This is a genomic window from Acetobacter sacchari (assembly GCF_017377715.1).
GTDB classification, from domain to species: Bacteria; Pseudomonadota; Alphaproteobacteria; order Acetobacterales; family Acetobacteraceae; genus Acetobacter; species Acetobacter sacchari.
Genome location: NZ_JAFVMF010000003.1, coordinates 173,015 through 228,987, shown reverse-complemented (window position 1 = coordinate 228,987; position 55,973 = coordinate 173,015). Strand labels below are relative to the sequence as shown.

The 55,973-nt window shown below is 63.6% G+C and carries 56 protein-coding genes, 1 tRNA gene and 1 pseudogene (2 of these 58 running past the window's edge); 35 read left to right on the top strand and 23 right to left on the bottom strand.

The window, feature by feature from the left end; translation table 11 throughout:
- On the bottom strand, positions 1–530 hold the 5' portion of the coding sequence (locus tag J2D73_RS03930; protein WP_207879552.1) for an SDR family oxidoreductase. 220 nt of this gene lie to the left of the window's left edge; only the first 530 of its 750 coding nucleotides appear in the window; the start codon lies at positions 528–530; the stop codon falls past the left edge of the window.
- 99 nt (positions 531–629) lie between these two features.
- Here J2D73_RS03930 and J2D73_RS03925 point away from each other — a divergent pair, with 99 nt between their 5' ends.
- The 6 genes from J2D73_RS03925 (at position 630) to J2D73_RS03900 (ending at position 6,376) form a co-directional block, all read left to right on the top strand.
- Positions 630–1,535, top strand: a complete 906-nt coding sequence (locus J2D73_RS03925) for a helix-turn-helix transcriptional regulator (protein WP_207879551.1) — start codon at positions 630–632, stop codon at positions 1,533–1,535.
- Between the two features lie 252 nt (positions 1,536–1,787).
- Positions 1,788–2,429 (top strand): DUF2239 family protein, encoded by a 642-nt coding sequence (locus J2D73_RS03920; protein ID WP_207879549.1) that lies wholly within the window; start codon positions 1,788–1,790, stop codon positions 2,427–2,429.
- Between the two features lie 12 nt (positions 2,430–2,441).
- A complete protein-coding gene (locus J2D73_RS03915) occupies positions 2,442–2,903 on the top strand; it encodes a DUF1330 domain-containing protein (RefSeq protein ID WP_207879547.1) in 462 nt (153 codons plus the stop codon).
- Positions 2,900–3,814 carry an alpha/beta fold hydrolase gene (locus tag J2D73_RS03910; protein WP_207879545.1) on the top strand — a complete coding sequence of 305 codons (915 nt, stop codon included), beginning with the start codon at positions 2,900–2,902 and terminating at the stop codon, positions 3,812–3,814. Before J2D73_RS03915 ends, J2D73_RS03910 begins: the two co-directional genes overlap by 4 nt.
- A gap of 137 nt (positions 3,815–3,951) precedes the next feature.
- Positions 3,952–5,934 carry a conjugal transfer protein TraG gene (locus J2D73_RS03905; RefSeq protein WP_207879543.1) on the top strand — a complete coding sequence of 661 codons (1,983 nt, stop codon included), beginning with the start codon at positions 3,952–3,954 and terminating at the stop codon, positions 5,932–5,934.
- A 7-nt stretch (positions 5,935–5,941) separates the two neighbouring features.
- Positions 5,942–6,376 carry a CopG family transcriptional regulator gene (locus J2D73_RS03900; protein ID WP_207879541.1) on the top strand — a complete coding sequence of 145 codons (435 nt, stop codon included), beginning with the start codon at positions 5,942–5,944 and terminating at the stop codon, positions 6,374–6,376.
- Positions 6,377–6,475: 99 nt separating this feature from the next.
- On the opposite strand, the gene J2D73_RS03895 is transcribed toward J2D73_RS03900, so the two are convergent.
- Positions 6,476–9,505: a TrlF family AAA-like ATPase gene (locus J2D73_RS03895; protein WP_207879539.1), complete on the bottom strand. Its 3,030-nt coding sequence runs from the start codon at positions 9,503–9,505 to the stop codon at positions 6,476–6,478.
- Positions 9,506–9,885: 380 nt separating this feature from the next.
- Between J2D73_RS03895 and trbB the strand changes: the two genes are divergently transcribed.
- Genes trbB through J2D73_RS03840 form a run of 11 tightly spaced genes read left to right on the top strand, consistent with a single transcriptional unit; the run spans position 9,886 to position 19,569 of the window.
- Positions 9,886–10,890 carry a P-type conjugative transfer ATPase TrbB gene (gene trbB / locus J2D73_RS03890; RefSeq protein WP_243429617.1) on the top strand — a complete coding sequence of 335 codons (1,005 nt, stop codon included), beginning with the start codon at positions 9,886–9,888 and terminating at the stop codon, positions 10,888–10,890.
- Complete coding sequence (locus J2D73_RS03885) at positions 10,887–11,228, top strand: TrbC/VirB2 family protein (RefSeq protein ID WP_243429616.1); 342 nt, start codon at positions 10,887–10,889, stop codon at positions 11,226–11,228. The genes trbB and J2D73_RS03885 overlap by 4 nt, the downstream gene beginning before the upstream one ends.
- Positions 11,228–11,503: a VirB3 family type IV secretion system protein gene (locus tag J2D73_RS03880; RefSeq protein WP_207879537.1), complete on the top strand. Its 276-nt coding sequence runs from the start codon at positions 11,228–11,230 to the stop codon at positions 11,501–11,503. Before J2D73_RS03885 ends, J2D73_RS03880 begins: the two co-directional genes overlap by 1 nt.
- A 7-nt stretch (positions 11,504–11,510) precedes the next feature.
- A complete protein-coding gene (gene trbE / locus J2D73_RS03875) occupies positions 11,511–13,949 on the top strand; it encodes a conjugal transfer protein TrbE (protein WP_207879534.1) in 2,439 nt (812 codons plus the stop codon).
- Positions 13,946–14,683: a P-type conjugative transfer protein TrbJ gene (gene trbJ / locus J2D73_RS03870; RefSeq protein WP_207879532.1), complete on the top strand. Its 738-nt coding sequence runs from the start codon at positions 13,946–13,948 to the stop codon at positions 14,681–14,683. Before trbE ends, trbJ begins: the two co-directional genes overlap by 4 nt.
- Before the next feature lie 9 nt (positions 14,684–14,692).
- Positions 14,693–15,019 (top strand): putative entry exclusion protein TrbK-alt, encoded by a 327-nt coding sequence (gene trbK-alt, locus J2D73_RS03865; protein WP_207879530.1) that lies wholly within the window; start codon positions 14,693–14,695, stop codon positions 15,017–15,019.
- Entirely contained in the window at positions 15,016–16,377 is a 1,362-nt protein-coding gene (gene trbL / locus J2D73_RS03860; protein ID WP_207879529.1) for a P-type conjugative transfer protein TrbL, read from the top strand. The genes trbK-alt and trbL overlap by 4 nt, the downstream gene beginning before the upstream one ends.
- A 3-nt stretch (positions 16,378–16,380) precedes the next feature.
- Positions 16,381–17,070: a conjugal transfer protein TrbF gene (trbF, locus tag J2D73_RS03855; protein ID WP_207879527.1), complete on the top strand. Its 690-nt coding sequence runs from the start codon at positions 16,381–16,383 to the stop codon at positions 17,068–17,070.
- Positions 17,067–18,140 carry a P-type conjugative transfer protein TrbG gene (gene trbG, locus J2D73_RS03850; RefSeq protein ID WP_207879526.1) on the top strand — a complete coding sequence of 358 codons (1,074 nt, stop codon included), beginning with the start codon at positions 17,067–17,069 and terminating at the stop codon, positions 18,138–18,140. Before trbF ends, trbG begins: the two co-directional genes overlap by 4 nt.
- Positions 18,137–19,339: a TrbI/VirB10 family protein gene (locus J2D73_RS03845; protein ID WP_207879522.1), complete on the top strand. Its 1,203-nt coding sequence runs from the start codon at positions 18,137–18,139 to the stop codon at positions 19,337–19,339. The genes trbG and J2D73_RS03845 overlap by 4 nt, the downstream gene beginning before the upstream one ends.
- Entirely contained in the window at positions 19,336–19,569 is a 234-nt protein-coding gene (locus tag J2D73_RS03840) for a DUF2274 domain-containing protein (protein WP_207879520.1), read from the top strand. The genes J2D73_RS03845 and J2D73_RS03840 overlap by 4 nt, the downstream gene beginning before the upstream one ends.
- Here the strand turns inward: J2D73_RS03840 and J2D73_RS03835 are convergent.
- The 4 genes from J2D73_RS03835 to J2D73_RS03820 form a co-directional block, all read right to left on the bottom strand.
- Positions 19,554–20,582, bottom strand: coding sequence for a LysR family transcriptional regulator (locus J2D73_RS03835; RefSeq protein ID WP_243429615.1), 1,029 nt, complete (start codon positions 20,580–20,582; stop codon positions 19,554–19,556). The genes J2D73_RS03840 and J2D73_RS03835 overlap by 16 nt on opposite strands.
- Positions 20,583–20,588: 6 nt before the next feature.
- Positions 20,589–21,725 carry an FAD-dependent oxidoreductase gene (locus J2D73_RS03830; RefSeq protein ID WP_207879516.1) on the bottom strand — a complete coding sequence of 379 codons (1,137 nt, stop codon included), beginning with the start codon at positions 21,723–21,725 and terminating at the stop codon, positions 20,589–20,591.
- Positions 21,722–22,924 carry a GDSL-type esterase/lipase family protein gene (locus tag J2D73_RS03825; RefSeq protein ID WP_207879514.1) on the bottom strand — a complete coding sequence of 401 codons (1,203 nt, stop codon included), beginning with the start codon at positions 22,922–22,924 and terminating at the stop codon, positions 21,722–21,724. Before J2D73_RS03825 ends, J2D73_RS03830 begins: the two co-directional genes overlap by 4 nt.
- Before the next feature lie 62 nt (positions 22,925–22,986).
- Positions 22,987–24,090, bottom strand: coding sequence for a Gfo/Idh/MocA family protein (locus tag J2D73_RS03820; RefSeq protein WP_207879512.1), 1,104 nt, complete (start codon positions 24,088–24,090; stop codon positions 22,987–22,989).
- A 126-nt stretch (positions 24,091–24,216) separates the two neighbouring features.
- Here J2D73_RS03820 and J2D73_RS03815 point away from each other — a divergent pair, with 126 nt between their 5' ends.
- A complete protein-coding gene (locus tag J2D73_RS03815; RefSeq protein ID WP_207879510.1) occupies positions 24,217–24,891 on the top strand; it encodes a TetR/AcrR family transcriptional regulator in 675 nt (224 codons plus the stop codon).
- Here J2D73_RS03815 and J2D73_RS03810 read toward each other — a convergent pair.
- The 4 genes from J2D73_RS03810 to J2D73_RS03790 all read right to left on the bottom strand — a co-directional run bounded on the left by J2D73_RS03810 (position 24,888) and on the right by J2D73_RS03790 (position 28,786).
- Positions 24,888–25,877 (bottom strand): IS481 family transposase, encoded by a 990-nt coding sequence (locus tag J2D73_RS03810; protein ID WP_207879508.1) that lies wholly within the window; start codon positions 25,875–25,877, stop codon positions 24,888–24,890. The two genes, J2D73_RS03815 and J2D73_RS03810, sit on opposite strands and share 4 nt — an antisense overlap.
- Positions 25,878–25,980: 103 nt before the next feature.
- On the bottom strand, positions 25,981–26,790 hold the full coding sequence (locus J2D73_RS03805; protein ID WP_207879506.1) for an IS5 family transposase: 810 nt from the start codon (positions 26,788–26,790) through the stop codon (positions 25,981–25,983).
- A gap of 344 nt (positions 26,791–27,134) precedes the next feature.
- On the bottom strand, positions 27,135–28,043 hold the full coding sequence (locus J2D73_RS03795; RefSeq protein WP_207879504.1) for an AraC family transcriptional regulator: 909 nt from the start codon (positions 28,041–28,043) through the stop codon (positions 27,135–27,137).
- Positions 28,040–28,786, bottom strand: a complete 747-nt coding sequence (locus J2D73_RS03790) for an SDR family oxidoreductase (RefSeq protein ID WP_207879502.1) — start codon at positions 28,784–28,786, stop codon at positions 28,040–28,042. Before J2D73_RS03790 ends, J2D73_RS03795 begins: the two co-directional genes overlap by 4 nt.
- A gap of 159 nt (positions 28,787–28,945) precedes the next feature.
- On the opposite strand from J2D73_RS03790, the gene J2D73_RS21420 reads away from it, so the two are divergent.
- On the top strand, positions 28,946–29,329 hold the full coding sequence (locus J2D73_RS21420) for a hypothetical protein (RefSeq protein ID WP_207879500.1): 384 nt from the start codon (positions 28,946–28,948) through the stop codon (positions 29,327–29,329).
- 336 nt (positions 29,330–29,665) lie between these two features.
- Here J2D73_RS21420 and J2D73_RS03780 read toward each other — a convergent pair whose 3' ends face one another.
- Positions 29,666–30,628 (bottom strand): SDR family oxidoreductase, encoded by a 963-nt coding sequence (locus J2D73_RS03780; RefSeq protein ID WP_207879498.1) that lies wholly within the window; start codon positions 30,626–30,628, stop codon positions 29,666–29,668.
- A gap of 91 nt (positions 30,629–30,719) precedes the next feature.
- On the opposite strand from J2D73_RS03780, the gene J2D73_RS03775 reads away from it, so the two are divergent.
- The 3 genes from J2D73_RS03775 to J2D73_RS03765 all read left to right on the top strand — a co-directional run bounded on the left by J2D73_RS03775 (position 30,720) and on the right by J2D73_RS03765 (position 33,086).
- Entirely contained in the window at positions 30,720–31,625 is a 906-nt protein-coding gene (locus J2D73_RS03775; RefSeq protein ID WP_341535012.1) for an AraC family transcriptional regulator, read from the top strand.
- Positions 31,626–31,820: 195 nt separating this feature from the next.
- Positions 31,821–32,769 (top strand): IS630 family transposase gene (locus J2D73_RS03770; protein ID WP_207879494.1). Its coding sequence is split into 2 segments (ribosomal slippage): positions 31,821–32,158 and positions 32,157–32,769, totalling 951 coding nucleotides; the frame shifts between segments, so codons are not numbered across the junction.
- A 122-nt stretch (positions 32,770–32,891) separates the two neighbouring features.
- On the top strand, positions 32,892–33,086 hold the full coding sequence (locus J2D73_RS03765) for an ATP-binding protein (RefSeq protein ID WP_408736819.1): 195 nt from the start codon (positions 32,892–32,894) through the stop codon (positions 33,084–33,086).
- Between the two features lie 121 nt (positions 33,087–33,207).
- Here the strand turns inward: J2D73_RS03765 and J2D73_RS20655 are convergent.
- From J2D73_RS20655 to J2D73_RS03750, 3 genes and pseudogenes are all read right to left on the bottom strand, one after another.
- Positions 33,208–33,480 (bottom strand): annotated as a pseudogene (locus J2D73_RS20655) (IS21 family transposase); the annotation flags it as partial.
- Between the two features lie 18 nt (positions 33,481–33,498).
- Positions 33,499–34,419: a DMT family transporter gene (locus J2D73_RS03755; RefSeq protein WP_207879490.1), complete on the bottom strand. Its 921-nt coding sequence runs from the start codon at positions 34,417–34,419 to the stop codon at positions 33,499–33,501.
- Positions 34,420–34,590: 171 nt separating this feature from the next.
- Complete coding sequence (locus tag J2D73_RS03750) at positions 34,591–35,895, bottom strand: alpha/beta fold hydrolase (RefSeq protein WP_207879488.1); 1,305 nt, start codon at positions 35,893–35,895, stop codon at positions 34,591–34,593.
- A gap of 81 nt (positions 35,896–35,976) precedes the next feature.
- On the opposite strand from J2D73_RS03750, the gene J2D73_RS20995 reads away from it, so the two are divergent.
- Complete coding sequence (locus J2D73_RS20995) at positions 35,977–36,558, top strand: TetR/AcrR family transcriptional regulator (RefSeq protein WP_279380883.1); 582 nt, start codon at positions 35,977–35,979, stop codon at positions 36,556–36,558.
- 37 nt (positions 36,559–36,595) lie between these two features.
- Here J2D73_RS20995 and J2D73_RS03740 read toward each other — a convergent pair whose 3' ends face one another.
- Positions 36,596–37,495 (bottom strand): LysR family transcriptional regulator, encoded by a 900-nt coding sequence (locus J2D73_RS03740; RefSeq protein WP_207879484.1) that lies wholly within the window; start codon positions 37,493–37,495, stop codon positions 36,596–36,598.
- A 96-nt stretch (positions 37,496–37,591) separates the two neighbouring features.
- On the opposite strand from J2D73_RS03740, the gene leuC reads away from it, so the two are divergent.
- The 3 genes from leuC to J2D73_RS03725 are packed head-to-tail and all read left to right on the top strand — an operon-like array spanning position 37,592 to position 40,544.
- Complete coding sequence (gene leuC / locus J2D73_RS03735) at positions 37,592–39,028, top strand: 3-isopropylmalate dehydratase large subunit (RefSeq protein WP_207879482.1); 1,437 nt, start codon at positions 37,592–37,594, stop codon at positions 39,026–39,028.
- Between the two features lie 14 nt (positions 39,029–39,042).
- On the top strand, positions 39,043–39,648 hold the full coding sequence (gene leuD / locus J2D73_RS03730) for a 3-isopropylmalate dehydratase small subunit (RefSeq protein ID WP_341535011.1): 606 nt from the start codon (positions 39,043–39,045) through the stop codon (positions 39,646–39,648).
- Positions 39,645–40,544, top strand: coding sequence for an alpha/beta fold hydrolase (locus J2D73_RS03725; RefSeq protein WP_243429612.1), 900 nt, complete (start codon positions 39,645–39,647; stop codon positions 40,542–40,544). The genes leuD and J2D73_RS03725 overlap by 4 nt, the downstream gene beginning before the upstream one ends.
- A gap of 701 nt (positions 40,545–41,245) precedes the next feature.
- Here J2D73_RS03725 and J2D73_RS03720 read toward each other — a convergent pair.
- Positions 41,246–41,316, bottom strand: a tRNA-Arg gene (locus tag J2D73_RS03720).
- A gap of 363 nt (positions 41,317–41,679) precedes the next feature.
- Here J2D73_RS03720 and J2D73_RS03715 point away from each other — a divergent pair.
- Positions 41,680–41,916, top strand: a complete 237-nt coding sequence (locus J2D73_RS03715) for a helix-turn-helix transcriptional regulator (RefSeq protein WP_243429611.1) — start codon at positions 41,680–41,682, stop codon at positions 41,914–41,916.
- A 1-nt stretch (position 41,917) separates the two neighbouring features.
- Here J2D73_RS03715 and J2D73_RS03710 read toward each other — a convergent pair whose 3' ends face one another.
- Both J2D73_RS03710 and guaA read right to left on the bottom strand, forming a co-directional pair.
- Positions 41,918–43,267 (bottom strand): tyrosine-type recombinase/integrase, encoded by a 1,350-nt coding sequence (locus J2D73_RS03710; protein WP_207879478.1) that lies wholly within the window; start codon positions 43,265–43,267, stop codon positions 41,918–41,920.
- 219 nt (positions 43,268–43,486) lie between these two features.
- A complete protein-coding gene (guaA, locus tag J2D73_RS03705) occupies positions 43,487–45,085 on the bottom strand; it encodes a glutamine-hydrolyzing GMP synthase (RefSeq protein WP_207879686.1) in 1,599 nt (532 codons plus the stop codon).
- A gap of 217 nt (positions 45,086–45,302) precedes the next feature.
- Here guaA and J2D73_RS03700 point away from each other — a divergent pair, with 217 nt between their 5' ends.
- The gene (locus J2D73_RS03700; RefSeq protein ID WP_207879476.1) at positions 45,303–45,761 is read left to right on the top strand and encodes a hypothetical protein; all 459 of its coding nucleotides are present in this window, start codon (positions 45,303–45,305) and stop codon (positions 45,759–45,761) included.
- A gap of 204 nt (positions 45,762–45,965) precedes the next feature.
- Here J2D73_RS03700 and J2D73_RS03695 read toward each other — a convergent pair whose 3' ends face one another.
- The 3 genes from J2D73_RS03695 to J2D73_RS03685 all read right to left on the bottom strand — a co-directional run bounded on the left by J2D73_RS03695 (position 45,966) and on the right by J2D73_RS03685 (position 48,588).
- The gene (locus J2D73_RS03695) at positions 45,966–46,787 is read right to left on the bottom strand and encodes a metal ABC transporter permease (RefSeq protein WP_207879474.1); all 822 of its coding nucleotides are present in this window, start codon (positions 46,785–46,787) and stop codon (positions 45,966–45,968) included.
- Between the two features lie 77 nt (positions 46,788–46,864).
- Entirely contained in the window at positions 46,865–47,704 is an 840-nt protein-coding gene (locus tag J2D73_RS03690; RefSeq protein ID WP_243429610.1) for a metal ABC transporter ATP-binding protein, read from the bottom strand.
- The gene (locus tag J2D73_RS03685; RefSeq protein ID WP_207879473.1) at positions 47,701–48,588 is read right to left on the bottom strand and encodes a metal ABC transporter solute-binding protein, Zn/Mn family; all 888 of its coding nucleotides are present in this window, start codon (positions 48,586–48,588) and stop codon (positions 47,701–47,703) included. The genes J2D73_RS03690 and J2D73_RS03685 overlap by 4 nt, the downstream gene beginning before the upstream one ends.
- Before the next feature lie 180 nt (positions 48,589–48,768).
- Here J2D73_RS03685 and J2D73_RS03680 point away from each other — a divergent pair, with 180 nt between their 5' ends.
- The 7 genes from J2D73_RS03680 to J2D73_RS03650 all read left to right on the top strand — a co-directional run bounded on the left by J2D73_RS03680 (position 48,769) and on the right by J2D73_RS03650 (position 53,647).
- On the top strand, positions 48,769–49,329 hold the full coding sequence (locus tag J2D73_RS03680) for a transcriptional repressor (RefSeq protein ID WP_207879471.1): 561 nt from the start codon (positions 48,769–48,771) through the stop codon (positions 49,327–49,329).
- Positions 49,330–49,396: 67 nt separating this feature from the next.
- The gene (locus tag J2D73_RS03675; RefSeq protein WP_207879469.1) at positions 49,397–50,059 is read left to right on the top strand and encodes a hypothetical protein; all 663 of its coding nucleotides are present in this window, start codon (positions 49,397–49,399) and stop codon (positions 50,057–50,059) included.
- Positions 50,049–51,089 carry an asparaginase gene (locus J2D73_RS03670; RefSeq protein WP_207879467.1) on the top strand — a complete coding sequence of 347 codons (1,041 nt, stop codon included), beginning with the start codon at positions 50,049–50,051 and terminating at the stop codon, positions 51,087–51,089. The genes J2D73_RS03675 and J2D73_RS03670 overlap by 11 nt, the downstream gene beginning before the upstream one ends.
- Positions 51,090–51,194: 105 nt before the next feature.
- A complete protein-coding gene (locus tag J2D73_RS03665) occupies positions 51,195–51,641 on the top strand; it encodes a DcrB-related protein (protein ID WP_243429631.1) in 447 nt (148 codons plus the stop codon).
- Complete coding sequence (locus J2D73_RS03660; protein ID WP_207879462.1) at positions 51,634–52,719, top strand: PAAR domain-containing protein; 1,086 nt, start codon at positions 51,634–51,636, stop codon at positions 52,717–52,719. Before J2D73_RS03665 ends, J2D73_RS03660 begins: the two co-directional genes overlap by 8 nt.
- A 65-nt stretch (positions 52,720–52,784) precedes the next feature.
- On the top strand, positions 52,785–53,204 hold the full coding sequence (locus J2D73_RS03655; protein WP_207879461.1) for an ankyrin repeat domain-containing protein: 420 nt from the start codon (positions 52,785–52,787) through the stop codon (positions 53,202–53,204).
- A gap of 134 nt (positions 53,205–53,338) precedes the next feature.
- On the top strand, positions 53,339–53,647 hold the full coding sequence (locus tag J2D73_RS03650) for a hypothetical protein (protein WP_207879460.1): 309 nt from the start codon (positions 53,339–53,341) through the stop codon (positions 53,645–53,647).
- A gap of 192 nt (positions 53,648–53,839) precedes the next feature.
- On the opposite strand, the gene J2D73_RS03645 is transcribed toward J2D73_RS03650, so the two are convergent.
- Positions 53,840–55,183: a PQQ-dependent sugar dehydrogenase gene (locus J2D73_RS03645; RefSeq protein WP_207879459.1), complete on the bottom strand. Its 1,344-nt coding sequence runs from the start codon at positions 55,181–55,183 to the stop codon at positions 53,840–53,842.
- Positions 55,184–55,697: 514 nt separating this feature from the next.
- Positions 55,698–55,973, bottom strand: the 3' portion of a protein-coding gene (locus tag J2D73_RS03640) for a beta-N-acetylhexosaminidase (RefSeq protein ID WP_243429609.1). It continues 1,905 nt past the right edge of the window; the window shows 276 of its 2,181 coding nt (coding positions 1,906–2,181); its start codon lies off the right edge, out of view — the gene reads right to left on this strand; its stop codon occupies positions 55,698–55,700.

The window sequence follows — 55,973 nt, the reverse complement described above, 5'->3', positions numbered from 1 at the left end:
TTCGTTTCCGGCGAGCGGCCGGGGAGCACAATATGCACACGCACGCCGAACGGCTCCATCTCGACCGCGAGGCTCTCGGTGAGCGCGTTCACCGCCGCCTTGCTCGCGCGATAGACGCTGACCAGCGGCAGCGGCTTGAGCGTCACCGTCGACGTGACGTTGATGACCACGCCGGCGCGGCGCTCGCGAAAGCCGGGCAGGACCGCCTGCAGCATCGCCAGCGTGCCGAGCGTGTTGGTCTCGAACAGCTGCCGCGCCGTTGCCGGTTCGATCAATTCGATCGGTACGCCGGCGCCGAACCCGGCATTGTTGACCAGCACGTCGATCTCGCCGGCCTGCCCGAGCGCGCGGGCGATGCTGCCCGGATCGGTGACGTCCAGCGGCAGGACGACGAGATTGGCGGACGCGGGCAGAATGTCGGTCTTGGGCTGGCGCATCGTGGCGACGACCCTCCAGCCCTTCTCGAGAAACAGTTTCGCGGTTTCGAGGCCGAAGCCCGTGGAACAACCGGTGATAAGGACGGTGGGCATGGAAGCACTCCACACTTGTTGGCGACCATCGGGATATGGCGCAGGTCGGTAAGACGGCCTATCGTCTGAAGTCCGCAATCCATTTGCGATCGTCCTGTCATGACCGTCGACCCGCTTGCCGAGATCGTCACCCTGCTCCAGCCCTCGGCCAGCTATTCCAAGCTCGTCGAATATGCCGGCCGGTGGCGCCTCCGCCGCGACATCGAGGGCAAGCCGGTGTTCTTCGCGGTGCTGGAAGGCGAGTGTCGGGTCGTGTCGTCCGGCCGGCCGCCGATCATCGTTCGGAAGGGTGATTTCGTGCTGTCGCCCGTGACCAAGGATCATGTCGTCGAGAGCATCGAGGCGCCGCCGCACGGGATCGCGATGACGCCGACGGAGATCGGCGAGGGACGCTTCCGGGTCGGGCGGCCCGGCGAGCCCGTCAATCTCAGGATGCAGGTCGGGGTCTGCAGCTTCGCCTCGCCCGACGCCGCCCTGCTCGTTTCGCTGCTGCCGGCTATGATCGTCGCCCGCGACGAGCCGCGGCTCGCGCTGCTGCTTCAGTTGGTGGGCGACGAGACGCGCCACGCCCGCCCGGCGCGGGAGCTGGTGCTGGAGCGCCTGCTCGAGGTGCTGCTGATCGAGGCGCTGCGATGTGGCGCTGACATCCTATCGGCGCCGAGCCTGGCGCGGGGGCTGTCGGACGACCGCCTGGTGTTCGCCTTGCGGGCGATGCATGCGCGGCCAGCCCATGGCTGGACCGTGGCCGATCTCGCCGCCGAGGCGGCAATGTCGCGGTCAGCCTTCTTCGCGCGCTTCAACCGCATCGTCGGATTACCGCCGATCGAATATCTGCTGACTTGGCGCATGGCGCTTGCCAAGCGGCTGCTCCGCACGCGGGAGCTGGCGATCGAGCATGTCGCCGCGCAAGTCGGCTACGCCTCGGCGAGCACGTTCAGCACCGCCTTCACCCGCCATGTCGGGATGCCGCCGATCAGATATGCCCGGGCGATGCTCCCAGCCTAGACGGCGACTAGCGCCGCGACGGCGGCGGCGAAGCCGAGGCGGCGCCGATGCCGAGCAACAGCGCGGCCCGTAGAGGCCGGCCGCCTATCCGACGATTGGGGCGCCGATCGGTGTGCCTGCCAGCGCGATGCCGCCGCTCATCGCTGGTTCGGTCGAGTGCCCTGGCCATGCGTTGGCGATCAAATATATTTACCAGGGTATAATTGACCGTGCCATTTTATTCCGGGTAATAATCCTCGCCTTGGATGGCCAATGTCCGGCGAAGCTTCAAAACCCTGTACCGCGTTCGAGGGCGAGCACCTGCTCCTGAGGGGGCCGCTGCTCGAAGTGGCGTTGGCAGTCAAAGCGGCCAGCGACTCGGGTGCTTCGACACTGGTCCTCGTCTTCGACGACAAGACGGGCCAAGTCATCGACCTGGATCTTCGTGGCACGAAGGCGGACATCATCGATCGGCTCTCGCGACCGCTAGAAACCTATGTGGGCCGGTATCGATCAGCGCCGACGGAACCAGCCGGATCTTCGCCTGCGGATCCGGAATCGAGAGCGCGGGGCCGGCCCAAGTTGGGCGTGGTTTCGCGCGAGGTGACGCTGCTGCCGAGGCATTGGGACTGGTTGGTCACGCAACCGGGAGGCGCCTCGGCGACCTTACGGCGGCTCGTCGAGGACGCGAGGCGAACGGCTGGTCCCGGTGCGAGCCGTCGCGCCGTCCAAGAGGCGGCTTATCACTTCATGCTGGCGATGGCAGGCAATCGGCCGGGCTACGAGGAGGCGACGCGCGCGCTCTTCGCCGACGACCGATCGAAGCTGGAACAGTCAATCGCGGCGTGGCCGGACGCAATTCGCGCTCACATTCTGGACCTGGCCTTCGGGGGCCGGGCCGCTTCCCGCGATTGAACGGAGGACACTATGACCGCGCACGCCAGCGGCCCGCATCTCGAGCCGACACAAGAATCGGGCCTGCGCTTTATCCAGCGCGACATCGGCGGCCCGGTGCTCATGCTCAACCTGCTGCGCTTTCGGGCGACAGCGGATTACACCGATCATCCCGACCTGGCGCCGGCGGCTCCCATCAGCGGCGCGGACGCTTTCGACAGCTACATTCGGTACACGCTTCCCTTTCTTCGCGAGAGCGGCGGCGATGTCGTCTTCCTGGGGGCCGGCGGACCCTTCCTGATCGGTCCGGATGATGAACGGTGGGATTTGGCGATGCTCGTCCGCCAAAGCAGCGTCGCTTCATTTCTGAGCTTCGCCACGAACGAGGCATACCGAGCGGGGCTCGGCCATCGCGCGGCCGCGATCGAGGACTCGCGTCTTCTTCCCCTGACCGAGCTGCCTTTGCCGGCGCAATCTCGAAGGAGCGAACCATGACCATCGTGAGCGCCAACGGCATCGAGTTGGCCTACGACAGTTTCGGCGACGAGAGTCGCCCAGCTATCCTGTTGATCAGCGGACTCGGCACCCAGATGATCCGATGGACGGCGTCATTTTGCGCGGCGCTCGTCGACCGCGGCTATCGCGTCATCCGCTTCGACAACCGGGACTCTGGGCGCTCGACTCATTTCACCCAATCCGCGCCTCCGGATTTCAGCATGCTGGGCGCGGCGCTGGCGGCTGGCAAGCGCCCCGATGTGCCCTACACCCTCTATGACATGGCCGCGGACGCCGTAGGATTGCTGGATGTTTTGTCGATCACTCGCGCTCACGTTGTTGGGCGATCGATGGGCGGGATGATCGCGCAGGTCATGGCGAGCGAATATCCTGATCGGGTCTTGTCCCTGACCTCGATCATGTCGAGCACTGGCAATCCGTCCCTCCCGCAGGCCGCACCCGCGGTGATGGCGGCGATGATGGGCCCCGGGCCCGACCCCTTTGCGGACGAGGAAGGTTTTCTCGTGCATAGCTCGGCCTTCGCGCGTCTGATTGCCGGAACCGGCCGCGCTTTTGACGAGGGCCAACACAGAACGCTCGTGCGGGAGGAATTACAGCGCGACTACGATCCGACAGGCGCGGGACGACAGATCGCTGCTATGGCGGTCGCCGGCGATCGGCGTTCGCGCCTGGCGACGATCTTGGCGCCGACGCTCGTCATCCATGGCAAGGATGATCCTCTCATCCCTCCGGCCTGCGGCGAAGATACCGCCGCCTCGGTGCCACGTTCCGAACTTATGATGGTAGAGGGCATGGGACACGAACTGCCACCACAGTTATACGGATTGGTGGCTGAGGGAATCCAACGGACGGCCCAAGCCGCCCAAGACCGGACGCCAATCTCGTCATAGTATCCTGACCTCCGGCCAACTACCTACGCGCCTTTAAGTCTTTTTGCGCCGTATCGCGCTGGGCTTCCCCTTCACAAGTATCGGACTTGCAATTCCCAAACCGGCTCGACGAATTCATGGAGCCGAAGGGAATTACGATGCCTGCGACCAAGATTCTCTGGGGTCAAATCATCACCGTCTTCGCCATCGTCTTGCTGGCGATCTGGACCGCTACCGAATGGACGGCCTGGCGGCTCGGCTTTCAGCCCGAGCTGGGGCGGCCCTGGTTCGAGATCCTACACTTCCCGTTCTACCTCCCTCCGGCCTTCTTCTGGTGGTGGTACGCCTACGACGCCTATGCGCCGTCGATCTTCATCGAGGGCGCCTACATCGCATCATCCGGCGGGCTCATCGCCGCGACCGCCGCCATCGGCATGTCAGTCTGGCGCGCGCGCGAGGCGAAGAACGTCGAGACCTACGGCTCCGCACGTTGGGCGCAACCGAAGGAGATCGCCGAAGCTGGCCTGCTCGGCCCCGATGGCTTGGTGCTGGGCCGCCATGACCGCAGCTACCTCCGCCATGATGGGCCGGAGCATGTGCTATGCTTCGCGCCGACCCGATCAGGCAAGGGCGTCGGCCTGGTCATCCCCTCGCTCCTGACCTGGCCGGGTTCGGCCATCGTTCATGACATCAAAGGAGAGAACTGGCAGCTCACTGCGGGCTTCCGGGCGCAGCACGGCCGCGTGCTGCTGTTCGACCCGACCAATGCGAAGTCGTCAGCCTATAATCCACTGCTCGAGGTCCGCCGCGGCGAGTGGGAGGTCCGCGACGTCCAGAACATCGCCGACATCCTGGTCGACCCGGAAGGCAGCCTTGAGAAACGGAATCACTGGGAAAAGACCAGTCACGCGTTGCTGGTCGGCGCCATCCTGCACGTCCTCTACGCCGAGGAGGACAAAACGCTCGCCGGTGTTGCGTCCTTCCTCTCCGATCCCAAGCGGCCGATCGAGTCGACGCTCTCGGCGATGATGCGAACGCCGCACCTCGGCGAGGCTGGCATCCATCCCGTCGTCGCTTCTGCCGCGCGCGAGCTGCTGAACAAATCCGGCAACGAACGGTCCGGCGTGCTGAGCACGGCCATGTCGTTCCTCGGCCTCTATCGCGATCCAGTTGTGGCCGAGGTGACGCGTCGTTGCGACTGGCGGATCGGCGACATCGTGGCCAGTGATCGGCCGACGACGCTCTACCTCGTCGTGCCGCCGTCCGACATCAACCGGACCAAACCGCTCATCCGCCTGATCCTCAACCAGGTCGGCCGGCGGCTGACGGAGGACCTGCAGGCCAAGGCCGGGCGACGCCGTCTCCTCTTGATGCTCGACGAGTTCCCGGCGCTCGGCCGCCTCGACTTCTTCGAATCCGCGCTCGCCTTCATGGCCGGCTACGGCATCAAGAGTTTCCTGATCGCGCAGTCGCTGAACCAGATCGAGAAGGCCTACGGCCCCAACAACTCGATCCTCGACAACTGTCATGTGCGAGTCAGCTTCGCGACCAACGACGAGCGGACGGCAAAGCGGGTCAGCGACGCGCTCGGCACCGCGACCGAGATGAAGGCGATGAAGAACTATGCCGGCAGCCGACTGTCGCCCTGGCTCGGCCACCTCATGGTCTCCCGCTCGGAGACCGCGCGCCCGCTGCTGACGCCAGGCGAGGTGATGCAGCTCCCGCCCACTGACGAGATCGTCATGGTGTCGGGCGTCCACCCGATCCGCGCGAAGAAGGCGCGCTACTACGAGGATGAACGGTTTCAGGAGCGCATCATGGCGCCGCCCGTGCTCACGCGACCGAAGGAGGGGCGGCCAGATGATTGGAGTTCGCGCCCGCTGCCGCCCCGACCACCGGCGCCGGCTGAAGTCGATGGCGAGGACACCGACGACGAGGATCCGAAGAACACTGACCGGCGCAAGCAGCCGGAACTCAGCCAAGGCTCCGTCGAGAAGCAAGCTCCGATCGAGAATGAGTTCGCGCTCGATCAGGTCGACGAGATGGAGGAGGACGCGCCTCGCATCGGCCGCATGAACGACCTCATGCAGGGCCTCGCCCAGCAAGCCTCGCTCGATCCCGGCGACGATCTGGGGATGTGAGGCGCTGATGGTCACGGCAAAGAAGAAGGCCCAGCTTTCCGTCTACCTCGACCCGGATGTCATGCAGGCCTTGTCGGCCTATGCCGCGCGCCGGGACCATTCGATGTCGCTGATCGCCGAAGCCGCGATCGCGTCATTCCTGTCGCCGGATGCGGACGAGCGGAGGGAGGCCGCTATCGCGAAGCGGCTCGACCAGCAGGATCGGCGCCTGGCGCGGCTTGAACGCGATGTCGGTATCGGTGTCGAGACGCTGGCGCTGTTCATCCGCTTCTGGCTCAACACGACGCCGCCGCTGCCGGAGCCGGCGGCCAAGGCCGCTCGTGCGCAGGCCGGGGCGCGCTATGACAATTTTGTCGCCACGCTTGGCCGGCGTCTGAACGAAGGTCCGAAGCTAAGGCAGGAGATCGCAGAAGACACGGTCGAGCGGACTGTGTGCGACTAAGATCGGCGATCAGGGTCGGACGATAGATTCGTTGCGGACGCCACCGAGATCATGCGATGCCGTGTGGGCCATAGAGGTGCTGCGCGCGACCGCATAGCGCTACTTCTCTCTGATCGCGTAACGCCTTTCGCGCTTGAGGAAGGCGACGTCGCCGCCTTCCAGTATATTGCAGACCTGTTGACGCATGCCGGTCTCGGGGGGGTGGTTCTCTTCAAGAGAACCGGAATTGTAGCTGATGATGGGAAGGCCGTTCTCCTGCTTCTCGCCGGTGGCGACGATCACCTGCTCAGAATCAGAGTTCACGACGAGATTCGGGTTGTGTGTGATGACGATGATCTGTCGCCTCACCTTTGCCAGCCGAAAGTATGGAGTCAGAAGGTTATAGATTGACTCGTTGTCGAGGTTCTCGTCGGGCTGGTCGACAACCAGCGGCCTGCTGTCCTCGATATCCATGCCGAGATAGAGGATCAGGAGCACGATGCCCTTGGTGCCGGGGGACAGGCTTTCTAGTTCGGCGCCGTTAAACTTGAGGCCGTATTCGAGGCGAATATGGCTGACCTCATAAAGCCAGTTCAGCACATCCTGAAGCGTGACGCCGTTCCGGACGTAGCTCTTCCACGGCAGCTCCTTCTTCCTGAATTCACCCATGAAGATTTCAAAGGCAGTCCGGATCCGCTCCGGATCGCCGCTCGCCCATGCCGGGAGAAGGATGCGGTTCGCCGCCTTGCCTAATTGCTCGACGCTGCCGTAAGGCACGGCGCGCCGTTGGTCGAACAGAGCCGCGCCGCGCTCGATCCATGTGGAAACGTCAGCCGCCCAGCGGATGGCGAACTCAAGTTCCCTGCCCTTTAGAAGGGCCTGTTTGGTCAGACGCTCCCTGATCGGATCGTAAAGCCCCTGAAGCGCTTGCTGTTCCAGCTTAAGGTTTGCGAAGTACGCCACATAGGCGTCGAGACGCTTGGTCCCGAAAGTCGCGATCTGAGCCGAGCCGTTTTCTTCGACGTTCTTGATCTCGGCATTGAGCCGTTCGACCTCGGTGTTGATAACGGCGACGCGGTTCTGAATCTGCTTCGTTCGCTCCTGGCGCGCCTTGTCCGCGGTCTCCCGTTTCATCAGCTCGTCTATCTCTGCCAGAAGCTTGCGGATCGTGCCAGCAGCTGGAGGTTCGCCGCCCTCGACCACAGCGATGGCTTCGTTGACGGCCTTCTCTCGCGCGGCTAGCGGCGGCTCGATCTCGGCGGGGAAATCTGGCCGGAACTTCTTCCATTCGCCTTCGGGCACACCGACCTCACGGAGCGTCGGCTGTAACTGTTCGAAGAACCGCTCCATCTGCACTCCGAACGCGCCGGTGCGGGTCCGGATGTCTGCGATACGCTGAAGGTTCTGCTTGTGCGCAGCTACGCCTTGCTGGGCCTTAGTCAGCTCCTGCCGCTTCTGCTGCAATTCCTCCTGAACCTTGGCTTCGGCCTCCGAGGCAGGCGCGGGCAATTGCTTCAGTAGACCCTCCCGCTCCTCGGTTAAGGTTTTGACGCGTGCCTGCTTCTCTGGGGTCTTGGCAATCAGGTCCCGCAACGCGCATTCGTCGCGAATGACCGCATACATCTCGTCCCGCAGACGGTTGCCCTCTTCGCGGACACCCTCGGTCTTGATGAGCCGCAGTTCCTCGAAGTCGGACGCGTTCAGCGTGTCGGTCGGGTCGAGGTAGTGGAAGACGACCTTCTCGATTTCGCGGACCAGCTCCTTGGTGATGCCGTCCTTAGCGCAGATGCGCTCGACATAGTTCTGTGAGAGGTAGTGGACCTCATTCGTGGGACGGCGATCCCGACCGACTATGCCTTCCGATGTATGACCGTCAGCCCAATGAAGAGTGACTTTCATGCCGTCGAGGTGGCCGCTGGAACGTTTGAGGAAGCAGTCCTTTTCGGCAGGATCCCAGCTTCCAGCAGCGAACGCGATCAAGTCGGCAAGCGCCGATTTCCCCGATCCCTTCTGGCCGATGATCGAAACCATCCCCGCATTGAGTGGAATGGACACGTCGGAGAACCATCCCTTGCCGTCGCTCAAAGTAACGCGGGAGATGACGCGCGCCTCGTCATAGTACACCGGCGGCGAGGCACCGATGTAGACGCGGTCCGCGGGCTCGTGGAGGATCTGGCGCAAGCCTTCGAACGTGGTGTCGGCCTTGATCCAGCAATAGCGAAGCTCGCACTCCGCCGGCACCGCTGCGCAATCGTGGCCCTTTTTGCCCCTCTTCGCGCAGGGGTGCCCGATTTCGGGATAGCCGTGGCAATCAGAGCCGTGGACGCAGGGCTTGAGCGTCTTGAACTCCCTGAGGAAATGCTCTTCGCCGTCGGTGTATTGCGGCTCGCGGGCCAGCGCCCAGTTGCGCGTGGCGGGGTTGCCCGCGAACAGCGCATCGGAACGCTGGATCAGCAGCTTGCGAGTATGATGGTCCTGTGAGTCCCACTTGAGCTTGGGTAGATCTTCGTCCGCCACGACGCAAAACAGGAATTTATCCTTGAACCTGCTGTCCTGAAGCGCCTGAAGGATATGGTTGTCGTCCACCACGGCGTTGGTCATGCCGACGAACAGCGCGTCCCCCTGTTCACCAAACGGTGGATGCTCCTTGATGAGCCGCTCGCCGAACTGCCGCAGATTTTCGACCTTCAGCTTGTGCGTCTCGGCGGTCGCCTGCGGCTTGGCCTGATTGGTGAAGGTCAGGTCGTGTAGGAAATTCTCCTCGATGTCGCGGATCGCCACCTCGTCCGACAGGATGACGTGGCAATTGATGCGATTCGGCCCGACGAGCGTTCTCAGGCGGAACTCGATATTGGGGAGGACGCGCATCCCCGCGATCTGTTCGATCTCCTCCGCGCTGAACAGTGCCTTCAGCTTGGCAGGGTTGGCGAGGTAGTCCTCCTTGACCTTCTTGTAACCGTCTATGGTGAAATAGTCGGTGAGGCCAATGACGGCGATGCCCTTAGTGAGCGCCATCCGGAAAAGGTTCTGGACGTAGACGTCCCAGTCGCTGCCGAACTGGTTGTTGAGGTGCGACGCGGGGGTGTGGACCTGAAGATCCCATTTGCGCCACTCGGAACCGCGCGGCCCAACGTCCTTGTATTCTTTCATTTATTCTGGACACCTCCCGCACGTCGAATAGCACAGGTTGACATCCGGCGGGAGCCTCAATCCCGCGATCGGTCGCAGCGCCCCTGCATGCAGCAATCCTAGCAGTCGATCTCTGGCTACGGATTGTGGAAACCGAGCCGCGGCGAAGGTCGGACCGGCTCCAACAACCGGACCCTCCCAGGGGCACTGATACATTGAAAGCTGACGGCTTGAGCAACTTAGAACCAATGCCGGCATCGATGGAGAATCACTTCGCACCCAGCAAGTCTTTTTTCCCTGCGCTACGCTGGCCTCCTACGCCGCCTGAATACTTGTTGAACTGCCCTATTTCCTGCCTTTTCTAATCATCCCCGTCGCCAATCGCGCGTCGCGATTGGCCAATGACGGGGACGATCGTGGCGGCAGCTCCGCTCCATTCCGAGGCCTTCTCACGCGGCGCGCGCATGCTGCGCACCGCGCTCGGCCCGGCGATCGCCGCCTTCCTCGAAGACCCGTCGATCGTCGAGGTGATGCTCAATCCCGACGGCCGGCTCTGGATCGACCGGCTGTCGGGTGGCCTCGAAGATAGCGGTCGCACGCTGTCGCCCGCCGATGGCGAGCGGATCGTGCGCCTGGTCGCGCACCATGTCGGCGCCGAGGTCCACGCGGACAGGCCGCGCGTCTCGGCCGAGCTGCCCGAGACGGGAGAGCGGTTCGAGGGGCTGTTGCCGCCCGTCGTCACAGCGCCGGCCTTCGCGATCCGCAAGCCCGCCGTCGCAGTTTTCACCCTCGACGATTACGTCGCCGCCGGCACTACGACCGCTGGCCAGGCGGCCGCCCTGCGGGCCGCCGTCGCGACGCGCAAGAACATCCTCGTCGCCGGCGGCACCGGCACCGGCAAGACGACGCTCACCAACGCGCTGCTGGCCGAGATCGCCGGCACGAGCGACCGCGTGGTGCTGATCGAGGACACGCGCGAGCTGCAATGCCGGGCGCCCAACTTGGTCGCGATGCGAACCAAGGATGGCGTCGCCTCGCTGTCCGACCTCGTCAGGTCGTCGCTGCGCCTTCGGCCCGATCGCATCCCGATCGGCGAAGTCCGTGGCGCTGAAGCGCTCGACCTCCTGAAGGCGTGGGGCACGGGCCATCCGGGCGGGATCGGGACGATCCACGCCGGCACTGCGCTCGGCGCGATCCGGCGTCTGGAACAGCTTATCCAGGAAGCCGTCGTCACCGTCCCCACTGCGCTCATCGCCGAGACCATCGATCTCATCGCGGTGCTGCGCGGCCGCGGCGGCGAACGCCGCCTCTCCGAACTCGCCCTCATCGCCGGTCTCGATCCCGCTACCGGCGATTACCGCGTCCAACCCGCCGAGGCGGGCGGCGATCTCGGAGACCAATCATGATCCGCGTTCTCGCCACTACCCGCCGGTTGCACCGGCGCGCCCTCGACGTGATCACCTTCGCGGCGCTCTCGCTGGCATTCGCACCGGCGGCCTATGCCTCCGGCTCCTCCATGCCTTGGGAGACGCCGCTCAACTCCATCCTGGAGTCCGTGCAAGGCCCGGTCGCGAAGATCATCTCGGTGATCATCATCACGGTGACCGGCCTGACCCTCGCCTTCGGCGACACCTCTGGCGGCTTCCGCCGGCTGATCCAGATCGTCTTCGGTCTCTCGATCGCCTTCGCAGCGTCGAGCTTCTTCCTCTCGTTCTTCTCCTTCAGCGGTGGGGCGCTGGTCTGATGGCCGCGATCGTCGACCCGGACGTGCCCGGCTTCTTCGCGCCGGTCCATCGCGCGCTCACCGACCCGATCCTGATGGGCGGTGCGCAACGGACCGTCGCGATCGCCAACGGCACCTTGGCGGCGGCGATCGCGCTCGGCCTCCGGCTCTGGATACCCGGCGCGCTCCTCTGGGCCGTCGGGCACGCCGCCGCCGTCTGGGCGGCGAAACGCGATCCGCAGTTCGTCGACGTGGTGCGCCGCCACCTTCGTTACCCGGCTCATCTCGGCGTCTGAGGCTGCTATGCTGAACCTTGCCGAATACCGCGATCGCCCTGCCGGCCTCGCCGACTTCCTACCCTGGGCCGCGCTCGTCAAAGAGGGCGTCGTTCTCAACAAGGACGGGTCGTTTCAGCGCACGGCCCGTTTCCGTGGGCCGGACCTGGACAGTGCGACCCCGGCCGAACTTGTCGGCGTCACGGCGCGGTTGAACAACGCGCTGCGCCGGCTCGGCTCGGGCTGGGCGATCTTTGTCGAGGCGCAGCGGATCGCCGCTCAGACCTACCCGCACTCGACCTTTCCCGATCCGGCCTCGGCCTTAGTCGATCTCGAACGCCAGGACGCTTTCGAGGAAGCCGGAGCTCATTTCGAGAGCCGCTACTACCTGACCTTCGTCTGGCTGCCCCCCGCCGAGGACGCGTCCCGGATTGAGGGTTTTCTTTACGAGGGCCGTTCGCAGAGCGGCGTCGATCCCTGGGAGTTGCTACGCGGCTTCGTCGATCGGACTAATCGCGTCCTGCAATTGGTCGAGGGCTTCATGCCCGAGGTCGCTTGGCTCGATGACGGCGACACACTCACCTATCTGCACTCGACCATCTCGACCCGCCAGCAGCGCGTCCGCGTCCCCGAGACGCCGATGCACCTGGATTCGCTTCTGGCCGACGAGCCACTCGCCGGCGGCCTCGAGCCGCGGCTCGGCTCGCATCATCTGCGGACGCTCACCGTGGTCGGATTCCCGACCGCAACCCACCCCGGCATCCTGGACGAGCTGAACCGGCTCGCCTTCCCGTACCGCTGGTCCACTCGCGCGATCCTCCTCGACAAGACCGAGGCGGTGAAGCTGCTGACCAAGATCCGCAGGCAGTGGTTCGCCAAGCGCAAGTCCATCGCCGCCATCGTCAAGGAGGTGATGACCAACGAGGCCTCGACGCTGGTCGATAGCGACGCCGCCAACAAGGCGGCCGATGCAGACCTGGCCCTGCAGGAGCTGGGCTCCGACGATGTCGGCCAGGCCTATGTCACCGCGACCGTCACCGTCTGGGACGAGGACCCCGGTCTCGCGGCCGAGAAGCTTCGCCTGATCGAGAAGGTGATCCAGGGCCGCGACTTCACCTGCATGCCGGAAGGGGTGAATGCGCTGGAGGCCTGGCTTGGGTCCATCCCGGGCCATGCCTATGCGAACGTCCGCCAGCCGCCGGTCTCGACGCTGAATTTGGCGCACATGATCCCGCTGTCGGCGGTGTGGCCCGGCCCGGCCCGCGATGAGCATTTCCAGGCACCTCCGCTGCTGTTCGGCAAGACTGAGGGGTCTACGCCGTTCCGGCTGAGCCTCCATGTTGGCGACGTCGGCCACACGCTGATCGTCGGGCCGACCGGCGCCGGCAAGTCGGTGCTGCTGGCGCTGATGGCGATGCAGTTTCGCCGCTATCGCAACAATCAGATCTTCGCCTTCGACTTCGGGGGCTCGATCCGCACCGCCGCGCTCGCCATGGGCGGCGATTGGCACGACCTCGGCGGCAGCCTGTCGGCCGGGTCGGAGCATTCCGTGTCGCTCCAGCCGCTGGCGCGGATCGACGACCAGGCCGAGCGCGCCTGGGCGGCGGAATGGGTGACGGCGATCCTCGCCAAGGAAGGCGTCACGATCGACCCGACCGCCAAGGAGCATGTCTGGTCGGCGCTGACGTCGCTCGCGTCCTCGCCGGTGGGCGAGCGCACGATCACAGGCCTCGCGGTGCTGCTGCAATCGACGGCGTTGAAGCAGGCGCTCCAGCCCTATTGCGTTGGAGGTCCCTTCGGCCGGTTGCTCGACGCCGAGAGCGAGCAGCTTGGCTCGGCGTCAGTTCAGGCGTTCGAGACCGAGGGGCTGATCGGCGCCGGCGCGGCGCCCGCCGTGCTCACCTATCTGTTCCACCGCATCGAGGGCCGCCTAGACGGCCGGCCGACGCTTCTGATCATCGATGAGGGCTGGCTGGTCCTCGACGATCCGGCCTTCGCGCAGCAGCTTCGGGAATGGCTGAAGACGCTGCGCAAGAAGAACGCCTCCGTCGTCTTCGCCACCCAGTCGCTCTCCGACATCGACGGCAGCAACATCGCGCCCGCCATCGTCGAGAGCTGCCCGACGCGCATCTTCCTGCCGAACGAGCGCGCGATCGAGCCGCAGATCACGGCGATCTATCGGCGCTTCGGTCTCAACGACCGCCAGATCGAGATCCTCGCGCGGGCGACGCCGAAGCGCGACTACTACTGCCAATCCCGCCGCGGCAATCGCCTGTTCGAACTCGGGCTTGGACCCGTCGCGCTCGCCTTCTGCGCCGCATCCTCCAAGCAGGACCACGCCGCGATCGAGCGCGTCATCGCCGAGGCCGGCCGCGACACCTTCACGCCCACTTGGCTCGCCGGTCGCGAGCTTCTGTGGGCCGCCGATCTCATCCCCAAGCTGACCAACCTGGAGACGTCATCATGATCAAGCTGCGCCATCTGGCGGCGGCAAGCGCCGTCGTCCTGTCCCTGGCCGTCGCCGTGCCGCCGGCCTCGGCGCAATGGATCGTCTACGATCCGACCAACTTCAGCCAGAACGTGCTGACGGCGGCGCGTGAGCTGCAGCAGATCAACAACCAGATTCAGATGTTGACCAATCAGGCGACGAGCCTGGTCAACCAGGCGCGCAATCTCGCCAACCTGCCGATGTCGACGCTGACCCAGCTTCAGTCGTCGATCGCACAGACCCAGTCGCTGCTCGGTCAAGCGCAAAACATCGCCTTCAACGTCCAGCGGATCGAGCAGGCTTATTCGACCAGCTATGGCAGCGCAGCGGGCACGGGCTCGACCACGACGATGGTCGCCAATGCTCAGCAGCGCTGGCAAAATTCGGTCGCGGCCTTCGAGGACAGCCTGAAGGTTCAGGCGGGCGTGGTCGGCAATATCCCGACCAATTCCAGCGCCATGACCTCCCTGGTCACAGCCAGCCAGAGCGCGACGGGTGCGCTGCAAGCGGCGCAGGCCGGGAACCAGCTTCTGGCCCTGCAATCCCAGCAGCTCTCCGACGTCGTCGCCGTGTTGTCGGCGAAAGGTCGTGCCGACGCGCTGGAGCAGGCGCGCGTCGCCGCAACCGAGGCGCAAGGCCAGCAGAACTACAAGACATTCTCGACGCGCAGCGGCTACCAGCCTGGCAACGTCACCATGTTCAGCGGCAACTGAGGCGCGCTGATGCTGGGCCGGTCGGACATCTTCCGCGCCGCCGCGATCGTCGCTCTGATCGCGTGCTTCGCCGCGACCCTTTTCGCGATCAACCGGCGTCCCTCGACGCCCGTTGTCGAGCCCCTTCCGACCGTCCCGGCTCCAGCCACCGATGACCTTACGGCCGAGCTGCGCCGATGCAGCGCGCTCGGTCCCACGGATGCCGTGGATGCGCGTTGCGAGGCGGTCTGGGAGGAGAACCGCCGGCGCTTCTTCGGCAGGCCGGCGCGGCCGCTACCGCCATCGCCCCCGGGCGCCGTCGCGCCGGCCACCCCCTCTTCAGGAGAGGCGCGATGAACAACGTCGGCGTCATCGACACCTTCCTCAACACGTTCACGACCTACATCGATTCCGGCTTCGGCCTGATCAAGGGCGAGGTCGCCTATCTGTCATCGACGTTGATCGTCATCGACATCACATTGGCGGGCCTGTTCTGGGCATGGGGCGCCGACGAGGACATTCTCCAGCGCCTGGTGAAGAAGACACTCTACATCGGCTTCTTCGCCTTCATCATCACCAACTTCAACAACCTCTCCGCCATTGTCTTCAACAGCTTCGCGGGCCTCGGCCTGAAGGCCGGCGGCTCGACGATCTCGACCGCCACATTTCTGCAGCCCGGCCATCTCGCCCAGGTCGGTCTCGACGCTGGCCAGCCGCTGCTCGACGCCGCGAGCCAGATGATTGGCTTCACCAGCTTCTTCGCGAACTTCGTCCAGATCGCGGTCCTGATGGTGTCGTGGCTGCTGGTGCTGATCGCCTTCTTCATCCTGGCGGTGCAGCTCTTCGTCACGCTGATCGAGTTCAAGCTGACGACGCTCGCCGGCTTCATCCTGATCCCCTTCGCCCTCTTCAACAAGACCGCCTTCCTTGCCGAGAAGGTGCTCGGCAACATCGTCGCTTCCGGCGTGAAGGTGATGGTGCTCGCTGTCATCGTCGGAATCGGCACCGGCCTCTTCTCGCAGTTCACCCAGACCTATGCCGGCGGCCAGCCGACCATCGAGCAGGCGCTGTCCGTCGTGCTCGCGGCGCTGGCCATGCTGGGCCTCGGCATCTTTGGGCCCGGCATCGCCACGGGTCTCGTATCCGGCGCGCCGCAACTCGGTGCAGGCGCTGCCGTCGGCACCGGCCTTGCCGTCGCCGGCACTGCCATGGCCGGCGCTGGCGCGCTCGGCCTGGCCGGAAGAGGAGCGATGGCGGCTGCGTCGGGCACGGCTGCCGCCGCCCGTGGCGGCGCTGCGATGGCCGGCGGCGCATCCTCGGCCTACAGCCTGGCCTCGGCAGGCCGGTCCGGCGCTTCGGGCGTGGCCGCCGGCCTCGGCGGTGTCGGCCGGGCCGCCGCATCGTCTGCGACAGCGCCCATTCGGCGCGCGGCGGGCCGTGCCGCCGGCTCGATGCGTGAAAGCTTCGCCGCCGGCGCCCGCTCCAGTTTCGCGGTCACCGGCGGCTCATCCACCCAAGGCACGGTTGGCGGCGAGCAGAAGGCAAGCGGCAGCGGCGCGACCGATGCCGGCTCGAACCCGTCAGGCCCGCCCGCCTGGGCCCGCCGCATGAAGCAGAACCAGTCGATGGCGCGCGGCGCCCAGACCGCCGCCCAGGTCCTCAAGTCCGGCGATAGCCATGGCGGCGGCCATTCCGTCGATCTCTCGGGAGAATAGACAATGGCGCTCTTCCGCCGATCCACCGTCCGTTACGGCCGCACGCCGGAACCCGAAACGCCCTATCAGCGCGCTGCGCAGGCGTGGGACGATCGCATCGGCTCGGCCCGCGTGCAGGCGAAAAACTGGCGCCTGATGGCCTTCGGCTCGCTGGCGCTCTCGATGGGCCTCGCTGGCGGCCTCGTCTGGCAATCGACCCATGGCAGCATCGTCCCCTGGGTGGTCCAGGTCGACAAGCTGGGCCAAGCGCAAGCGGTCACGGCCGCCACGCCCGACTATACCCCTAGCGATCCCCAGATCGCCTGGTATCTCGCCCACTTCGTCGAGATGGTCCGCTCGCTGCCGGCCGATCCCATCATCGTGCGGCAGAACTGGCTCCAGGCCTACGACTTCACCAGCACCTCAGGATCCCAGGCGCTCAACGACTATGCCCGCGCGAACGACCCGTTCGGCAAGCTCGGCCATCAGCAGATCGCCATCGACGTCTCGAGCGTCATCCGCGCCTCGCCGTCGAGCTTCCGCGTCGAGTGGGTCGAGCACCGCTACCAGGACGGCGCGCTCGCCGACAACTCGCGCTGGACCGCGATCCTCACCGTCGCGATCCAAACGCCAACCTCCGCCGACGTGCTCCGCAAGAACCCGCTCGGCATCTACGTCACCGCCATCAACTGGTCGAAGGAGCTGGGACAATGACCCCGCCGATTTCCATGGAAGCCGGCGGTCCGGCTTCACGTCTTTCAGTCTCTCAGCAGAAGCGGGAAGGAGGCATTGCGCCTTTCCGTAAAGCCGGCCTTGCGGCTTTGCTGCTCTCCGTCTCAGCGCTCGGCGGCTGCGCGCATAAGTTCATCCCGCCGGACATCAACTACGACAGCGCCGTACCGGCGAAGCTCACCGTCGATCCGCCCGCGCCGGTCAAGATCGTCGAGCTGCCGAAGCCCTTGCCGCTGCCCGGCCAGTTGAAGCCGCTCAACACGGGTAAGCCCGTCCCAGAAGCGCCCGATCCCGCCGTGCGCGTCAATCAGGCGAATGCGGCCGCTCGCATCCAGCCAGTCCGCAATGGCTTCATCAACGCCGTGCAGGTCTATCCCTATTCGGCGGGCGCGCTCTACCAGGCCTACACGGCGCCCGGCGAGATCACCGACATCGCCCTGCAGGAGGGCGAGCAGCTCGTTGGCACAGGTCCGGTCGCGGCCGGCGATACGGTGCGCTGGATCATCGGCGACACCGAAAGCGGCGCGGGTGCGACCAAGAAGGTCCATATCCTCGTGAAGCCCACCCGGCCCGAGCTGGTGACGAACCTCGTCATCAACACCGATCGTCGGACCTACCTGCTGGAGCTGCGCTCGACCGAGAAGACCTACATGGCCTCGGTCTCCTGGCAGTACCCGGAAGATCAGCTCATCGCGCTGCGCCAGCAGAATGCCGCAGCCGAGACGGCCGCGCCGATCGCCACCGGCGTCGACCTCGCCGCGATCAACTTCCGCTATGCGATCGAGGGCGATAGTCCCGCCTGGCGGCCGCTGCGCGCCTTCGACGATGGCCAGAAGGTCTTCATCGAGTTCCCGTCGGGCATCCGCCAGGGCGAGATGCCGCCGCTCTTCGTCATCGGTCCAGCCGGCGGCTCCGAGCTGGTGAATTACCGGGTCAGGCAGAACTACTACATCGTCGATCGCCTGTTCGCCGCGGCCGAGTTGCGCCTCGGCGATAAAGACAGCGAGCGGCGGGTCCGCATCGTCCGCACCGACGGAAGGCCGCGGTCATGACGGACGAGCCGGAAGAACAACAGCCGGCGCCCACGCCCGTCGTGCCGCCCGACCTCCGCCTTAGGGGCGAACGGCCACGCGTCACCCGTCTCTCGCGCAAGGTGCTGATCACGCTCGGCGGGATGTCCGCGCTCGCCGTGGCCGGCGCGCTCGGCTACGCGCTCCAGACCCACAACAAGCGACAGCCGGGGCAGGAGCTGCTCAGCACTCAGAACCGGCCCTCGGCCGAGGGCCTGGCCGGACTGCCGAAGGACTACACCGGACTGCCGCGCCAAGCCCCACCGCTCGGGCCGCCGCTGCCCGGCGATCTCGGCAAGCCGATCCTGAATACCGGCGCCGCATCGAACACAACCGCTCCGGCACCCACGCCCGATCCCGCGGCCCAGCGGCTTGCGCAGGAGACCGAGGCAGCGCGCGTCAGTCGCCTCTTTGCTCAAACCAACCAGCAGCCGCAGCCGGTGAGCCTCGTCTCTCCGCACGCGACTGCGACACAGAGCGGTCCGACGCCCACGCCGCCTGTTGACGCTGGCTCGGCGCAAAACATGCAGGATCGCAAGTCCGCCTTCTTGAACGCCACGCCGGACAAGCGCACCGTCAGTTCCGACCGGCTCGAAGCCAAGGCCTCACCCTATGTCGTGCAGGCCGGAACGGTGATCCCGGCGGCGCTCATCACCGGCATTCGATCCGACCTTCCCGGCCAGATCACCGCCCAGGTGACCGAGGCCGTCTACGACAGTCCGACCGGGCAGTTTCTCTTGATCCCGCAGGGTGCGAAGCTGATCGGCCAGTACGACAGCTCGGTCGCCTTCGGCCAGAGTCGCATCCTCCTGGTCTGGACGCGCATCATCATGCCGGACGGCAATTCCATCGTGCTCGAGCGCCAGCCTGGAGCCGACACGCAGGGCTATGCCGGGCTGGAGGATGAGATCGACAACCATTGGGGCATGCTGTTCAAGGCCGCCGTGCTCTCGACGCTGCTCAGCGTCGGCGCCGAGGCGGGCACGAGCCAGGATGAGAACAACTTGGTGCAGGCGATTCGCAGCGGCGCCTCCACCAGCATCAGCCAGACCGGCTCGCAGATCGTCCAGCGCCAACTCAACATCCAGCCGACGCTCACGATCCGTCCCGGCTTCCCCGTCCGGGTCATCGTGACGCGAGATCTGGTGTTGGCACCCTACGGACAAGGAGGAGCGCCATGACCAAGCTGAAACTCGGACCCCTCACAGAGGACAAGCCCGTCAAAGTCAGTGTTGAACTTCCCGCTGGAGTCCACCGCGATCTCGTCGCCTATGCTGAGACGCTTGGCAGGACAACAGGTCAAGCTGTGCCCGATCCGGTGAGATTGATTGTCCCGATGATCACGCGATTCATGGCGACCGATCGAGCGTTCACCAAGGCTCGGCGCGACCAGAGTCAGATCAGGGGCTGATCGGCGGAAAGATCAGGATAGCGTTCGCGTAGCATCTCCAAGAACGTAGACAGGGACGGATTGCTGTTTGCTTGCCGCCAATAGGCCCGGAAAGTGAAGCGCATCGGTCCGTCCAAATCATGCACCTCGCGAAAGCTCACGCGGCTTTGGGCGGATCCGATCGCCCCTTCGAGCGCCAGCAGAAGACCCCAGCCGAGGCTGACCAACGTTAGCAGGCGGTCGAGGCTTACGTCGTGTCGAAAGAGGCGCAACGAGTCGGACGCGCCTCCCTTGCTGCGTAGAAGCTTGTTGAACTCCGGTCCTGGGCCACGTGACGGTAACAGCAGTGGCTCCCGCTTCAGATCGTGCCAATGCACGACCTCCTGGTCATTGAACGGGTGAGTGTCGGGCACCGCCACGACCACGCGCTCGCTCCAGACCGACAATGACCTGTCTTGCCAGCTCGGTTCGCTCTCAGCCACGAATGCGACATCAATCGTTGCATCGGCGAGGTCAGAAATTAGGTGTTCACCTGAACCGTCGACCAGTTGAGCTTCCACTTCCGGGAAGCGCCGTCTGTATTCGATCAGCGTCGCCCGTAAATTGCCCGCGGCCAGGGAGGTATGAACCCCGATCGTCAACCGGCCACTCTCACCGCGCGATCGGGTCTTCAACCGGACAGTGATCGCATTCACTTCTTCGATGATGCGTTTCGCCGCTTCGAGAAACTCTTGGCCTTCGACGGTTGGTCGCGTTCCACCGTTGGTGCGCTCGAAGAGCACTGACCCGAGGCAATATTCGAGATCTCGCAAGCGACGGCTAAGAGTGGACTGACGAATATTGATGGCTTCTGCTGCCTGTCTTAGGCTGCGATGCTGAGACGTAATGACTGCCAATCTCAAATCTCGAAACTCGACGAGGTCCGTCGAGGCTCGTGCCGGAACTTCCGCATCAACATCCTTAGTCCGCGGGGGCGGCTTTCTCTCACCCCCTGCCTGTGCGGCCCGCCGTCGCGCTGGCTCGCTATCAGACATCAGAGCCTATTGATTCGTTGAGGGTTGGGAAAAAAGGTTCAGCAAGCTGTAAGGAGCGCTTTCGTCGAAGCACAGCTTCAGGTTCCGCTCCGCCTCCGCGGCAGCGGATGCGCTTCTGCGAAACAACTCTGCCTCATAGGCGCGCAGCGCGGCTTTCATATCTCCAGCATTTGCAGCTATGGCTTTGCCGAGTTCAGCGCCATCCAACATCGCGAGGTTTGCCCCTTCCCCCGCGAAGGGCGACATCAGGTGTGCTGCATCGCCGAGGAGAGTAACGCCAGGGACTCGGCCCCAGGTGTGATCGATCGGAAGCGCATAAATCTTGCGCGGTATGGGGTCAGTCTCACCATCGGTAATGAGCGCTGTCAGTTCAGGAGCCCATCCCTCGAATTCCTCCGCGACCCGCGCCAAAGCGGTGCTCGCATCCGAGAAATCGATACAGTTCAGCCAGTCTTCTGGTTTGTTCAACGCCACATAGGTGTGCAGCACACCATTCGCCTCACGGTGAGCGAGGATTCCCTTCTCCGGAGCAAGTGCGAACAAGGCGCCGGCGCCAACTGCTTCGGCGCTGGCCGTGTGACGGATGTCGGCGTCGAACAGGTAGGTTTCGATGAATGAAGTTCCGACGTAGGCCGGTCTCGCCTCAGAAAGAAGCGGCCGAATCTTCGACCAGGCGCCATCGGCGCCCACCAGCATGTCGCTTTCTACGGTCCGGCCATCGCTGAAAGTCAGCAGATGCCGTCCGCTCCCGAGCGAGGACACCGACGCGAGCCTGTATCCCCATTGGATTGTATCGGCTGGAAGCGAGTTGAGCAGGAGCCGCCGCAAGTCCCTCCGCTGAACCTCGGGGCGGTTACCTGTCCCGTCATCGGGTTCATCCAGCAAGACGGTCCCGTACTTATCGAGCACACGCGTCGCCTCGCCACCAGCGTGGATGATCGCGGTGAATTCATCGAAAAGGCCCGCGGCCTTGAGCGCGACCTGACCGTTGTAGTCGTGAATATCGAGTTGGCCGCCCTGCGCCCTCACGTCGGGCGAGACTTCCGCCTCGTAGATCGTCGAAGCGATACCGTGAACGTGGAGAACGCGAGCGAGCATGAGGCCGCCGAGTCCGGCGCCTATAATCGTGATGGGAGTATTCATGCGCCCTCCACGGGCCAGAGCTTCAATCGCTGAATAACTTCAACCATCGCCTGTGCGAGGCGCTTCGACCCGTTCACGCTGGGATGCGTATCGTCGGGGGCCGCGTATTTGGCCGCGAGGCGAGAGGGATCTGATTCAGAGCGAACCGCGGCATCAAAGTCGACGACTACGTGGCCCGACGCCCGAATCCACGCGTTCAATGCGATGCGCATGTCTTCTCGTTCGGGTTCAGCCAGCAGTTCGGGTGCGAGTGGCGTCACGGTTGCGAGGATGACCTGCAGTCCTGCTGCCTGGGCGCGGCCGATGAGTTCCTGATATCCCGCGATCAATTGATCGATTGAAGGCATTTCAGCCATGGGCGTAATTCGACCCGGAAGGCCCCAATCGTTGCTGTTATAGGCGATTACCAGATGGGTGGCGCCGGCGGTTCCGAGCACATCCTCATCGAAACGAGACAATCCCGACCGCCCCCACGAAGGCGTCGACGGTGGTGCATCCAGACGAATGCGGTTGCCCGCAATACCCCGGTTTACGACGGCGATTTTCGCGTCGGCCGGAAGGAAGGCCGCCGTGTACTGCGGCCACCCCATGGCTGTGCTCGAACCCCCGAGGGCCACAATCACCGCCTTCGCCTCAACCCCGGCGACCTCGATCGTCCGCAGAAATGGACCTCCCGGAGGCAGCGACCAGCCCGTTCCATCAGGCTCGTCCTCCGCCCCGGTATTCGCGGCCGGAAATTCTCGGGATTCATCGATGGTTTCCGGCGACCCGCCTTCAAGCGGGAACGGGCACGCGCCCGCCAAGTCCCCGGGTGAAGATCGGCTAAACCTGAATCCGGCCGCCGTAGTATAGGGTGTCGGCTCGGGAAGGTAGAGATCGACGACGATCTCGTCACTGTGGCGGACGGTCAAGCCGATGGGATCGGTCCACCGGGACGCGCCGGGCGGGATCTCAGTTGAGGAGAGACCGTCAAACGCAACTTTGGAGAAACGGTCGCCGATCCCGATCGCACCCCGTCCGATCCGAACGGGCCCATCGCCAAAACGATTGCTCAATTCCACGCGAACGCGGCTGCCGCCGAGGCTCGCCGGCACGGTCAGGCGAACCGTGACATTGGTGAAGCCTCGCTCGTCCGCCTCGCCCCGAAAGTCGGTGACGGCTTGCGTCCATGTCGCGTACCACGGGGTCGCTTCAGTCATGGATTTATCCTTTCTTCCGAGGCGTTCGCCGAGGCCGAAGGGACGCTTTGGTTCGCTCGTAATCACGGCTCTATCGAGTGTGTCGCCGCTGTCTCGATCGCTGCGATGACGCGGTGGAGCACAACAGCATCGTCGAACGTCGGCGCTGTACGGGTGCCGTCGCGCAGATCACGTGCCATACGCGCATAGTTGCGCGCGACGTTTCCATGCGCGGGGTCCGACGGCAGGCCGCCGAGATATGAAGCGGGAACCTCAAGCCGCTGAAAGGCTTTCTCGTCACCGCGTGCCGCCTCAATCGTGAGGGGCACGAGCTGGGCGTGTCCAAACGGACCCTTCACCCGGATATCTCCCTGCGTGCCGTTGATCTCCCACAACAGGCCCGCGCCGTCTCGCGGCATACCGCCGACGTAGTGGACGGAAATGGGCGCGCCGCTGACAAGGACGCCGCTAACCAGCACCTGGTCAGCGGTGGTGACGGGCAGCGTCTCGCCGGTTCCTGCGACGACCGCGGCCGTGCGACGGGTCGCCAATACCGACGACAGCTGTGCGATTGGGCCCAGCACTTCCGTCAATCCGGCAAGTGTATGCCCGACCGGAATTGTGAGCATGGTTGCGCCACTGGCATTGTCGAGAAGGTAGGCGCCATTTTTCTTGTCCGGCACGATACCCCCCCAGCCGCCACCGCGGGCTACCAACGTCGTCGACAGCACCTCCCCGACGAAACCATCAACGATCAATTGCTTCAGATACTGGATCTCGGGCGCGACACGGGCCTGCGTGCCGACAACGCCCAGCACGCCTTTTGCCTTGGCGAGCGCTGCAATCTCCTCCGCCTCGGCGAGGACGTTACCGAGCGGCCATTCGCAGTAGACGTGCTTGCCTGCCTCGATTGCCGCTTTGGCTATTTCGAGGTGATGCGACACCTTCACCGTGACGGCGACGATGTCCACCTCGGCATCCGCCACCAATTCGGCAACATTCGTATATGCTTTCGGCAGACCGATCTCAGCAGCGGCACGCTGGGCGCTTTCCAAGCTGGTGTTGGCGGCGCCCGCAATCTCGAAGCTGTCAGATAACGCTCTAAGAGCCGGCACGTGAGCGCGCGCGGCCCAACTCCTGCCCGGCTCGAGGCCTACAATGCCGATACGGAAACGGCTCGCAGTCATTGCTTTGATCCTTCATGAACCGGCGCATTCGAACGGCGGCGACAGTTGTGGAACGCCATTCCACGATGGAACGGAATTCCATTTATGTCAACTTGGAACGGCGTTCCATGTCTGCCATAAGGGGGGATGGGCAAGACAACGCGCACCGCCAAACGGCGGCAGGAATCGCTCTCTCGCGAGCGTATCATCGAGGCGTCTATCGAAATCCTCGACAGCGACGGCGAGGAGGGCCTCACATTCCGCGCCCTGTCCGACCGCCTAGCCACTGGCCCAGGAGCAATCTACTGGCACATCGACAGCAAGAGTGAACTGCTAACCGCTGCCTGTGACGCTATCGTCGCCCATGCGGTTGACGCGCCAGTGCTCGGGATGCCGCCGGAAGACGCCATCTGCGCGCTCTCGCTGAGCTTGTTCGATGCAATCGACGCCCATCCGTGGGTTGGAGCGGCGCTCACACACGCTCCGGGGCAAATGCCCGTGGTTCGCATTCTTGAACGCATCGGCCAGCAAGTTCGCGCTCTTCACGTCAGGGATGGAGACGAGTGGCAGGCGGTATGTGCCCTGCTCAACTACATCGTGGGCGTCAGTCGTCAGAATGCTGCCAATGCCCAGTTCACGCGTACGCGCGGTCTCTACAGGTCTACTCTCCTAGAGTCTCTGGCGATCACATGGTCTAAACTCGATCGGAAAGATTATCCATTTACGTGCGATGTTGCTGATCAGTTACCAGATCATGATGACCGCGCAGACTTTCTTGCGGGTATTAAGTTCTTTCTCAGTGGCCTTCGCTCGTCCACCTAGCTGTCAGGTTGTGAGACGTCATTGGCGTAGACCATGATACGGTCGAGGTCGTTCATGATACTGACCTCTGTCATGGTTTTATAGCTTCGATTACGCAGACGTGGTCTCTGCTTGAGGCGCTCGGCGACTTTCGCGGTGGGCGGAAGGCCGCCCAGAACCCGCTGTCGGCGCTGGTTATAGGCGTGATTGAACCCATGCAGCAGGACTTCGAGATCCGCGTGGTGTGCGACGTTGATCGGCAGAACCTCGGTTGCGATGCGACCGTTGAACCGCTCGACCATGCCGTTCGTCTGAGGGGAATACGCTCGGGTTCGCCGACGATCGACATCCTGGCAGGCTTTCTCGAAGGCGTCTGCAGTGAAGCACGAGCCTCGGTCGGTCAGGATATGCGTAACCCGGAAGGGAAAGGCGGCTTTGACGGTCTTGAGAAACTCGACGGCATTGGCTGCATTCTCGGCGTCGTAGACGGCCAGATGCACAAAGCGCGAGCAGCGATCGATCGCGACGTAGAGGAACCGTTTACGGGCCTCGCCATCGGCAGTCTGCAGCTTCGGCAGATGCTTCACGTCGATATGGACGTAGCCCAGGTCATAATCCCGGAAGGTGCCCTCTCCCCGCGCCGGGCGGACCTTCTCCTTCGCCGGCCGTCGGTTGAGCCCTGCGTCCTTGAGGATGCGCCAGACGCTGTCGCGGTTGAGGTGGGGCAGGAAGTGCCGCAGCACGAACGTCAGGTCATCGAGCCCGAACCCGGTGGCGCGACGCAGATGGCAGACGATCGCGCGTTCTTCCGCGGTCGCTTTCCAGGCCAGTAACCGGGGCTTGCTGCTCCGATCGGTGCACCCTTCTACTCCGCGCCTGCGCCACTTGCGCACCGTCTCGTCACTGATACCGAAGCGTCGCGCCAAAACCCCGGTCCCTTCCGTCGAGCGCGCGATTTCGGCCCGGACGGCAGGTGTCGTGCGGGCTTGCGGATGGATCTGGTGCATCAACGATCTCTCTGGCGTTCGACGTCAAACCAAAGGGCGTAAGCAGCAATAGCCCACGATACCTCATCCCAATGACGTCTCACAACCTGACAGCTAGAGGGTGTTATGCACCTTGCATGATCTGAGCTACGTGTTTGAGCATGTATCCGACGAACGCGATGACGTGGAAGCTGGCGAGTGTAGCGGCATAGCGTTCGTAGTCTTTGACCAACCTGCGGCAACGTGTGGCCCAGGCGAAGGATCGCTCCACGACCCAGCGCCTGGGCAGCAGCACGAACCCGCGCTTGGCCTCGGGGAGGCGGTCCACATGCAGGGCGATGCCCTCGGCAGCGGCCGCGTTGGCCGCCACATCGCCGGTGTAGCCCTGGTCGACATAAGCCAGCGTGGCGGTATCCCCGGTTGCATCCTGGATGTCGGCGGCAAGGCGCTTCACCGCCGTGCGGTCGCCAACGTCGCCCGGGGTCACGTGCAGCGCCAGCAGATGGCCCAGCGTATCCACTGCCAGATGCACCTTGGACCCTCGTTTGCGCTTGGCGCCGTCATACCCGGCACGGGTGCCGCCCTCGGGCGACGAGCGCAGGGTGCGGCTGTCGATGATTGCAGCGGTGGGGTCCGGTGGCCGACCAGACGCCATGCGCAGCAGCACCCGCAGATCCTGGGCCAGGGCTTCGAAGCATCCCGCCGCCATCCAGCGCTGCGCCTGCTGGTAGACCGCCGCCCAAGGGGGGAAGTCGTTGGGCATGGCCCGCCAGGCAATGCCGTAGCGGATCACATAGCGCAGCGCATTGAACAGCTCGCGCAGCGAATGCTCCCGCTGCGGCGCCGTCTCCGTCATCAACGTCAGATACGGCATCACCAGCAACCATTCGTCGTCGCTGACATCAGAGGGATACGGCTTGCGCGCAGTCGTCATGCCCTCCGATATGAATCAAACCGCCACCAAAGTACATAACACCCTTTAGGAATCTGTATCGAGCCCAGAAGGTGATGGTGGCTGCAATGCAGATGGCAGAGAAGACGGTGTGGGTGCAACGATCGTAGCGGGTCACGACGCGGCGCTGGTCCTTGAGCCGCCCGAACATGTTCGTTCTCCGCTTGTCAATTTCGAGGCGGACCATCCGTTCCGTGCATGCGCCTCGAGGCAAAGGTCATCAACACTGGAGCCGACCTTCGACGAGGCGCTACGGAGCGATCAGAGTGAGGTTGAGCGGACCATTGCATTGCCGCACTTCGGCGGCGACTTATTCGTGCTGCCCTTCACGATGAGGAAGCCCCGCGGAACTGAGTTGGCGTCATTCCGGTAGCGCGCCGAAACATCTGAGCGAAGTGGCTGGGGCTCTCGTAGCCGACCGCTAAGCCGACCTCGATCACCGGCATAGTGGTCTCACGGAGCAAGCGGCGGGCCTCTTTGACACGCAGGCCGATGAAATAATCACGTGGCGAGGAGGCCGCTGATCGTTTGAACACTCGGCTGAAGTGGAAAGGGCTCAGCCCGGCGATCGACGAGAGCACGATGAGCGAGAAAGGCTCGGCGAGGTGGTCGCGCATATGCTGAACGACGGCGCGCAGCTGGATCGACGGTAGGGCGCCCCGGCGCTCGATACGGACGTTGCTGTCCGTGAAGGTCCGCAGCACACATACGGCTAGCGCCTGGCCCACCCCTTCGAGCAGAAGCGTCGTGGGGACCCCGACACGCGTCATCTCGCGGTGCATGACTTCCAGCAGCGCCGAGACCCATGCGTCCCGAGCGCCGGATGGCTCGCGCAGGCTCGGTCGCTGGCGCTGGCCGTAGAGGGCGAGCGCTGCCGCCTCAACGAGCGCGACGCTCAAATAGACATGCAGCGCCTGAAAGGACTCCCCAAGTGCTTGCCAACGCAACTCGTAAGGCTCGTCCGAGTCGACCACAAAGAGATCGCCCGGGCCGACTTCGATCCTGCGCCAGCCACCGTCGTCGGCGCGCTCCTCCACGCGGGCCGCGCCGGTGGCAATCCAGACCAGCAGAGGCTCCGCGACCGCAGGCACAAGCACTGGAGTCTCGATCGTACGGTGTGTAATGAGGTGCGCGATTAGGCCACCAGCTCCTGTTTCCGCATGAGCGACCAGCTCGCCCGGCAAGTGCCCGAGCAGCCAATTTGCCTTCGGATACGGAAATGGTTTGGCGTTCATCCCACGGGGACGCTCATTCCGCCGTCGGCCATCAGAACAGCTCCGACAATGAAGCTCGCCCGGTCGGAAGCCAGGAAGGCAACGATTTCGGCGATCTCTCGCGGGTGCGCCGCACGGCCGATCGGCGCCCTGCCGCCATGTTCGGCCAGAAACTCGCGACCGTCCTCGCGGAAGTGGTTGAGAATGTTGGTCACGGTGTCACCCACACCAATTGCATTGACGCGGATGCCATACGGGATCGCCTCCAAGGCCTGCGTCCGGGTGAGCTGCGCCAACGCGCCCTTCGAGGCAGCGTAGGCGGAGATGCCTGGGAAGGAGAAGAAAGAAGCGTAAGAGGCGATGTTGATGATCGCGCCGGACCGTCTGGGCCTCATCGCCTTTTGCGCCTCACGCGAGTGGAGGAAGGCTCCCGTCACGTTGGTCTGCATCTGCCAATCCCACTCCCCACGGCTGAGATCGACGATATCCTTGTAGACGATCCGCCCGGCGTTGTTGACGAGGATGTCTAGGCCGCCGAATCTCTCGGCGGCAAACAAGACTGCCGCTTCGGCGGACCCGTCCTGAGTAATGTCGGCGACGAGCGGCGCCAAGCCATCCTGAGCAAGATCAAGAACGGTTGGATTCACGTCCTCCGCCACGACCTTGGCCCCCCGCTCGTGCAGCAACTCCACGACAGCTCGACCAATGCCGCTCGCCGCGCCCGTCACAATAGCGACCTTGCCTTCGACTTCACTGGTGATCACGTTTTCCATTATCCATTTCTCGCCAGAGCCAGAATGACCTGCCGCCTCGTTAGCTCTCGGAGCGAGGCGGTCGATTTGTGGGCTCCATTGCCAAATGGAGGTGGCTCCGTCGCTCGACGCCCTGCGCACACTGTCGCAATCTTGCGCAAGACTGCTCACGTGGGCGGCTACCTGGGTTCGCGTTTGCTCCGCGACCGGCTAGCCGAGATGCCGGGCGCGCTTGAGGTGCGTCTGACGCCCGAGAGCTCGCCGCCGTCGAGGCCGCACCTCAAAGAACGCTTTCGCCGGCGAGCGTTCCACCATAGCCAGCTGGCTCTCCTGCTAGGTCCTGTTAGCGCCTGCATCCATCGGGTGGCTGCGGCGTTTCAGGCTCCAGCGCCGATTAGGTATCAGCGCCGCCTCGGTCGGGCGGCGCGTTCCCATTACCTGCTTGCGGCCGCCGCGCCGGCGCACCGTCAGCTTCTCCTCGCGACAGAGCCGCTGGACGCGCTTGCGGTTCACCCCATAGCTCTCGCGCCTGACAGCACATGCAGCCGTCCGTAGCCGAGAGGGCGGATCCGCCGTTCGACCTGCATGCGCTGCGGCCGGTACCGTTCGAGATCCTGCAGCTTGGCCCGACCGATCCGGCCGCCAAGGCCTGGCTCTGGCGGAACTGGTCGGCCGTCGAGGCGGGGGTCCGCCCACGGTATCAAGTCGCATAGCCGTTCGTTCGAGTGAGTAGCAGCCGTTGGCTCGAGCGCATCGCGCAGTCAGGTATATAGCTTGACGCCGTTGAGTTCGGCAGACGTTGATCTGGGACGCGACGATCGCCCAACGGTTAGTGTGGTGGAGTTTGCCCGGCTGGTCGTTGTGGTTGTCGAGGCCGCGACGCCGGTCCGCCTATTCGTGGAAATACGCCTCGCGGTCGAGATCGGCGAGCAGCCCGGTTTGAATCGGCCGCCATTCGAGCCGTTGCTGGGTCAGCCGACTGGAGATCGGGTTGTCATAGGCAGCGAAGGGGGCGAGCCAGCTGAACCGACGCGCCGCCTCTTCGCGCGTCATGCTGATCGCGGGCAGGTTCAGTCGTCGTGCGATTACCTTGGCGATCTCCCGGAACGCAATGCCTTCCTCGGCGACGCCGTGATAGCGTGCGCCGGCTTGGCCCTCTTCCAGCGCTCGGCGCAGCAGGACCGCCGCATCGAGGCGATGGATGGCGCTCCACCGATTCTCGCCGTCACCAACATAGCCCGAGCCCCTGCGCTTGCGCGCCACGGTGAGGAGCCTCGGGACGAGACCACGGTCGCCGTCGCCGTGAACCGAGGGCGCGAGACGGACCACCGTCGCGCGGACACCTTTCTCGGCCCAAGCCGCGACGGTCGCCTCCGTCTGCGAGCGTAGCCAGCCCGGCGCGCGCGGGTCCGGTTCGTCGTCTTCCGTGGCGATCTGTCCCTCGGCCATTCCCATGGCGCCGAACACCGTGACCAGGGGCCGCCCCGAGCCTTGCAGCGCCGCGCCCAGTGCATCGATTGCGTGACGGTCTGTGCCTGTCATGGCCGCGCCGAACCGGCCGACGATGCCGGACGGCGCGCCGCCAAGGAAAATGCCCAGTCGCCGTCCGAGTGGGATGTCGCCTGGCGCATGGACGAAGGCCAGGTGGATGACGCCGTCGGCGGCGGCCGCACCGGCGCGCAGGGTGTCGAGCTCGTATAGGGAGCCTTGATGGGCTTCAGCGCCAAGTCCGGCGAGTGTCCGAGCGGCGTTCTTTGAACGCGTCAGCCCGACGACCTGATGGCCGGCGCCGATAAGCTCTCTGACCACCGCCTGGCCAATGAAACCGCTTGCGCCGGTGATGAAGACGCGCATTCCGACCTCCCCATGATATCCGTGGTAAGGTAGCGGTCGCTAACCAGACGATCTATAACTTAAACTCCAAATCTGATTATCGAGCGTCCAATTGGATCCCTTGTCGCAAGTTGTCGGCCTGCTGCGCCCACGCGAATTGAGCTGGCGCATGATTTCCGCGCGAGAACCGTGGGCCATCGGCTTTCCAGCCGTGGCGGCGGTGGTGTTCGGACAGATGATCGAAGGGGGGTGTACTCTCGAACGCGGCGATGTCCGGGTCACGCTCCACCCCGGTGACTTCATGATCATGGCCTACCCACCGGAGTGGGTCATGCGATCGGGTCCGGAGGTAAAGCCGCTTGGACTGAAAGCGCTGTTCGCTGACCCGAAAGCCCTCCAGGGGGTTGATCCCGCCGCGCCTGCCGCCCGATTTCTCGCGGGCCATTTCATGTTCGCCGAGCCCAATGCCGATCAGATTGCGGGCCTACTCTCGCCGATCGTGCACATCCGCGCGGCCGACATTGTCGCTCAGCGGCTGGGACGGCTGCTGGGTCTCCTCGACGAGGAGGCTACGTCGGATCGGCCAGGTCGGTCGCTGGTGCTGGACCGCCTGCTGGAGGTAGTTCTCGTGGAATCGCTGCGCCATCGCGCCGATCAGCTGGAAGGCATGCGTCCCGGACTGCTGGCGGGCCTGGCCGATCTGCGCATCAGTCGTGCCCTTCGAGCGTTGCACAAGGAGCCGTCGCGAGACTGGACCGTCGCGCGCCTGGCTGAAGAAGCGGGTATGTCGCGTGCCGGGTTCGCGGCCCGTTTCGCCGAGATCGTCGGCGTCTCGCCTATCGGCTATCTGTCGGCTTGGCGCATGACGTTGGCTAAAGCCGTCCTGATGTCGGGCAGGCGTCCGATGATCGAAGTCGCGAAATTGGCGGGCTATGGGTCGGTGAGCGCCTTCAGCACCGCATTCAGTCGCATCACGGGGCTGTCGCCGACGGCCTATGGCCAAAGGTCGGCAGATTGAGACAGGCGGCTGGCGTCAGAGACCGACCAGCCGTTCCCCCGGTCTCCGGCGCCGCCCTGCGATCACCGCGGCGCCAGCCGGGGTTCTGGACGCAACACAGGGTCTAGAGCGCTCCCCGATCTGATTGAATCGCGAGGGTACACACGTCGGCTGATCTGTGATTCATGATGCCGGCCGGCGGGGAGGCTGGCCGTCATGTCGCGAGCCCTTTCAGTTGATCTCCGAACTCGTGTTCTGGCGGCTGTCGCCGAGGGTGCCAGCCACCGTGCCGCGGCAGCCCGGTTCGGCGTCAGCGCCGCGAGCGTCAGTCGCTGGCGAGCCTTGGATCGGCGCCAAGGGGATGTCGCGCCCGGAGCGCTGGGCGGCGACCGCCGCTCCAGCAGGATCGAAACCCAGCACGAGTTGATCTGTCGCCTTCTGGCGCAGACACCGGACATGACGACCGCAGAGCTTCGCGCTGCCCTAATCGATGTCGGCCACAGCTTCGGTCATGGCACGCTGCAGCGCTTCTTCGCCCGACACGGGCTGACGCGCAAAAAAGACCGCGCACGCAAGCGAGCAGGATCGGCCCGATATCCTGAGCCGACGACAGGCCTGGTTCGACGGACAGATCGATCTCGACCCCGAGCGCCTGGTCTTTATCGATGAGACCTGGGCCAAGACCAATATGGCCCGCACCCATGGCCGCTTCACGCGCGGACAGCGGCTGCGCATGGGCGTACCCTTCGGGCACTGGCGCACGGCAACCGTCATCGCCGGGTTGGCCCATCACGGGATGATCGCCCCGTTCGTCATGAACGGCCCGATCAATCGGGTCGCCTTCGAGACCTACATCGAGCGCGTTCTGATTTCGGAGTTGAGGCCAGGCGATGTCGTCATCATGCACAACCTCTCCAGCCACAAGGGCGAGCGCACCCGCCATCTCATCGAGCAGGCCGGTGGCACATTAAAGTTCCTGCCGCCCTACAGCCCGGACTTCAACCCCATCGAGAACGCCTTCGCCAAGCTCAAGGCCTATCTGCGCAAAGCGGCCGCCCGGACCGTCGAAGCCCTGTGGAACACCATCGGCACGCTCTCCAAAACCTTCACGCCAGACGAGTGTGCCAACTACTTCAGTGCCGCCGGGTACGATCCAGACAGGTAGGATTTCGCTCTAGTATTTTGCGATTATCCTGAACGCTGTTCAGGTTGGCAGACCTTTCCCCATCCAACGTTGTCGCGGGGCGGTCGAATCGCCCCGCCCTAAGCGCCACTCCCGACCGCGCTATGCCGGCGGCGAGGGGCTTGGCAGCGACAGGCTGCTCGCCAATCCCCAGCCCGCTCCCCGTGTCCGCCTGGCACGCCGCGATCGGCCAGACCACCTACGCCGACGCCATCCTCGACCGCGTGGTCCACAACGCCCACCGCATCGAGCTCGCCGGAGAGTCGCTCCGCCGCACCCGCCGCTCCGCAAAGGCTTAACGCCGACCTCTGCTTAGCCCCTGATGAACCCGCCGACGATGCTCCCGCCTGGGCGGCATCAGATCGGAAATCTGGGCGCCATCCGATCGGAATAAACGGGCGCCATCATCGGAATCCGCACAACCAGGGACAGCACGCGTACGAACCGCCGGTCAGCCTCGTTACCTGATCCCAGACGCGCCGCCTCAGCTTGGCCAGTGCTGTCGGCAGGTGCCAGCCCACGAAGGGCGCGCCGTTCCGGAGTGCCGGGCTTCATGGCCAATACCGGAAGGTAGCGTCAGGGATTATAGATGGTCCGGTTGCGCCCGAAGAAGCGGGCGTGGTCGGCCACCACCTCCTCACTCGAGCGGAGCACGTCCGCGTGAGCGCGCGCCTGGACGGTGCGATGCGCAGCCGCCGTGTTCGCGAGCATCTATTTCGCCACGGGGTCAGATTGCATGCCGGTCCCCATCCAGTGCAAATCAGACCTGTGAGCAACCGGGGCAGCGGACCCGGCGGTACCGTCATGGCTGATCAGAATCGCGCCGAGCGCCACCACACAGCAGGCAACAATGCGCCAGGTCGTTAGCCGCTCGCTCAGAAAGATACGGCCGATCAGCGCGGCGAATACGACGCTGGTTTCACGGAGCGCCGATACCGATGCCATTGGCCCCCACGACATGGCAAAGATCACAATACCATAGGCAACGAGCGATACGATCCCGCCACCGGCGGCGATCGCCGTCTCTCGTCGATCGCGCATGAGGCTGGGCCAGTCGCGCAAGACCGCATAGACGGGCGGCGCCATCACGCCCCACAGCAGGCACATCCAGACCGTATAACCGATCGGCGAGCCGGACAGACGGACGCCGATGCCGTCGGTCACACTATAGGCAGCGATGAAGCATCCCGTTCCAAACGCGTAGGGAAGGCTGCCCCATCCGATTGTTCGCCCCTGTAAAGCGAGCGATCCGATCCCTCCGGAAACGAGCATGACGCCGAAAGCGCCGATTGGATCGGGGAATTCGCCCGCGAACAGCATCGCTCCGATCGATACGAGAACTGGCGAGGAGCCGCGCGAGATCGGGTAGGTTTGCCCGAGATCTCCGCTCCGGTAAGTTCGCACCAAAAAGAGATTGTAGCCGACATGGAGCAGCGCCGAGAGGAGCGCATATTCCCAGCTGGCTTTTGCCGGAGCTGGAACGAAGGGAGCCAACCCCGCGCAAACGATCGCGATCGCCACACACATTATCGTCATTGACCAGAGACGGTCAGAACCGGCGCGCAACAATGCATTCCAGCTCGCATGCAAGAGCGCGGCTAGCAGGACGATCAAGCTGATACCGATGGACATCTCGCCACCTAGCTACTGTTCGAGAGGTCTGGGTAGCGCTGACGGAGGACAGCCAGAAGGGCACTAACGTCGGATTGCCATTCGCTTGGCGCCAGTAGGCCGCGGAGTTCAGTCGCGTCGGTCCATCTCCATTGTGGACCTTCTTGTACACGAGACCCTCGTGGCGAACGCCTAACGGCTGGCCCGATCCACCCCGCCAACCTCCTTGGCGAAGGCGAGCAGGAGCATGCCGAGCCGAGCTGGCTGCTCCTGTTGAATCCAGTGACCCGCACCATCGATCAGCTCAATTTCCCCTATCTTCGTCGTCGCCTTCGTCCTCATTAGATCGAGCGCGTCCGGCGCCGCATAGGTGCCCCAGTCGCTCCTGCCTCCGATGAAGAGCGACGGGACATCGATCGTCTTGCCAGAAAACAGCCGCAACTCAGCATTCAGGCCAGGATCGGAGACGACGCGATAAGCCTGCAGGGCGCCCTGAAACCCGGTGCGGTCATACTCGTCCGTGTAGACGCCCAGTTCCGGCTCGGTGAGCCATTTGCAGGCCTGGACCTCGGCGGCGGACGGTTCAAATGGGGCCACCGTCTCGGGCATCGTCTTACGGAGCTCCATGACGTAATAGGTTGGCATTTGCGCGAGGTCTGCGGCGGTTCGGCCCTTCAACGGATAGGGCTTGTTTCCCGGCCAGTCGGCGCTTTTGACGTAGAAAAACGCTCGAAGAAACCCGTGCAGACCTTGAGGCGGGTGCCATAGGTCATCGTTTGCCGGCCGCGCGCTCAGATATTGCTGATAATACTTTCTCGGCGGATCGAGCGCCGCCAGCGCGGCCGCCAGCTTTTGATTGTCGGTGTTCGGTCGAACTGAGGGTTCTTCCTGCTCCGCAGTATCGAACGGAAATGTCGGCGGACCGGGAAACGGAGCGCTCATCAGCACCACCGAGGGAAAGACATCCGGTCGGGCGAGCGCGCAATAGGCCGCGACGGGCGAGCCGAAATCGTGCCCGACCAGCATCGCTGTCCGTCGATACCCCAAGGCCGAAACCAGTCCGAGGACATCACGCGTCATGTTCAACAAGCTGAAGGGCTCCAACGGAGCGTCATAGCCGTCGACCCATCCGGTCGTGCGGCCATAGCCCCGCTGGTCGGGCGCCACGACATGGTACCCGGCATCGGTCAGGATCGGCATCACGTGTCGCCAGCCGTAAGCCAGATCCGGAAAGCCGTGCAGAAGCAGCGCGAGCGGCCGGCCAGGGCTTTCGTGACCGGCTTCGAGAATATGGACGTCGAGGCCGTTGACCCCACGGATCATGCGCGAGCGGATCTCTTTGGGAAGCGTTCCCCCGCCATATGGCTGCGTCGTCAAATCAGTTCCTCCCATAGGGTTTGCGCGGGCGGGCCGAAGCGACGCCGCAACCAGGCTGGCCGCCCCCATGGCCAGGACGGTGCGTCGGGACGGCGATGGCTTGGATTGATAGAGAGGCATCGCCACGTTCCGAAATATGGCAATCGCCATAGTATGGTGATCACCATAGATGCGTCAAGCGAGGCGTGTTATATTGCCGGGATGACACGTAAGACTGACGCGCGCGCTCGTGCGATCGCCGCCGCCGAACGGCTGTTCCGCATCCAAGGCTATACCGCGACTGGATTGACCCAGATCCTGGAAGAAAGCGGCGCGCCTAAAGGGTCGTTCTACTTCCACTTTCCACGCGGCAAGGCCCAGCTCGCCGAAGAGGCGATCGATCATTACATCGCAGGCAGAATTGCGGTTTTGCGGAATATCTCCGCGGATACGACGGGAGATGCTGTGAGTTTTGTTCGACGCCTTTTCAGCGCATTCGCTGCCGAAATGGTCGCCGCCGATTTCCAGTATGGATGCCTCATGCAAAATCTGGCGAACGAGTTGCCCGCGATTGATGCCGAACTCACCAAGCGGGTCGCGCGCGGATTCGTCGGATCGACCGAGATCATTGCCGAGCATTTCAGGGGGGGCGGCCTTGCTCCCGCGTGCGCATCCGCTACCGCCGCCGCACTGGTCGCAGCCCTCGAAGGCGCGCGAACGATCGCCCGTCTGGAACGCACGCCGGCCATATTCGAGGCGCTAGCGGATGTCAGTGCCCGGAAATGGGCTACCGCGGACGGGTGATCCGGGTCCATTAGTATGCGGCCGGCATGTGAGCGCGTTACTCTGCTGCTGGAAGACGTCTCCAGAGGGCCTCGACGGCAGTGCTACGACGCTGTCGGGGGCGGAAGATGCGGATCTCGATCCGCACGTCCCAGCCCTCAGCGGCTTTCATCAGGCGGCCGGATGCCAGGTCGCCCGCACAGAGGCTCATCGGCGCCCAGGCTATGCCCTTGCCATCTCGCGCCATCCTCAGAAGGACGCTGGCTAGATGCGAGCGGAACACCGGGCGAAGCTGAGCACCGCCACGTTCGATCACTTGGGACGCCGCAAGGATTCGCCCCATGCCGGAATGCTCGTCGAATTCAAGATAAGGAAGAAACTCGCCGTCCTTTCCCGGAAGCGGGAAAAGAGGCGTACCGCAGCTGTCCGGCACGCAGACCGGGATCAGTTGGTCATCGCCCAGCGAGACAGACCGAAAATTGCCTTCATCGAGCCTGTGCCGCGCTGAAGGGTGGTGGTGACAAAGCAGCATGTCGGCAGTGCCCTCGAGCATGATGCGCTCGCAAGCCGCCATGTGGTCGGCAATGAGACTGACGGGCCCTAGCTCGCTTTCTTCCTCGAAACCGCGCAGCCAATCCGGAAAAAAAGTCACCGACAACGCATGGGTCGATGCGAAGCGCAACGTGCTCGTCTGCGCGGCGCCGAGTGCCCGCGCTTCGTCCCTGCCAAGCGCCAACCGGCGCAGCAGTTCTTCTGCGACACTTCGGAAAGCAGCGCCGGCGGGCGTCAGGGCGATACGATGTGTATCCCTATCGATCAACGTGGCATCGACCCATTCCTCCAGTGCCTTGATCCTGCGGCTGAAGGCGGGCTGGCTGAGGTTACGCGCCTGGGCGGCCCGCGAGAAATTGCCTTCCTCGGCTAGCTTGACGAAATCCTCCAACCAAGCCGTTTCCATCACTCGTCCGCCGCATAAATTGATTGATATCCGACATTGGCCCGCGTCCGTCGCCTCGCGCTAATCTCGTAGCACACATCGGGATGATTCTGGGCAATGGCGGGTCCGCTCACGCTCTATGATAAGATTATCGACCGGCATCGCATAATGTCGCTTGGCGCGGGCGTGCAGGGTCGTGAAGAACGACTGCTCCTGTATGTCGATCGCACGGTTCTTAACGAATATACGAGCCCACAGGCTTTTAGCGGCCTGAGGGAAGCCGGTCGCAAGGTATGGCGGCCGCAGGCCGCGCTGGGCGTAGTCGATCATGTCAATTCGACCGCCGCTAACCGCACCGATGTGGTCGAAGACAAAGGCGCTCAAGGTCAGATGGACTATTTCGCGCGAAATGGTCGCGACTTCGGCATCGAGATGTTCGATGTACAGGATCCGCGGCAGGGCATTGAGCACGTCGTGCTGCCGGAACTCGGCTGGGTATTGCCCGGTATGGTGATCGCCGCCGGTGACAGTCACACCACGACCTACGGTGCCTTTGGCGCCGTAGGTTTCGGCATCGGCACGTCCGACGTCGAGCATCTGCTCGCGACGCAAACGCTACCTTACACGTGCCTGAAGCGTATGCGCGCGCGCTTCGAAGGCCCGCTGCCTGTGGGCGTCACCGCAAAGGATCTTATCATGACGCTGATCCGCAAGATCGGCGCCGACGGGGCGGCCGGACACGCACTCGAATTCGCGGGGGAGGCCATCGACGCTCTTGAAGTCGAAGGCCGCATGACGATCTGCAACATGGCGGTGGAGTGCGGTGCGCGCGTCGCGTTAATGGCGGCCGATGAGAAGGTCTTCGCCTATATCGCAGGCCGACCACGCAGCCCGTCCAGCGCCATGCTGGCGGAAGCACAAAAAACCTGGGCAGACATGCGCACCGACAAGGGCGCCGTTTTCGATCGGGAGATAGTCATCCAGGCCGCGCAGGTCGCACCGATGGTGAGCTGGGGCACGAGTCCTGACCAAGCTGGCGCAATCGACGATGTGGTGCCAGATCCTAAGGCTGTCGCAGCAGACAAGCGGGCGGGAGTAGTCCGCGCCCTCGAATATATGGACCTCGCACCAGGCACGCCCTTGTCGGACATCAGGATCGACCGGGCGTTCATCGGATCCTGCACCAATGCACGTCTGTCTGACCTTCGGGACGCCGCTCGGATATTGCGGGGGCGGCGTGTAGCGCCCGGCGTGCGGGCGATGATCTCGCCAGGCAGCAGCAGCGTGCGGCGCGAGGCGGAAGCAGAAGGACTGGATCGCGTCTTCGTGGAGGCTGGCTTTGAATGGCGACGGTCCGGCTGCTCGATGTGCCTCGCGATGAACGACGATGTCCTCGCCCCCGGCGAACGTTGCGCGTCCAGCACCAACCGCAATTTCGAGGGTCGACAGGGCACGGGCGGCCGCACTCATTTAATGAGCCCCGCCATGGTCGCCGCCGCCGCGGTTACGGGACGTCTCACCGACGTCCGCACCCTCAAACTCCTGAAGGCCTGACCATGGAGAAATTTGTGAGCGTAAAGGGTGTGGCGTGCCCGATCCCGAACGCCAATGTCGATACCGACGTCATCATGCCCAAACAATTCCTGAAAGGGATCGACCGGTCCGGACTGGCGCAGGGGCTTTTTCACAATCTTCGTTTCGACGAGCGTGGAAATGCCCGCAAAGACTTCATCCTCAACAAGCCAGCGACGCAAGACAGCCGCTTTCTGGTTGTCGGACCGAACTTCGGTTGCGGCTCGTCACGCGAGCATGCGGTGTGGGGAATGCTTCAATACGGCATCCGCGCCATCATCGGCACATCATTCGCCGGCATCTTCGCGGATAACGCCGCCAACAACGGTCTGCTGCTTGTGACGCTCTCGGCCAGCGAGATCGCTGCGCTGTTTGACGCCATCGGCCCCACGGGGTGTGAAATCCTCGTCGATCTGGAAGCACAGGTCATAAACGCCGGCGATCTATCGATCGCGTTCTCGGTTGATGCGGATCGCCGGACCGCCCTGCTGGACGGCCTTGACCGCATCGGTGGCACGCTGCGCCACGCGGACAGTATTCGGTCTTTCGAGGCGGAATATCTAAAGGCGAGCCCGTGGCTTTGCGATAGGATCGACGCATGAAAGAGGTGGCTGGCCGCCCCGACATCATGCCGGGCTTCACTTGGTTCGATGTCGATGCAGATGGCGTGCGCATTCGGGCCGCGATCGCGGGCGACGGACCTCCCCTGTTGCTGCTTCACGGCCATCCCCAGACGCACCTGACGTGGCACAAGGTGGCACCAGAGCTCGCCAAGCACTTCACTGTCGTCGCTGCGGACCTGCGAGGCTATGGCGACAGCGAGAAGCTCGACGGCGGCGAGGCTCACGTCAATTATTCCAAGCGCGCGATGGCGGCGGATCAGGTGGCGGTCATGCGATCCTTCGGCCATGATCGCTTCGCGGTAGTGGCTCACGACCGGGGGGCCCGGGTTGCCCATCGCATGGCGCTCGACTTTCCTGACCTCGTCACCAGAGTCACGTTGCTGGACATCGCTCCGACCGCGACGATGTACGCGCGAACCGATATGGAATTCGCGCGGCGCTATTTCTGGTGGTTCTTTCTCATTCAGCCTTCCCCCTTGCCCGAGAAGATGATCGGCGCCGATCCTGCGTTTTTCCTCAACAAACACATCTCAGGTCAGATCAAGACCGAAGGCGCATCCGACCCTCGCGTGCTGGAGGAATATCAGCGCTGCTATGCCGACCCAAGGACACGTCACGCGATCTGCGAGGATTATCGCGCCGCGGCGACCATCGACCTCGAACATGATGCCGCCGATAGCGAGAAGAAAGTACAAGTGCCGCTGATGGCATTGTGGGGCGGTCGCGGCACGGTCGGAGCGCTGTACGATGTGCTTGCGACCTGGCGAGAAAAGGCGATCGACGTGCGCGGCCACGCGATCGACTGCGGCCACAGCCCGCAGGAAGAAGCGCCACAAGCTTTGATGGACGCCCTTGGCCCATTCCTGGCCGCATGAAACCGGCTGTCCAAAAATGTTTCGCGCGATAGACTCTGCGTCGTCAGAGGGTGCTTGGCGCGCGACGCGATTCGAACGTGTGCCCCCCCCCTTCGGTGCTCCTCCGCCGAAAAGTGGCCGGGGTTAAACCGCGTCCGCCCCGCTTGGGCTCGTCGAGTGTGGCCCCAGGGCGCAGTGCAGACCCGCATGGGCCTCGTCATCAGGTAGCAAATCACAGCCTGGGCGTCCGACAGGTCGCAGCGGTGAAAGTCGCGTCGGCACAGTTGAACATTGGGGAGATTGCGCGTGCGGAGGCGCGACACCCGATAAGGCAAGGGCGATGGCTCGATGCCGCGAATCTGTGCCGCGGGGAACGCGTGCGCCAAGGCGATGACGGGGCGAGCCCCAATCTTCGCATGGCAACGGTCGGGTCTACGCAGCCAGGCGAGGAAGAGCGCGAAATCGAGGGTCGCGGGCCCTGCAGCAGACCGATACCTGGCGTAGGCGTTGGTGGCCGGCAGGTAGTTGCTGTCGCACGGGCACGACTGAACTTCCTCTTCGAGCTTTAAACGACGGCTACGCGACCAACGAGGAAGGTCGCGTCCGCACGCGACTTTCATCCAACTGAATGGATTCTGCTTAGAGCGGCGCGGAATTTTGGCCCTCTAAGCAAAAACGACCCCGAAGGACCGTTATTATCGCTCTGCTTTCCTTGGAGGAAATGGGACCGAGCGACACGATTTGAACGTATAGCCTCCACTTCGAAGGTGGCGCTCTATCCAGCTGAGCTACGCATGCATCGCACCTTCCGGCCGCTGCGCCGACCGCGGGCCCGGACTTGGCCAAGCCTACCAGCGCCAGTATCAGGCGGGCAACATGTCCGGCTGCAGTCCACGCGGCGACGCGCGATTGCCGAGCGACTCAAACCCGCCCCGCTGTCGATGCTATGGTCGGAGACCGCCGGCAAGACTTCGGTGTCGATAGCTAGTCGGATCGCAGTCTTGGTCCAGAATTCACGTTAAGCTACGGCACCGACCCCGGCATTTTTTACCCCCTCCACGCTCCACTACTACGACCATCAAATATCTGTTGCACAACAACGAATCATCGACCTGTCTGGTCCCTGCAATGTCAAAAGCATCCAGCAGGAGGCAGCATGACCATGCTCGTCGCAAGCCGTATCGTTCGTCTGAAGACCGTTCTCGCCCGCACCGGACTCAGCCGCTCCACTATCTACCGCAAGATCGCCGAGGGCACCTTCCCAGCCCAGCTGAAGATCAGCATGAACGGATCCGGTTGGCACGAATCCGATATCGATTGTTGGATCGCTAACCCCGCCGGCTGGCGGCCGCCAGAGGCGTTGACGGAGAGAAGGCGCGCAAGCCACGCGTAGTTCAGAGATCGTCGTCCAACTCGTCGTCGTGGATCTCGGCGGCGCGCTGCTTCGCGTCGGCGATCAGCTCTTTGGCAGACTCGCCCTTCACCCAGGCATCGAGCATATCAGCCCAGCATTGAAGCATGATTTTGCGCTCTGCCAAGTAGCGGTTCACGTTATAGACAGCTGCGATCCGGTTCCGCGGCGCGTGAGCCATACTCATCTCGATCCAGCGTTCATCGAACTTGGCTCGGTTTAGGCCTGTCGAAAAGGTGCGGCGCAGGTCGTGAACGCCAAGGCTTTCAAAGTCCGGGTCATCCTTGCGGATACGCTCCACGGCCGCATCGATCACGCGATTGAGCGTGGCGTTGCTTATGGGCGTATCGCCGTCGTACCGGCCAGGATGCAGGTATCGGCTGACGCCGAACATGGTCCGGAACGCCGTAAGAATGTCGAGCGCCTGATCACTCAGCGGGACAACATGCATCTTGCCAGCCTTCATACGCTCGGCCGGAATCGTCCAGCGCGCGGCGGCGAAGTCGATTTCCTTCCATGTGGCGTCAATGAACTCCGACTTGCGAACTCCAGTAAGCAGAACAAACTTCACCGCTGAGCGCAGCGTTGGCGCCGCCGCCACGTGATCCAAAGCCGTCAGGACGGCGCGAACTTCTGACGGCGATAAGGCGCGCTCGCGCGGCTCGAACGTGGCGATAGCGCTGGTGCGTATCGACTCGGCTGGATTGCTCACATCCAGCCCACATGCCTGGGCGTGGCGGAACACCAGCAACACGACCTCGCGGACATGCACGGCGACGGCCGGCCCGCGTTTCTCTTTGACCTCGTCACAGAGGCGCTTGAGACGCTGTGGGGTTACCTCCCCCAGCTTGAGCTTCGACAAGTTTCCCGCGATGGCGCGATCATAGACAGAGCGGCGCATCGCTAGCGTGCTGTCGGCCAGCCTTTCTGCCCCCGACCTGGGATCGGCCTTGTGCTTGAAATACGCTTCCGCCCAACCGCCGAAGGTGAACGCTTCGGCTGACGCAGTGCGCTTCTCCACCTTGGCTTTCGACGGCGACTCACCCCGCTCAACCTGACGCCTCGCGCGCGTCAAAAGCGTCCTCGCTTCCGCAAGCGACACATCCATTCCATATTCCAACGCGTCGGGCGCCCGAGTCAGCGTGCGCGCCGCCTCGGCGCTATAGCGGCCGATGGTCAAGATCTCCTGCCGCCCGTTTACCCGATACTGATACCGGAATGAAATGACCCCGCTCGGCGTGACAGCGGCGTGCATCCCGTCGCGGTCCGTCACCTTGTAGAGCTTGGCCTTTGGCTTGAGATTTTTCAGTTCTTTATCAGTGAGATCGCCCATAAATCCGCATCCGGTCGGGGACGAACGGATACCAACAAAGGGTGTGTTGGTAGCGAAAGCCCGTTTCTTGACCATTCTGCGCCATACCAACATCGCTACCAACAAAGTGGCCGGGCTGGAGTGACATGCAGTGATACGGGGTAGGAAGAAAAGTCCTTGTTAGTCAGAAGGTTCAGGCGATTCTTGGCACGGCGCGAGATGGTCTGAAACGACCTTAGATCACTCCCACTCGATCGTGCCGGGCGGCTTTGACGTAATGTCATAGGTCACCCGGTTAACCCCGCGCACCTCGTTGACGATGCGGCTCGCCACACGATTCAGGAATCCCATATCGAACGGATAAACTTCCGCCGTCATGCCGTCCGTGCTGGTCACGGCGCGCAGCGCGCAGGCCTGATCATATGTGCGGCCGTCTCCCATCACGCCGACCGTCTTCACCGGCAGCAGAACCGCGAACGCCTGCCAGATCGCGTCATAAAGGCCCGCGTTCCGGATTTCTTCCAGATAGATCGCGTCGACGCGACGCAGGAGATCGAGCTTCTCACGCGTGATGGCGTCCGTCGGGATGCGGATCGCAAGCCCCGGCCCGGGGAAGGGATGGCGGCCCACGATGACCTCTGGAATGCCCAGTTCGCGCCCGAGGGCGCGGACCTCATCCTTGAACAGCTCACGCAGGGGCTCCACCAGCCCCATGTTCATACGCTCCGGCAGACCGCCGACGTTGTGATGAGACTTGATGGTGACCGAAGGGCCGCCGGTGAAGCTGACGCTCTCGATCACATCCGGATATAGCGTGCCCTGCGCGAGGAAATCGGCGCCGCCGATCTTCGCCGCTTCCTCTTCGAACACCTCGACGAACAACCGCCCGATCGTCTTGCGCTTGATCTCCGGGTCGGTCACGCCTTCAAGCTCCGACAGGAACAGTTCGGACGCGTCGCGATGCACCAGCTTGATGTTGAAGCGACCGCGGAACGTGTTGACCACCTCCTCCGCCTCACCCAGACGCAGCATCCCGTGATCGACGAAAATGCAGGTCAACTGGTCGCCGATAGCCTCGTGAATCAGCACTGCTGCGACAGATGAGTCGACGCCGCCCGAAAGGCCGCAAATCACCCGTTTGTCGCCAACCTGCTTGCGGATCTTCTCGATCTCGACGTCACGGAAACCCGCCATCGTCCACGACCCGGTGCAGCCGGCGACATGGTGCGTGAAGTTGCGCAGCAGCGCGGCGCCGTGCGGCGTATGCACCACCTCCGGGTGGAACTGCACGCCATAAAGCCTGCGCCCCTCGTCGGCGATCACCGCGAACGGCGCGCCTTCGGACGTCGCGACGGCGCGGAACCCCGGAGGGATCTGCGTCACACGGTCACCATGGCTCATCCACACCTGTTCACGCCCGCCGCGCGCCCACACGCCACGGAACAGCGCGCAATCCTCGGTGATGTCTACGAACGCCCGACCGAACTCCCGGTGGTCCGATCCCTCCACCTTGCCGCCAAGCTGGTTGCACATCGCCTGCTGACCGTAGCAGATGCCCAGAGCCGGGACGTTGAGAGTGAAGACGACGTCCGGAACGACGGGAGCTCCCGCGTCATGAACGCTGGCGGGACCGCCGGACAGGATGACGCCGCGCGGCGCGAAAGAGCGGATGCGCTCGGCGTCCGCCGTGAACGGCCAAATCTCGCAATAAACGCCGCTCTCACGCACACGACGGGCGATCAACTGCGTCACCTGCGACCCGAAATCCAGAATCAGTATCCGGTCCGAATGCAGCGAGGCGTCGAGCGGCAGTGGCGTGTCCTGAGCGGGTCCGGTCATCGGCAGGTCCTTGCTGTCGCCGCCTCCGTCGTGGTGATACGATGGCATGGCGGCGGAGGTGTTGCGGCGGGTTATCGGCGCGGTATAGGACGATGGCGGCCCAGCGTCACCAGTTTCCATCCTTTTCGCACCTCTTTCACCGCATGGGAGGTGCGCCGGGCGAAGCGGACGCCCAGCAGAAGGCTCCGCCGCCGCTAACGAACCGGAGGCCGAGATCATGTTACGGCGCATTTTTCCGAGATCTTGCGCAGTCGGAGCCAGCAGGCTCGGCGGCGCTGGCGCTCTTGTCGCCCTGCTCCCGCTTCTCGCGGCGCCAGCTCTCGCGGCGCAGTCAGCCCAGGACGATCCCTACGGAAACTGGACTGGCCGCCTGGTTACAGACCGGGGCGCTTGCCCCGATCAGACGGACTCCGTCCTGCAGATCCAGTCAGACCGTCTGGTCTTCTCCCCCGGCACCGGGGCCCTGACCCTGCGCGGCCATCCGGACGCGGACCACAAGCGTTTCCACGCGCAGCTCAGGCTCACCGACGCCAGTCGCCGCCCCTTGCCCATGGTGTTCGAAGGGCGCCCGGACGGCGATGCCATCGCGGGCGTATTCGGGACGCCGACGTGCAGGGCCCATATCGTCATGACGCGAACCGCCAGCCATCCGTGGTCCAATCTGATCGGGCGATAGAACCTACAGACAGAGCGACATATCGCAGGGGCGCGTTCATTATTTTCGAAGCGCTCCGGGGGCCATTTGCGTCTTCTTTATGCTGAAGAAAAAGAAGCAAAAAGCCTTGTAAAATCAGACGCCGTTCGTTGAAGGGGGAGCACTTCAACACCTGCGCCATCCCACCTGGTCGGTGACATTCCCTGCTTGTCACCAATCCCGCGATCAGCAGGAACCCGCGTCCCCCTCACGCCTGAACCGCAAAGACTGCGCTGGAATACCTGAGACAAGAAAACAGACGACGCTCAAAACCGCTATCCAGAACGACGCCGGAGCGTTGCTCCACCATGACAACGCCAGACCGCCCCACGCCTCCGCCAGCGCCAAAACCGCTGCGGCCGGCAGCGCGAGCGCAGGCGACAGCCCGACCCGCAGGATCGTCGCCCCCGGGCCGACCATAAGCGTGAAGACCAGCAAAACGCCCGTCACTTGCGCGCAGCCGGCCGTTGCGGCGCCGACCAGCATCAGGAACAGAACCGAAAGAAGGGGCATCCTGACGCCCCGCGCCTCCGCCAGTTCAGGCTGAAGGCTTGCGAACAGCAAAGGACGCGAGAGAAAAGCCAGCATCGCCAGCGAAAACGCCGTGATCACCGCCAGCGATGCGAGCGTTCCGTGCGTGACGCCAAGAACGTTGCCGAACAGCAGAGCCGTCGCCGTCATGGCGGAGTGGGTGAGCAGGTGCAGGAACAGCGCGCCACACCCCATGGCGAGCGAGAGGATCATGCCGATCGCAACGTCCCGCCCTGTGGCGCGGTCCCCCAGCGCGCCCATGCCCGCGCCGGACGCCACCGCCACCACCAGTAACCCCGCGAGCGGCGGCCAACCAAGCAACGCCGCGCCAACTGCGCCCGCGAAGCCGATATGCGACAACGCATGTCCCGCAAAACTCTGCCCGCGCAATGCAAGGAACCAACCTACAGGCCCCGCCAGTACGGCCACGCACCCGGACGCGGCGAAGGCCATGCGCATGAAATCATATTCGAGCATCGACGGAACCAGCAGCGACAGGGATATGGACAGGCAGCGCGGAGACTACGCGCGCAGGCGTTCGGCGCAAGCCTCTCTCATGCGACGTCGGCGCTGACGAAAACTCGCCCCCGGGGAGACCGATACACTTCAACCGGAGCGCCATACAGGTCAGACAGCGCGGAGCTGGTGATCACTTCGTCCACCGAGCCCAGCCTCGCTCTGCCCCGCGCGATATAAAGCACGGAATCCATGACGCCGAGTAACGGATCGATATCGTGCGCGGAACAGATCACCGTGGCTCCCGCGCGGCGCGCAACTTCACGGATCTGCAGCGCGGCCTCGCGCATGCGCACCGGATCGAAACTCGCCAGCGGTTCGTCGAGCAGCAGCAGTCGCGGTGCGCTCAGAAGCGCCTGCGCAAGGCGAAGTCTCTGCAACTCACCACCTGAAAGAGCGTCGATCCGGCGTTCGGCCAAATCCTGCGCATCCGCCGCATGAAGAGCCTCGTCGATCCGCCTGGCGCCTTCGGCGCGCGCTAGTGGCAACCCCCATCTCTCGCCGTGCAAGGAGGACGCCAGCATATCGCGCCCGGTCAGACTAACGCGGATCGGCGTGCGGCTCTGGGGCATGTATCCGACGTTACTGTCGCCGCAGACCGGCGACGCGCCGAAAACATGCAACTCCCCACTTCGCACCGGCGTCAGCCCGAGCAAAGCGCGCAGGAAGGTCGTCTTTCCTGCGCCGTTCGGACCGAGAAGACCGACGAAGCTGCCCGCCGGAATGGAAAAACTGGCGGCTTGCAGAACGACGCGCTCCCCATGACCAATGGAGAGAGCCTGACAGGAAACCGCAGCAGGTGGATGGGCGACGCCATCAGTCACGACGGGGCGCGCCAACGTCATTGTTCCGGTCACGCCATCGGCGTTCAAGCTCATGCAGGCCTCCGATTGACGTTGGAACTCAGGGCCTGCTCGATCTGATCAAGTATGCCGCTCATCCAATCCTGCCAGCGCAGTTTCGGCGGCAGCGTCTCCGTCACCGATATTGTCGGAATCCGCGCGGCACCGGCCAACGACAGCAAGCGTGTGGTGGCCGGAGTCACTGTTTGCGCATTGTAGACCAACATGCGCAGACGCCCATTTCGCAGATCGCTCTCGAACGCCGCCACGTCGGCCGGACCCGGCTCGACGTCGTTCATGACCGATCGCTGAAACTCTGCGTGCGCTTCATCAAGCCCGAGTGCGCCGAGCAGACGGTCGAGAAATGGCTCTGTCGCAGCGACGCGCGCACCGGAGAATTTTGCACGCAGCGCGCGAACGCGCGCGACGATAGCATCGATATCGCGCAACAGCGCTTCCTTACGGGCGGCGATGGCTGGCGCGGCGTATCCCGCATACCCCGAGAAGGCCGAGGCGATCGCCGCCGCCGCCTGTCGCACAATGACGGGGTCGTACCAGAAATGCGTATTGTCAGGTTCGCGCCAGCCAATGACGTCGGAGATACGAATATAGCGCGCGCCTGAGTTCTTCCCTGCATCGACGAGGCGATCCATCCAGGCGTCGTATCCGCCGCCGTTGGCGATCAGCACGGCCGCGGCCGCGACGGCCCGCGCTGTTGCGGGAGTCGGTTCAAACAGATGCGGGTCAAGCTCAGGCGCTGTCATGACGCAGTCGACCGCCACGGCGTCGCCGCCGATCTGCACCGCTATGTCGCGCCAGACGGCTTCCGCCGTGAGCGCACGCACAGGCGTCATCGCAGAAACTTCTTCAACGCAACCGGCATACGTAGCGACGCCAGCCCCGGCGCATACAGCGAACACGCGGCGCCGGGTCAGCCGTCGCACTGCGTCGGGCGCAAGTAAGTCCCGCTGATCGGAGAGAGGAAAAAGGCGCATGGTCGGGCGGGTGTAGGCGTGATGTTATAATATATCAATATGAAATTACGGCGACCACGTGCGGGTATGGGCAGCGCCCGCTACATGGCCTACGATATGTAAGCAATGCCGACCGCCACCCGCCCTACGCCCGAAGCCTCCGTCGTTCCCGAAGGAGATCGGCTCTCCCCCCGCACCGAGGCCCTGCTGGACCGCGCGGACTCTCTGTGCGTGAAGCGCGGCGTGCGGATGACAGCGCTCCGGCGACAGGTAATGGGGCTGATGCTGGAATCGTCGCACCCGCTGCGCGCTTACGATCTGCTCGAGCAGTTGCAGGCCCGTCACGCAGGCGCCGCGCCGCCGACAGTCTATCGCGCGCTCGACTTCCTTCTGGAGCACGGGCTCGCGCACAAGATCGAACGCCTGTCCTCCTTCGTGCCGTGCGTGCATGTGCTTGATCATTCCCATGACCATGACGGGGACTGCGCCCACGCCACTCAGTTTCTGATCTGCCGAGCCTGCGCGCGCGTCATGGAGCTGGAAGACGGCGGAATCGTACGGGCGATCTCACTCGCGTCGCGTAATGCAGGCTTTCATGTCCAGCATTCGACGATCGAGATTGAAGGGTTATGCGCCGAGTGTCTGGCTTCCGGGGCGAAAGAAACGGCTTCCCTTCCGCCGCAATGACGCGGCGCGGGACGAACCCGTCGTCGCGGCGACGTTTCCCTGACCGCCACACAGCGATGGCTGCGCGATGACGAGATCACCGGCCCGGAAAACGCAACAGCCTGCGCTCGATGGAATGATTTCGGATGACGCGGTCGCTATACCCGCCAAACCGCGCGGGATCATCCGCAGGGATCGCACGCGCCACGGAACGCAAGACGCGCAATTCGATCTCTTTCCCGCAGCGGCGGCGTCTGACGTGTCGGCTAACGTAGCCGCGGAGGCCACAAGCACGCCGGACACCGAAAATACAACCACAAAAGCGCCCCCCATAGCTCAGCCGAGCGGCCCGGCGCCTCTGCCGCCCTCACTCTCACAATCTCGGAACCGCGAATCGGTCCGCTTCCTGCCCGCGCCTGTCTCTTTGAGGCAGTTCGCCGCCTCCGCCCAACCCGACGCCGCCGACGTCTGGCTGTACGTCTGCTGCGACGATGAAACTGAGGCGCGCGCTCTGGTCGAAGACGGACTATCCCCCGATCGCGACGCGCCACCCGCGCTGCGGGAAGCGGGCGCCGCTTTGGCATGGCTTGCGGAGCGGCAGGAGAACGCGGAAACAGGCGCCATGGATGCTCCCGCGCTGTTGCGTCTGCGGCGCGCGGTGATGGAGCGCGCCATCGAGATTGACCCGGACGGATCGCGGACCGAAGGCCTGCGCGTCTGGTTGCTGACGGGAGACAGGGATGACGACTGAATACGCCTCACACCAGACCGACGCGCCACTGGCCGAAGTGCTGCGCGGCGGGCGCGTCGAATCCCTGCACGCGGGCGTCATCGTGGTTTCCGACCCCAACGGAGCCATAGCGTTCTCGCAGGGCGATATCGACGCGCCAGTATTCCCTCGCTCCACGGTCAAGGCGTTGCAGGCGTTGCCGCTGATCGAAAGCGGGGCTGCGGACCGCTTTGGCCTGATCCCGGAAGACCTCGCGCTCGCCTGCGCTTCACACGGAGGCGAACCCGCCCACGCCGCCGTCGCCTCACGCATTCTCGGGCGATTGGGCCGGGACCAGGCCTCGCTCGAATGCGGCGCGCACTGGCCGACCAACGCGGCGGCGGCACGCGGTCTGGCCGCGGCAGGAGAAGAGCCCTGCGCGCTGCATAACAACTGCTCCGGCAAGCATTCCGGTTTCATCTGCGTCGCCTGTGCCGAGGGTATCGACGTCGAGGGCTACATCCGCCCGGATCATCCGGTCATGCAGCGCGTGGCCCAGACCATGACCGAAGTGACCGGCGCCGCGCACGACGCCTCCAATCGCGGCGTCGACGGCTGCTCCATTCCGACTTACGCGATCCCGATGCGCGCCCTCGCGCTCGCCTATTCCCGTTTCGCGACAGGGCAGGGCTTCAGCCCTGACCGCGCCCGCGCCGCCGAGCGGCTGCGCCGCGCCGTCGCCAGCGCCCCGTTCATGGTCAGCGGAACGGGCGGCTTCGACACCGTGGTCATGGAAGCGCTGGGCGAACGCGCCTTCACCAAGATCGGCGCAGAAGGCGTGCTGGTGGCGAGCTTGCCGCAGACCGGCCTGGGCGTCGCGATCAAATGTCGCGACGGCGGATTGCGCGGCGCAGAAGCCGCAATGGCTGCTGTGCTGGCGCGTTTCGGCGGAGAGGGCGTTTCCGATAGCCCGGTGCTTGCAGGATGGACCGAGCAGGAATTGCGGAACTGGAACGGGATTTCGGTCGGATCGGTGCGTGTTGCAGAGGACTTGCGGCGACGGCTGGGGTAAAGGACGCAACGCCAACAACGGTTTGGCGTCGTCTCCGATACGACAGACGTTTTTTGTAACCGCCCTGTAATGGCGCCCCGGAGAATCCGACGCTAAACTTTCGTGATGCGTTATACGTTTCATGAAGCGAGCCTTGTCCTTCCTGCGGACGTCAGGGACGATAGCGTTCAGGTTTTGACGATTCCTGTAAGCGGAGCCACGCCATTGAGCCTGACGATTCACAGGCAACCTGTGCTCCCCGATCGTTCGCTGGGTGACCTGGCTCAGAATGAACTGAACCAGATTGCGCAACGATCTGAGGGATTTGAGAAAATCTGGAGCCGCGACCACCAGCTCGACGGGCGGGACGCATGCATCGTGGCAATACGCTACGACATGAGCGATAGCCCGATTGCACAAAGACTTGTCTATATCAAAAACGATGACAGTCTCTTAAAAATGACAGTCAGCGTGCAGGGTGACTTCACCTCCGAACAACTGGCCGTCCTCAACGCCGTCGCATCGAGCCTCCGCTTCACCGCATCTGCGGCGAAGGACGGCCAATATGCCTGACGCCCGCCCTGCCGCTCGCCTCACGGACATGCACGTATGCCCAATCCATGTGGGCGGACCCATCCTGCAAGGGTCGCCAAACGTTCTCATTGGCGGGCTGCCAGCTGCGCGAATGGGTGATATGGCGCAATGCATCACGCCGTCCGACCCCGCCGCCATAGGCGCGGCGACAGTCCTCATCAACGGTAGACCCGCCGTTCGTATGGGGGATGCGACCGGACACGGCGGGCTCATCAGCGCAGGTTGTCCAACCGTGTTGATTGGCGGACCCTGCCTGTCCGCAGTATGCGCATCGCTCGCTTCAGAACTGGCTCAGTTTGAAAAATTTCGTATCCAGGCGCAGGCGGCGGCGGCGGCTTACGACCCGCCGGAAAGCAGGACACCGCCGGAAGGATATAGAAACGCCAGCGATGCGGATCTGGCGAAACTGCACCTCAAGTCAAGTATGCTTGAAAATCCAGTCGATCCGGACACGCACAAGAAGACGAATTTTCGCGCCGCGGTCTTTATCAACGAAAAAACTGGAGATCCCCTCATCGCTTACAAAGGCACGACGTTCACCAGCCGCGAGGATTGGGGCGTCGATGGCAAACAGGCGCTTGGGCGAGATACGTTTTACTATCGTCAGGCTCAACGTATCGGAATGAACGCGGCAGACACCACAGCTGGCCAAAACGTTACGTTCACTGGCCACTCCCTCGGCGGAGGCATGGCCGCCGCCGCCGCGAGGGCGACAGGGCGCCCGGCGGTCACGTATAATGCCGCAGGGTTGCATGCAAGAACAGTGCCCCACCCCCAAGGCGATAACATAGACGACGTTTATGTTCGGGGAGAAATTCTGCATGCCTCTCAGGCAGTCGTGCCAAAAATACCGGTTGCGGCCGGAGATCGGCATTGGCCTCTCGATCCCGTCAGCATCATGCCATGGAGAAAAGGTTCGGGACTTTTGAAGGTTACGACATTAAGCGGAGGACTGCTGCGCGCAGGTTTGTTGCACATGATGGGTAACGTACAGCCTGCCATCGATCAGAAAATTGCCGATATTCTGGCGGAAAAGGCACGGAACGGATGCGCGTAGGATTGTACGCTGCGTTAATGGTAATGGCGAGCGCCGGGATATGCGCCGCCGAGGGGAGCATAGCAGTGGCGGCAGGAACGGTACCGAACGGCGGAACGACTTATCAAACGATGATGGGCGCCGTCATGAAAGGGACAGCTGAGGACGTTCGCATCCTTGCAGAAAAAAATATAGGAATAAACGAAGTTTATTCGGACGAAGAGACGACGCCTCTCATCGTGGCCGCATCAACGGATCAATGGCCTTCTGTCGAAATCCTGATGGATCATGGCGCCGACATATGGGCGCACGACGTATTCGGGATCACAGCGGCACGCATGGCCGTGAGAAGTCGCATTTTACCGGGAACGCCAGAAGATCAAGCGCGACTACGTGTCATTGAGAAAATGAAGGCGCAGGGATACCCATTTCCGCCTCCTGACAGCGATACGGTGCTGCAACTGGAAAAAGAGGGAAAATGGCCACCGTCGAGCGCACGCAAATGAGTGGGCCAGTCGAGTATGCGGCGTCCATCGCAGCGCCGCGAGAATGGATCAATGAGACCTCCGTCCTGATCACTGCGCCTTTTCCCAGCGCGCGAACCGGCGTCACGCCTTCTTTTCTGGCGACGTGCGAGGACTTGTCGAGCGATCTGCAGGGGGCCACCAGCGAGAATATGACCACGTTCGCCAACCGTTACGCAGAACGCCTCAAGCGCGGCTACGCAGGTTTTGAACTGACGGCCGACATGGCGCAGTCTGGAAAAACGGGCCTGTGGGAAATCACTTTTCACTGCGAAGTAGAAGGCTTCGCCATCACCCAGTGGATAACACTTTCTGCTCTGAACAATAGCCGCGCGTTGGTCACCACCGCCGGCGCTGGTCGGGAAGATTTTCCTGCCCTAGTAAATATTTTTCACAATATGCGAAAAAGTCTGAATTTTTCCTGACAAACACACACTTCCAGACCCGATACGCCCAGGCGACGCGATAAGATCAGGCTGCCCGTTCGAGAACCGGAAGGCCGTCCAGCGCCCGGCAAGAGCGCTTCGCGGCGCCTCATCTCCGTTCAAACGAAAAGCGCTTTCGAGAAAACCGAGAAACGCTTTCCACCGGCATATTAACGTCCACCGTGCCCCGATCTATTTCCCCGTCACACGCCACACCGTGCCCCCGACGTCATCCGCCACCAGCAACGCGCCATCATGGCTCAGCGTCACCCCGACCGGACGCCCACGGGTTTCGCCCTGATCGTTGCTCAGGAACCCGGTCAGCACGTCACGCGGCGGACCGGATGGTTTGCCATCGGTGAAAGGCACATAGATCACGCGATAGCCGCTCTTGGGTCGACGGTTCCATGACCCGTGCTGCCCCACAATTGCGCCGCCACGCCATTCCGCAGGCAGGAACGCGGCGGCAAAGGAAAAGGTGAGCCCCAGAGACGCCGTATGCGGTCCAACCGCGTAGTCCGGCGCGATGGCCTTGGCGACTAGGTCCGGGCGTTGCGGCTGTATGCGCGTGTCGACGTGCTGTCCGTAATAGCTGTAGGGCCAGCCGTAGAAAGCGCCCTCCGTGACGGACGTAATGTAATCGGGCACAAGATCGCTGCCGATTTCGTCGCGTTCGTTGACAGTGACCCAAAGTTTCCCGGTCTGCGGCTCCCACGCCATGCCGTTCGGGTTGCGCAGGCCAGTCGCGTATGGCGTCAGCTTACCGGTCGCAAGGTCCAGACGATCGATCCTCGCTCGTCCATCCTCAACCTCCATGCCGTTGTCGCCGACGTTGCTGTTCGAACCGATCGTGACGAACAGACTCGACCCGTCAGGGCTTGCGATCAGGTTCTTGGTCCAGTGATGATTATATCCTGATGGCAGATCGACGACTTTCGTGCCCGGTTCGGCGATGTGCGTCTCGCCCTCGTGATACGGGAAACGCAGGACCGCGTTCGCATTGGCGACGTAAAGCGCGTCCCCGATCAAAGCCATGCCAAACGGGGAATACAGATTGTCGATAAAGACGCTGCGGCTTTCCGCCACGCCGTCTCCATCCTTGTCCTGCAGGATCATGATCTTGTTCGGACTCTTCGTACCTGCGCCGACCTTGCGCATGATAAAACCCGCGATGCGGTTCTTCAGCGTTTGTATGTCGGTGCCGGGAGAGTCGCTTTCTGCAACCAGTACGTCGCCGTTCGGCAGGGCGTAGAGCCAACGCGGGTGCTCCAGACCTGCGGCGAACGCCTTCACTGCGAGCCCCGGCGCGGGCGTCGGCGTTTCCCCCGCATGCCACCCGATCGGTGTCGCCACGTTGATGGTCGGGAACAGCGTTTTGTTCGGCGCGGGCAACGCTGGATCGGCGCCCTGCCCGGCGGCGACGCTGAGCCTCGCTTGCTCCGGACGCGCGATGACGGACCACCCGCCAAATCCGATGACGGCAAGGGCGACAACCGCCCCTCCGGCCAGATAACCCGATAGCTTGCGGCTCGTCATAGTCTCCGTTTCCAACTGGTATCGTTCGCTCCAGCGTCGTCCTTCATGGGCGTCCGGTCAATCGTGCGCATGGAATTGGGCCAAACATCGGCGATTTGGGGCCTTTCCACTCTACTGATGTTCACGCTTGTTAAACGACAAGAAACCGCGAGCCGCCGCCACGCCGAACCTCTCGCCGCATGTCTTCACATGAGCCATCCAACCGACGCTTTCGCCCTTCGCACGAACTGTGATTTTCCGGAAATAGCGCGGCGCCCAGATCAGGAGCGGCAGATTACTGAAACGGCTGTTTCTCTGTAGTGACGTTCATTAACGTCGGACAGTTTTATCCGAAGCCGCCATATTTACGGCTCCGGATACCGCGCGAGCCGCGCGCACGGCGGAAGCGTCGCACGAAGTTACGTCATTCCCGACGCAACATATCGTCGAACAGATCGAGGCCTCGCAACCCCGATCCGCCATCAGCCGAGTTCCAGAACCCGGCTGGCTTTCGTGTCGCCAAAGCGACAGCCTGTTACTTGCCGAGCAACGTTTTCACGCCCGGAGCGAACGCGATCATTACCCCCGCAACCGGCGTGTTGGCTGCGCCAAACGCTGCGGTGATGTCGGTCGAGAGCGCCAACTGCGCGAGGTTGCTGTCGAGAACAGCGCGAGCCCCTGCGTCAGAAGCGCCTGCATTTCCGTCGAGAGCGTTCAGGCCAAGCGTCGCGAGGGTCGCCACATCGTGCGACACCGGGACGGCCTCAACAAGCCCGCGACTGGTCGCGACCTTAGTGTAGGCGGCGTCATT

Coding starts and splice junctions, on each gene's coding strand:
- J2D73_RS03845 (WP_207879522.1), top strand. CDS start 18,137: ATGACGGACGAGCCGGAAGAACAACAGCCGGCGCCCACGCCCGTCGTG.
- J2D73_RS03885 (WP_243429616.1), top strand. CDS start 10,887: ATGATCCGCGTTCTCGCCACTACCCGCCGGTTGCACCGGCGCGCCCTC.
- J2D73_RS03915 (WP_207879547.1), top strand. CDS start 2,442: ATGACCGCGCACGCCAGCGGCCCGCATCTCGAGCCGACACAAGAATCG.
- J2D73_RS03805 (WP_207879506.1), bottom strand. CDS start 26,790: ATGACGACTGCGCGCAAGCCGTATCCCTCTGATGTCAGCGACGACGAA.
- J2D73_RS03880 (WP_207879537.1), top strand. CDS start 11,228: ATGGCCGCGATCGTCGACCCGGACGTGCCCGGCTTCTTCGCGCCGGTC.
- J2D73_RS03795 (WP_207879504.1), bottom strand. CDS start 28,043: ATGAACGCCAAACCATTTCCGTATCCGAAGGCAAATTGGCTGCTCGGG.
- J2D73_RS03670 (WP_207879467.1), top strand. CDS start 50,049: ATGACGACTGAATACGCCTCACACCAGACCGACGCGCCACTGGCCGAA.
- J2D73_RS03895 (WP_207879539.1), bottom strand. CDS start 9,505: ATGAAAGAATACAAGGACGTTGGGCCGCGCGGTTCCGAGTGGCGCAAA.
- trbJ (WP_207879532.1), top strand. CDS start 13,946: ATGATCAAGCTGCGCCATCTGGCGGCGGCAAGCGCCGTCGTCCTGTCC.
- J2D73_RS03740 (WP_207879484.1), bottom strand. CDS start 37,495: ATGGAAACGGCTTGGTTGGAGGATTTCGTCAAGCTAGCCGAGGAAGGC.
- J2D73_RS03820 (WP_207879512.1), bottom strand. CDS start 24,090: ATGACTGCGAGCCGTTTCCGTATCGGCATTGTAGGCCTCGAGCCGGGC.
- J2D73_RS03660 (WP_207879462.1), top strand. CDS start 51,634: ATGCCTGACGCCCGCCCTGCCGCTCGCCTCACGGACATGCACGTATGC.
- J2D73_RS03900 (WP_207879541.1), top strand. CDS start 5,942: ATGGTCACGGCAAAGAAGAAGGCCCAGCTTTCCGTCTACCTCGACCCG.
- trbF (WP_207879527.1), top strand. CDS start 16,381: ATGGCGCTCTTCCGCCGATCCACCGTCCGTTACGGCCGCACGCCGGAA.
- J2D73_RS03835 (WP_243429615.1), bottom strand. CDS start 20,582: ATGTCTGATAGCGAGCCAGCGCGACGGCGGGCCGCACAGGCAGGGGGT.
- trbK-alt (WP_207879530.1), top strand. CDS start 14,693: ATGCTGGGCCGGTCGGACATCTTCCGCGCCGCCGCGATCGTCGCTCTG.
- J2D73_RS03645 (WP_207879459.1), bottom strand. CDS start 55,183: ATGACGAGCCGCAAGCTATCGGGTTATCTGGCCGGAGGGGCGGTTGTC.
- J2D73_RS03725 (WP_243429612.1), top strand. CDS start 39,645: ATGAAAGAGGTGGCTGGCCGCCCCGACATCATGCCGGGCTTCACTTGG.
- J2D73_RS03780 (WP_207879498.1), bottom strand. CDS start 30,628: ATGCGCGTCTTCATCACCGGCGCAAGCGGTTTCATTGGCCAGGCGGTG.
- trbG (WP_207879526.1), top strand. CDS start 17,067: ATGACCCCGCCGATTTCCATGGAAGCCGGCGGTCCGGCTTCACGTCTT.
- trbL (WP_207879529.1), top strand. CDS start 15,016: ATGAACAACGTCGGCGTCATCGACACCTTCCTCAACACGTTCACGACC.
- J2D73_RS03840 (WP_207879520.1), top strand. CDS start 19,336: ATGACCAAGCTGAAACTCGGACCCCTCACAGAGGACAAGCCCGTCAAA.
- trbB (WP_243429617.1), top strand. CDS start 9,886: ATGACGGGGACGATCGTGGCGGCAGCTCCGCTCCATTCCGAGGCCTTC.
- J2D73_RS03700 (WP_207879476.1), top strand. CDS start 45,303: ATGTTACGGCGCATTTTTCCGAGATCTTGCGCAGTCGGAGCCAGCAGG.
- J2D73_RS03710 (WP_207879478.1), bottom strand. CDS start 43,267: ATGGGCGATCTCACTGATAAAGAACTGAAAAATCTCAAGCCAAAGGCC.
- J2D73_RS03905 (WP_207879543.1), top strand. CDS start 3,952: ATGCCTGCGACCAAGATTCTCTGGGGTCAAATCATCACCGTCTTCGCC.
- J2D73_RS03925 (WP_207879551.1), top strand. CDS start 630: ATGACCGTCGACCCGCTTGCCGAGATCGTCACCCTGCTCCAGCCCTCG.
- J2D73_RS03825 (WP_207879514.1), bottom strand. CDS start 22,924: ATGACTGAAGCGACCCCGTGGTACGCGACATGGACGCAAGCCGTCACC.
- J2D73_RS20995 (WP_279380883.1), top strand. CDS start 35,977: ATGACACGTAAGACTGACGCGCGCGCTCGTGCGATCGCCGCCGCCGAA.
- J2D73_RS03665 (WP_243429631.1), top strand. CDS start 51,195: ATGCGTTATACGTTTCATGAAGCGAGCCTTGTCCTTCCTGCGGACGTC.
- guaA (WP_207879686.1), bottom strand. CDS start 45,085: ATGACCGGACCCGCTCAGGACACGCCACTGCCGCTCGACGCCTCGCTG.
- J2D73_RS03680 (WP_207879471.1), top strand. CDS start 48,769: ATGCCGACCGCCACCCGCCCTACGCCCGAAGCCTCCGTCGTTCCCGAA.
- J2D73_RS03690 (WP_243429610.1), bottom strand. CDS start 47,704: ATGAGCTTGAACGCCGATGGCGTGACCGGAACAATGACGTTGGCGCGC.
- J2D73_RS03695 (WP_207879474.1), bottom strand. CDS start 46,787: ATGCTCGAATATGATTTCATGCGCATGGCCTTCGCCGCGTCCGGGTGC.
- J2D73_RS03830 (WP_207879516.1), bottom strand. CDS start 21,725: ATGAATACTCCCATCACGATTATAGGCGCCGGACTCGGCGGCCTCATG.
- J2D73_RS03920 (WP_207879549.1), top strand. CDS start 1,788: ATGTCCGGCGAAGCTTCAAAACCCTGTACCGCGTTCGAGGGCGAGCAC.
- J2D73_RS03765 (WP_408736819.1), top strand. CDS start 32,892: ATGCCGGCGGCGAGGGGCTTGGCAGCGACAGGCTGCTCGCCAATCCCC.
- J2D73_RS03750 (WP_207879488.1), bottom strand. CDS start 35,895: ATGCCTCTCTATCAATCCAAGCCATCGCCGTCCCGACGCACCGTCCTG.
- J2D73_RS03910 (WP_207879545.1), top strand. CDS start 2,900: ATGACCATCGTGAGCGCCAACGGCATCGAGTTGGCCTACGACAGTTTC.
- J2D73_RS03815 (WP_207879510.1), top strand. CDS start 24,217: ATGGGCAAGACAACGCGCACCGCCAAACGGCGGCAGGAATCGCTCTCT.
- J2D73_RS03675 (WP_207879469.1), top strand. CDS start 49,397: ATGACGAGATCACCGGCCCGGAAAACGCAACAGCCTGCGCTCGATGGA.
- leuC (WP_207879482.1), top strand. CDS start 37,592: ATGGCGGGTCCGCTCACGCTCTATGATAAGATTATCGACCGGCATCGC.
- J2D73_RS03715 (WP_243429611.1), top strand. CDS start 41,680: ATGACCATGCTCGTCGCAAGCCGTATCGTTCGTCTGAAGACCGTTCTC.
- J2D73_RS03755 (WP_207879490.1), bottom strand. CDS start 34,419: ATGTCCATCGGTATCAGCTTGATCGTCCTGCTAGCCGCGCTCTTGCAT.
- J2D73_RS03810 (WP_207879508.1), bottom strand. CDS start 25,877: ATGCACCAGATCCATCCGCAAGCCCGCACGACACCTGCCGTCCGGGCC.
- trbE (WP_207879534.1), top strand. CDS start 11,511: ATGCTGAACCTTGCCGAATACCGCGATCGCCCTGCCGGCCTCGCCGAC.